Genomic DNA, 54,485 nt, shown 5'->3' on the forward strand with positions numbered 1-54,485 from the left:
GTAGAGCACCACGCCACAGCCGACCGCCAGCAGCACCACGCTGCCGCTGCTCTTGTTGTCATCGGTGCTGCGGCTACCGACGCGAGCGCTGCTGCTGGTCTCGCTCAGGCCGCGCAGCAGCATGCCGCCGATCAGGCCGAGCAGGAGGATGCCGTGCAACAGTGCGGTCAGGCGCGTGTTGAGCAGCATGTCGCCATGGTGGATATGGCTGAATTCGTGGGCGATCACGCCCTGCAGTTCATGGCGTTCGAGCTGTTCGATGGCGCCGCGGGTGATACCGATCACCGCATCGCGCGGGCTCAGGCCGGCGGCGAAGGCGTTGATCGAGGCATCTTCCAGCACGTAGACCGGCGGCACCGGCGAGCCGGAGGCCAGGGCCATTTCCTCGACGACGTTGAGCAAGCGGCGCTCGTCGGCATTGCTGGCGCTGAGATTGAGCAGCCTGCCGCCCAGGCTCTCCGCCACGACCTTGCCGCCGGCGCTCAGTTGCACCTGCTTGAACAGCGCACCGGCGACGACCACGGCGATGATGACGCCGGCCACCGACAGGTAAAGCTCCGGATCGGGCAGCGAACTGCGCGGGGTCAGGTGCATGGCCGGCTCGCCCAGGTGACGCCAGAGCCAGCCCAGCGCCAGGCTGGTGATGGTCACCAGGCTGACCACCGCGACGGCCAGCAGCAGGACCAGGCGCCCGGTCTGCCGACGGGCGCGGTCCTGGTGTTCGAAGAAGTTCATCGCGCGTCCTGCGCCGGGATTTTAGAAGGCGACTTTCGGTGCGGCCTGGATTGCCTTGCTGTCCTCGAACTCCAGCAGGCTGGCGTCCTTGCTGTGGCCGTAGGTGGTGGCCAGGACGTTGGCGGGGAAGGACTGGCGGTAGGTGTTGTACTCCATCACCGAGTCGTTGTAGGCCTGGCGGGCGAAAGCGACCTTGTTCTCGGTGCTCGACAGCTCCTCGCTGACCTGCTGCAGGTTCTGCGAGGCCTTGAGGTCCGGATAGGCCTCCAGGGTGACGTTCAGGCGCCCCATCGCCCCGCCCAGGGCGTTCTCGGCGGCGGCCAGCTGCGCCATGCGGCCGGCGTCGCCGGGTTGTTCGGAGGCAGCCTTGAGCCCGGCCACGGCGGCATTGCGCGCGGCGATCACGGCTTCCAGGGTCTCGCGCTCGTGCTTGAGGTAGGCCTTGGCGGTTTCCACCAGGTTGGGGATCAGGTCGTAGCGGCGCTTGAGCTGCACTTCGATCTGGGCGAAGGCGTTCTGGTAGCGGTTGCGCAGCGCCACCAGGCGGTTGAAGACGCTGATCAGCAGGAAGAGCACGCCGGCGATGATGGCCAGGGTGACGATCGACGAAACGCTCATGGGATGTCCTTATCGGCAGGCGAATGTGGCCCGATGATAGCGGAAAGCCAATGAAACGGGTCTCCTCATTCCCGGATATGCAGCATTGACCGCGGCTGCGGGAGAGCCTGCTCGCGAACCCTGCCGGCTCGGTGCTCCTGTAGGAGCAACTGTCTTTTGGGCTATTCGCTGCGCTCACCCTTCGGGCCGCACTGAAGTGCGTTCAGCGCAAGCGCTGTCCCGCGCTCGCGGGAGTGACGGTGCAAGGTATCGCCCCCCGCATACGTCATCCCCGCGAACGCGGGGATCCAAAAAACAATGTAGGAGCGGGCCATGCCCGCGATCGCGCGCATGGCGCGCTCCTACAGGTGCGTTCCAGTGCCTTACAGGGAGGGCCTTTTCCCGAGCGCTGTCGATCAGCGGTCGAGGTACTCGGCAGTGGATATCACCTCGGCATAGGCGAAGGCGAACGATGCCATGTAGGCGGCGTGCACCTGGGCGGCCGGCACCTTCACGCCGTTGAATTCCAGGTCGTGGGTGGCGCAGGCGTCGTGCAGCACGGTCACCGTGTAGCCGAAGTCGGCGGCGGCGCGCACCGCGCCATCCACGCACATGTGGCTCATGTGGCCGACCACCACCACGGACTCGATGCCGTGCTGGTCGAGGATGGCTTTCAGGTCGGTGCCACGGAACGAGTTGACGAAGTGCTTGAGCACCACGGCTTCGCCGGGCAGATTGGCGACCTTCGGGTGGATCTGCGCGCCTTCGCTGCCGGGGGCGAAGAAGGGCGCATCGGCGCTTTCGAACTCGTGGCGGACATGTACCACCAGGTCGCCGCGCTCACGGAAGGCGGCCAGTACCTTGGCGGCCTGTCCGGCGGCGGGCTCGATGCCGACCAGCGGCCATTTGCCGGCGGGGAAGTAGTCGTTCTGGATATCCACTAGGATGAGCGCTTGCTTGGCCATTTTCGAAGTCCTTGCTGAGTGGTGAGGAAGTGGGGCCAGTATGGTTCGCCGCGCGCAGGCGGGGGATCAGGCAGAACGACAATAACCGGGGGAAAACTGACAATGGTTGTGGAACGGAGCGTCGTCGAGATCGGGTTGCTGCTCTATCCCGGTGTACAGACGGCGGCGCTGCACGGCTTGACCGACCTGTTCGCGGTGGCCGAGCGGATCGCCGCGCAAGAGGCCGGCGATCAACTGCCGGTGCTGCGGGTCAGCCACTGGTCCGGCGAGGACGGTGGCGAGCCTCGGCGCGTCTTCGATACGCATCCCGGAGCTGAGAGCAGGCTGGTCGCCGTGCTGGTGCCGCCGTCGTTGTTCGGCCTGCCAGATGCGGCCCCTCTGCGTCATCTCACCGACTGGCTGGCCGCGCGGCACGGCGATGGCGCCATCGTTGGCTCCGTGTGCATCGGCGGCCTGCTGGTGGCCGAAGCCGGCCTGCTCAATGGCCGTTCCGCTACCGCCCACTGGAGCGGGGCCGAGGCCTTTGGCCGGCGCTTCCCCAAGGTACGCCTGGAGGCGCACAAGCCGATCGTCGACGATGGCGACCTGATCACCTCCGCCGGACTGATGGCCTGGTCGGAAGTCGGCCTGCGGGTGGTCGACCGCCTGCTGGGGCCCAGCATTGCCTCGCGCACCGCGCGCTTCCTGGTGGTCGAGCACAGCGACAGCGCCCAGCAGTGCGGCAGCAACTTCGCGCCGCTGCTCGGCCATGGTGACGCGGCGATCCTCAAGGTGCAGCACTGGTTGCAGGGCAACGGCGCGGTGGACGTGAGTCTGCCCGCGATGGCCGCCCGGGCCGGGCTGGAGGAGCGTACCTTCCTCCGCCGCTTCCGGGCGGCCACGGGGCTCAAACCCACCGAATACTGCCAGCACCTGCGGGTCGGCAAGGCGCGGGAACTGCTGGAGTTCACCAACGGCACGGTGGATCACATCGCCTATACGGTGGGTTACCTCGACCCCGGCTCGTTCCGCAGTACCTTCCGCAAGATCACCGGGATGTCGCCCAGCGACTACCGCAAGCGCTTCGGCGCCAAGTCGGTCGAGGCTGCCATCAGGGACTGACCGACGACGTTGCCTCCAGGTATTGCACCAGCAAGGGGGAGTATTCGGCGTCGGTCATGGCGGGATGCACCTGAAGATTCATCAGGTCCGTCCATTGCAGCAGCCAGCGCTGCAGGTCGAGCGGATTCTCGGCTTCCGCCAGGCCAAAGCCCAGCATGTGGCCCATGGCGTGCCAGCGGCCGACCAGCTTGACGTTGGCCGGCGGCTGGCCGCCGGTCTGCAGGAACCGCTGGATGACCTTGTCGCGGTTTTCCATCGGAATGGTCCAGTGCACCAGATAGAGCATGTCACACCTCCGGCCCGGGTCCGGGCAGGCAAGATTCGCGGACCCGAATCGGCACCGCTGCCAGGGTCGCGCCCGTGTATCCCAGGCGTTACAGCCCATGGCTGGGAGCGGTTTCCTCTTCACAGGCATAGCAGCCGGGCCGCTGCCGGGCGGGGCCGCTGATCGGCGGTGCGCGCCGCGGTCGATCGACGGTCAGACCCAGCGATCATTCTCCGCCGTGCGCTCGCCGCCGGCATCGCCGGTGTTCAGCACCCCGCGCGGCTCGATCAGCATCACCTGCACCTCGTGCTCGGCGTAGGGCTTGTGCTCGACGCCACGCGGCACCACGTACAGCTCGCCGGCACGCAAGGTCAGCGGGCCGTCGCGGAAGTCGATGCGCAGCTCGCCGTCGAGCACGATGAAGGTCTCGTCGGTGTCGGCGTGGCTGTGCCAGACGAAATCGCCGTGCAGCTTCACCACCTTGAACTGGTAGTCGTTCATCTCGGCGATCACCCGCGGCTGCCAGGTCTCGTGGATGCGCGCGAGCTTGTCCTGCAGGTTGATCGGTTGGCGCGTGGTCATGGGGTTCTCCTTCGATTGAGTCGTTCGACACTACGGGCCTCTCCGGAATCGGTCTTGCAGGAAATTGCGCTTCGATGGCCTCTGCATTGACTTCATCGCTTCGCAGGGGCGACCTTGCCGGGTGAAAGGAGCGGCCGACTATGCTGGATGCATTGCGCCCGTCCTGCGCCGGAGATCGTCATGTCCACGTCCACTCCCGCCGTTCGCCCCAGCGTCATTCCCTGCCTGCGCTACCGCGATGCGCCCCGCGCCATCGACTGGCTGTGCGCCACCTTCGGCTTCCGGCGCCAGCTGGTGGTGGCCGATGACCACGGTGGCATCGCCCACGCTCAGCTGGCACTGGCCGATGGCAGCGGACTGCTGATGCTCGGTTCGCTGCACGACAACGAGTACGGCCGGCTGATGCGCCAGCCCGACGAGGTCGGCGGCTGCACCCAGAGCATCTACGTCGTGGTGAAGGATGCCGAGGTGCTGTACCGCGCGGCGGTGGACGGCGGCGCGCAGATCGTCATCGACATCAAGGACGAGGACTACGGCGGCCAGGGCTTCACCTGCCGCGACCCGGAAGGCCATATCTGGAGCTTTGGCACCTACGATCCCTGGCACTGAGAACCTGTTTACGATCTGCTGCGCGTCGGCATAACTGCGTTAAAAACAGGCGAGGAAGCCGCTTGCGGCTAACGCACTTCAGTGCGGCCCCGAAGGGGCGAGCGAAGCGAGTACTGCTCATTTACAGCTCGTAAACTCCGCGTCCTCGCCTGTTTGATTCGCTGGCGCTCACCCTTCGGGCCAGCCTGCGGCTGTTACTCCCGTTGGTCGTTGCGCCTTGTTCTGCTCTAGCTCGCGAGATCGTAAACAGGTTCTGAGAACCCACGCGAAATCCTGCCGGCTGCGCTACCCTGTCCAGCCCGCTGCCCCGACGGGCGGCCGGCCCCGTGATCCGCAACCCTACGACAAGGAGCACGTGATGAACACAGTGGTATTCGCCGACGGCACCGCCGTTCCCGCCATCGGCCAGGGCACCTGGCGCCTGGGCGAGAACCGTTCCGAACGCTCGCGCGAAGTGGCGGCGCTGCGCGAAGGCGTCGAGCGCGGCCTGACCCTGATCGACACCGCCGAAATGTACGGCGAAGGCGGCTCGGAAGAGGTGGTCGGCGAGGCCATCGCCGGGCTGCGCGACCAGGTCTTCCTGGTCAGCAAGGTCTATCCGCACAATGCCAGCCGGCGCGGCATCCCCGAGGCCTGCGAGCGCAGCCTGAAGCGCTTGCGCACCGACTGCCTGGACCTCTACCTGCTGCACTGGCGCGGACAGTATCCGCTGGAGGAAACCGTCGAGGCCTTCGAGCGCCTGCGCGAGCAAGGCAAGATCAAGAGCTGGGGCGTTTCCAACTTCGATCTGGACGACATGCAGGAGCTGAACGAGCCGGCCTGCGCGACCAACCAGGTGCAGTACAGCCTGGAGGAGCGCGGCATCGAATGGGACCTGCTGCCCTGGTGCCAGGAGCAGCGCATGCCGCTGATGGCCTACTGCCCGGTCGGACAGGGCGGCAGCCTGCTGCGCAACCGGGTACTGGCGGAAATCGCCGGCCGCCACGACGCCACCCCGGCCCGCGTGGCCCTGGCCTGGCTGATCCACCAGCCGGGGGTGATCGCCATTCCCAAGGCGGTGGAGTCGCTGCACGTGCGTGACAACGCCGCCGCGCTCACGCTGCGCCTGAGCGCCGAGGACCTCGAAGCGCTCGACGCCGCCTTCCCGCCGCCCACGCGCAAGCGGCATCTGGCGGTGGTCTGAACCTCTCCTGAAAGTCGGCCCCGGTCGTCGCCGCAAACGGCGTGGCCGGGGTGCGGTGCTAGCCTTCCCCGATACCCGACGCACCGACAGGGAGGGCTGCACAGATGAGCAACTACACGGCGGAAAGCGCCGCCATCAACCGCGTTCTCACGGATTACGTGGAGGGCATGACCTTCGCCGACGAGGCGAGGTTGCGCCAGGCGTTCCATCCGTCCTGCAAGATCATCGGCAATTACCACGGCGAGCTGGAATGGGCCTCGCTGGACGACTTCATCGGTGCGATCAAGGCGGAGTCGCCGCCCTCCTCGGGCGAACCGCCGGTGTGGGAGCTGAAGTCGCTGGACATCACCGGCGACAGCGCGGTGGCGAAGGTGACCGATGATTTCCTCGGCATGCATTTCACCGATTACCTGTCGCTGCTGCGCATCGGCTCGCAGTGGTCGATCATCAACAAGCTCTACTACCTGCACCCGTGACGTGGAACGCATCGGCCTGCGCGGTACGCCGGAAACGCTGCTGATCACCTTCTATGCCAAGGCGAAGGAGAGCGAGCTGGCGGACAGCCTGTTGCACGACCATGTCGCCCGGCGCGCGCTGGACCGGGTCGACTACGATTTCGGCCGCCTGCATCTCGGTCGCTCCGGATGGATCGGCGTGGCGCTGCGGGCCAAGCTGTTAGACGACTGGGTGCGCGACTTCCTCGCCCGCCATCCGCAGGCGACGGTGCTGCAGCTGGGCTGCGGGCTCGACAGCCGCGTCTGGCGCATCGATCCACCGTCCACCGTTCAGTGGTTCGAGGTGGATTTCCCCGAAGTGATCGCCCTGCGCGAGCGCCTGTATCCGCCGCGGGAGAATTGCCATCTGGTCGCCTCCGCGCTGACTGCGACGGACTGGTGGCGTGGGGTGCCGGTCGACCGGCCGGTGCTGATCGTCGCCGAGGGCGTGCTGCCCTATGTGGAGAGCGAGGCGGTGCCCTGGCTGCTGCGCGCGCTGGTCGCCCATTGCCGCAGCGGCGAGCTGATCTTCGACGGCTACACGCGGCAGGGCATCCGCTGGATGCAATACCACCCGATGATCCGCAAGACCGGCGCCATCCTGCACTGGGGCATCGACGACAACGCCGAGCTGGAGGCGCAGGTGCCCGGACTGCGCTTCGTCGACGCGGTCGAGCCTTATGACGAAGCGCAGATCGCCCGGATGTCCCTGGGCGTGCGCCTGCTCTACCGGATCACCCTGGCGATTCCGCCGTTGCGGCGCATGGGCCGGCTGTTGCGTTACCGGTTCGGTTGAAGCGGGGCGCTTCGGCTGAGCATGGCCGGCGCCGGGGCCGGCTGCTTTACTCAAGGGTGCATGGCGATAGGAGCTGTCGATGAAACTCGAGCCGCTGATGAACATGAGCGTGAAGGCAAGCGTGCCGCTGGAGATCGGCCGGGTGCCCCACGGCCAGCGCCTGATCTCGGCGGCTGGCGGCGGCACCTTCCAGGGCCAGCGGCTGAACGGCGAGGTGTTGCCCGGCGGTGGCGACTGGATTCTGGTGGACAGCGACGGCGGCTGGCACCTGGAGGTGCGCCTGGTGCTGCGCACCGACGATGGCGCGCGGATACTGATGCAGCACAACGGGCTGCTGGTGGCCAATCCGAAGATCATCACGGCGGTATCCCGGGGGGAGAGCACGGAATACGGCGACACCTACTTCATGATCCAGCCGCGTTTCGAAGTCGGGGATGAGCGCTACCGCTGGCTGAACCATTTGCTCGCGGTGGGCGAGGGGCGGCTGGGGCCGGGCTGGGTGGAATACCGGTTGTATTCATTGGCCAATGGGTGACCGATGAAAACCCGTAGTTGTCACATACGGCGGGCAGAGTATGCGGACCAGGTTTCTGGAGACCAGGCCATGCCGCTGCCCCCCAACATGCTTCCCGGTGACAAAGTCGTGCTCTTCGACGGCGCCTGCCGCCTGTGCAATGGCTGGAGCCGCTTCCTCCTGCGCCATGACCGCCAGCAGCGCATGAAACTGTGCAGCGTGCAGTCGAAGGAGGGTCAGATGATCCTCGACTGGTTCGGGCTGCCGACCGACTACTTCGACACCATGCTGTACATCGACGGTCACTGCGGCTACGACCGCAGCGAAGCCTTCCTCCGCGTGATCGGCCAGTTGCCGGCGCCGTGGAGCTGGCTGCGTATCCTGTGGCTGGTGCCCATGTCCTGGCGTGATGCGTTCTATGACCGTATCGCCCTCAACCGCTATCGCCTGTTCGGCCGTGAGGAGCGCTGCCTGGTGCCCTCGCCGGAATTCCGAGGGCGCTTCCTGGGCAATGGCTAGCGCCGCCATCGCGCGTCTGGCACTGGGCGTGGTGTTCCTCTACCACGGGCTGGTGCCGAAGCTGTTGTTCCTGAGTCCTGATGAAGTGCGCATGATCGAGGCCCACGACTGGTCGCTGTCGACCCTGCGCGTTGCCCAGGCCGCGGGCGTCGCGGAAATGGTCCTGGGGCTCGCCATCCTCCTGCTGCGTCGCAGTCGCTGGCCACTGTGGATTGCCGCCGTGGCCCTGGTGGCGCTGCTGCTGGACGTGGCGCTGTTCTCGCCGGCGCTGCTGCTGGGCGCCTTCAATCCGGTCACCACCAATGTCGCCGCGCTGGCGCTGTGCCTGATCGCCCTGCAGGGCGAGCGGGGCGCGCGGCCGCCCCGCCCGAAAGCCCTGCGTTAGAAGGTCTTCGACACACCGGCCACCACGGTGGCGGTGCAGACGTCCTTGTAGCCGTTGTTGTTGAAGCACTCGTTCTGCGAAAGGTCGGTGTCGATATAGCTCAGCGACCAGTCCAGCCCCACCAGTTCGTGGCTCAGCTTGACCTCCCACTCGTTGTAGCCGTCGCGGGTGTCGCCGCTGCCGGAGAGGTAGAGCGGGTCCTTGGCGTCGTTGTGGCCGAAGCGCGTACGCAGCTTGAACTCGGCCGGCAGATCGGCGTTGTAGGCCAGGTAGCTGTAGAGGTTGCTGTTCTTGTCGCCGAAGTAGTTGGGGTAGTCGTTGCCGTAGTAGACCCCCGCCTCGAAGCCGTAGGCGTGGAGGATGGCGTAGGTGTCGCTCTGGTTGAACTGGCTCGACTTGGGATAGGTGTATTTGACGTAGCCCAGGTCCAGGGCCACGTCCTCGTTGGCCTGCCAGTACCAGCCGGCGTAGTAGTCCACTTCCTGGCGGGTGTCGTAGCCGTAGCCGTAATCGACGTTGGAGGTCCAGGCGCCTGCATACAGACCGCTGACGTGCTGCAGGGTGAGGCCGAACTGGGCGGCCGGGTCGCCCTTGGTCTGCGAGATGCCGCGGGTGCGATAGTCGCTGACCAGCGCGGCGTCGATCTGCAGCATGAAGTCTTCGTTGAGTTCCACGGCCTGGGTGTGGGTGAGCGGTGCGCAGGCGAGCAGCGCACCGAGGAGCCATTGCGGGCGGTTCATGCGGATGTCCCTTTGTTGTGATTGTCTGTGGGGCAGTGTGAAAAGGCCCGCGCAGCGCCAGCCCGCTCGACGTCGCCGAGGGACTTGAAGAGAGGGCTGGGCTGGCGGGCAGGGCGCCAGGGGTGTTCAGACCCCGGCGCAGGAGCCCGACTCGGTCAGAGAGCCGGAGCGTCGTCGGCGCGGTAGACCTCGCGACCTTCGAACAGGGTGTGCAGCACGCGGGCTTCGCCCAGTTGCTCGTCGGGCACGGTGAACACGTCACGGTCGAGGACGACCATGTCGGCCTGCTTGCCTGGAGCGAGGGTGCCGATCTGCTTGTCCAGGCCGATGGCCTGCGCGGCGTTGCGGGTGTAGGCGTAGAACATGGTTTCGCGGTCGACGCGCTGGTCGGCGCCCAGCACGCCCAGCTCGCCCTTGCGGGTGACGGCCTGGTAGATGGCTTTCATCGGGTCCGGGGTGGACACCGGCCAGTCGCTGGCGCCGGCGATTTCGGCGCCGTTGTCCAGCAGGGACTTGGCCGGGTACATGCCGCGGTATTCGTCATCACCGATGTAGGGCTTTACCAGCTCTTCGGTGTAACTTTCCGCAGCGGCCCAGTCCAGCTGCATCGAGGCGATCACGCCCAGCTGCTTGAAGCGCGGGTAGTCCTGCGGAGTGACCAGTTGCAGGTGGGTGATCGAATGGGCGACGCCGCTCTGGCGATCCTTGCGCGCCTGCTCGATGCCGTTGAGCGATTCGCGCACCGCGCGGTCGCCGATGGCGTGGATGTGCACCAGCCAGCCACGCTTGTCGGCGGCACTGACCAGCTCGCCGAAATGCTTCGGATCGATCAGCAGTTCGCCGGGCTTGTGGCTGTTCTTGTACTCCTCCAGCAGTGCGGCGGATTGGGCCGGGAATTCGATCACGCCGTCGGCGAAGACCTTGATGCCCGGCAGGGTCAGGTTGGGGATGCCCTGGAACTGCTGGCGAACCTTCTCGATCACGTCCAGGTCGGCCGGGGTGCTCTTCGGATTGACCACCTGCAGCGCCGCAACGTGGGCGGTGAGCTTGCCGTCGCGAGCCAGGTCGCGGTAGGCCGGCAGGATGCCGACGCTCTTCTCGGTGGGCTTGATGTTGAACACCGCCTCACCCGGGGCGCCGTTGGCGGCCGGGTCCATCCAGGCGGTGATGCCGAGGCTGTTGTTGTATTGCACCGCGGCGAGGCCGGCGCGATCCAGGGTCTTCTCGTCAGCGGCCGGCATGGCGGCGGCAACCAGGTCGAAGCCGGAGTCGACGACGAAACCGGAGGGGTTGAAGTTCTTGTCGTGGGCGACGTTCTTCTGTTCCAGCTCGCTCAGGCCGCGCACGCGCTTGGCGTCGAGGCCTGCACGCTTGAGCATGGCGGCGTTGGCCCAGGCGGTGTGGTGGTCGCTGCCGATCAGCACCACCGGCACCTTTGCCCACTCGCCGTGGTTCAGATGCTTGGCCAGTCCGTCGGCCTGGGACCAGTAGCTGGAGTGCATACCGTTCATCACTACGATGTCGCCCTTGCGCGCCTTGCCACTGTCGCGGTCCAGCTTCAGGCGCTTGATGAAGGCGTCGAGGTCCATCTGCTCATCTTCCAGGCTGGCGGAGATCAGCTCCAGGCCGCCGAACACGGCGTGCGAGTGGCTGTCGATGAAGCCCGGCATCAGGACCTTGCCGCCAAGGTCGACGACCTTGCTCTTGGCATCGCCCAGGGCGCGGATTTCGTCGTTGGAGCCGACTTTCAGCACTTTGCCGTCCGCCACCGCGACGGCCTGTTGCAGCGCCTGGCCGGGTTCGGCGGTGAAGACCTTGCCGTTAAGCAGAATCAGGTCCGCGTTCTGTGCCTGTGCTTCCAAAGTGCTGAGTGCGATCGCTACTGCCAGCGCGCCTTTGAGCCACGTGTGCATGAGTTACCCTTGTGTGCCGGTTGATTTTTATTGGTCTGCGCAAGAGGCTATCGGGGTGGCTAACGGCCAGAAAGGCGCTATCGCTCATAACACTTGTGAACGTTTGGAACGAATATGGACAAGTTCAGCAGTCTGGAGATGTTCGTCGCCAGTGCCGAAACCGGCAGTTTCAGCCGCGCCGCCGAGCGTCTGGGCAAGACGCCCTCCGCCGTGACCAAGGCCATCGGCCTGCTGGAAAGCGAGCTGGGGGCGCGCCTGTTCGAGCGCACCACGCGCAGCATGTCGCTGACCGAGGCGGGCCAGCTTTACCTGGAAGGCGCCCGCGAAGTGCTGGAGCGCATGCGCGAGACCACCGAGGAGATCGCCCAGCTGCATCACAGCCTGCGCGGCGTACTGCGGGTCACGGCGCCGCTGGTGTTCGGCCCGGCCTTCCTCGACCAGGCCTGTGCGGACTTTCTCTCCCAGCACCCGGACGTGCGCTTGCAGGTGGACCTCTCCGACAGCTACCTCGACCTGCTCGATGGACGCTACGACCTCGCCCTGCGCATGGGCAACAGCGACCTGCCGGGGCTGATCGCCCAGCCGCTGGCCGGCAGCCGCCTGGTGGTCTGCGCGAGCCCGGCCTATCTCGCGCGGCGTGGCACGCCCACGCACCCGCGCGAGGTCATCGAGCACGAGTGCCTGATCTACCGCCATCCGGCGCTGGAGGACCGCTGGTGGTTCGACCTGGGCGGCGAGCGCTATTCGACGCCGCGCCATGGGCGCCTGAGCAGCGACAACCAGGAAGTGCTGCTCCGGGCCTGCCTGGATGGACACGGCCTGCTGCCGTGCCCGCGCTGGAGCGTGCTGGAGCATCTGCGCTCCGGGCGGCTGGTCACGGTGCTGGATGAGTTCTATTTCGAGCCGGACACCTTCGGCGCGCAGATTCTTGCGGTGTACCCGAGCAACCGCCGGGCCACGCGCAAGATTCACGCCTTCATCGAACATCTGCGCGCCGCGCTGCAGCGGAACGGCATTGCCTGAGCCGCTCAGAGCAGCGCGCCGGCCCAGGCCGAGACCAGCAGCAGGATCGCCATCAGCTGGTTCAGCCGCTGCAACTGCCGGGGTGAGAGCAGGCGCTGGCTGCCGATGCCGAGGCTGGCCCAGACGCTCATGCAGGGGATCGACACCAGGAAGAACAGCAGCGACAGCAACTGCACGCGATCCAGCTGATCGGCGCCGTGGCCGGCGTACACGCTGACCACGGCCAGGGCCATCATCCAGGTCTTGGGGTTCACCAGTTGCAGCGCGGCGGCGCCGACCAGGCCCAGCCGCGCTGCATCGCCATCCTGTTCCAGGCTGGCCGGCGGGCTACGGAAGATCTGCCAGGCCAGCCAGCTCAGCCAGAGCACCCCGACCGCGCTCATGGCTTGCTGCACGCCGGGCAGGTGCGCCAGCGCTTCGCCCAGGCCGCTGCCCACCGCCAGCACCAGGGCGGCGGCCGCACCGCAGCCGCCGAAGATGATCGGCAGCGCCGCGCCCCAGCCGAAGCGGGCGCTGTTGCTGAACACCAGCAGGTTGGTGGGGCCGGGGGTGATGGCGGAGACGAAGGCGAAAAGCAGGAAGGGCAGCCATTGGCTGGTCTGCGCGAGGGTCATGGCGAGGGCTCCGCTGAATCAGTGGGAGCCTTATCTTCGCCAGCGCTTGCGGCTCAGTCTGGAAGCTTTGAGCAGCGTTTGCGGTAGTAGGCTGGCGTCACCCCGTAGGCGCGGCGGAACCAGCGGCCCAGGTGGCTCTGGTCGGCAAAGCCGAGGTCGGCGGCCACCTCCGCCGGTGCGAGGCCACGGCCGAGCAGCTGGCGCGCGCGGGCCAGGCGCAACTGGATCAGGTAGGCGTGCGGCGGCAGGCCGAAGGCCTGCTTGAAGGTGCGGGTCAGGCGGAAACGGTCGCAGCCGCAGGCACGGGCGAGGTCATCCAGGCCGATATCCTGCATCAGGTTGGCGTGCAGGTAGTCCCGCGCCCGCTGCGCCACCAGCGGCAGGTGCGGTTGCGCCACGCTGCGCTGGCGCCATTGCAGGCGACGAGTGAGGCCGTCGAGCAGGTCGTCGATGGCGGCCTGGCGGACGATCTTCAGGTCGTTGCCGTGCACCGCCTGGAAGGCGTTATCGATTCGTGGCACCAGCTGCGGGTCGTCGAACAGCAGTTCACGGACGCCGAGTTGGCAGTTGGCCGGGGCCTGTTCGAACAGGTTGCCGATTTCCCGCTCCAGCCAGGGAGCGTCGAGGTAGAGCATGCGGTAGGTGAAGCCGCCTTCGGTGGGCGCGTCGCCGTCGTGGATGTCGCCGGGTTCGAGGAAGAACACCTTGCCGGCGGTGCTGATGTGCCGTTCACCCCGGCAGCGGAACTGCTGCACACCGGATTCGGTGAAGCCGATCAGGTAGCTGTCGTGCCAGTGCGGGTCATAGGCGTGACCCTTGAAGTGCGCGCGCAGGCTCTGGATGCCGGTGTCGGCATCCTGCAGCAGGTCGATCCAGTTGTCCTTGTGCATGGGCCATTCTCGCCTCGCTTGCCCGGTTGGCCAGCATAACGCGCGAGGGGAGGCTGTCTGGAAGATTCGTGCAGCCATCGATCCGATGGCCGCACGATCAGGGGAGGATCAGCCGGCCGCCGCTTCGAAGCTGTCGCTGCGCGCCATGCGCCAGATGCGCTCGTAGAACTCACCCTCGATGTCGCCCGAGAGCAGCTCGCCGGGCTTGAGGAAGTAGTGCAGGTGCGAGAACAGGCGGATCTCGGTGGCCGAGACGCGGCGCACCAGGTGCTTGGCTTCCAGCTGCGAGGGATGCTGGATGCCGGCGGCGGCGATCATTTCGGCCAGACCCTTGAGGGTGTTGTGATGGAAGTTGAACACCCGCTCGGCCTTGTCCGGCACCACCAGCGCGCGTTGGCGCAGCGGGTCCTGGGTGGCCACGCCGGTCGGGCATTTGTTGGTATGGCAGCTCTGCGACTGGATGCAGCCGATGGCGAACATGAAGCCGCGTGCCGAGTTGGCCCAGTCGGCGCCCATGGCCAGCACACTGGCAATGTCGAAGGCGCTGACGATCTTGCCGCTGGCGCCGATGCGGATCTTGTCGCGCAGGCCGAGGCCGACCAGCGTGTTGTGCACGAACAGCAGGCCCTCGCGCATCGGCAGGCCCATGTGGTCGGTGAATTCCAGGGGCGCCGCGCCGGTGCCGCCTTCCTTGCCGTCGACCACTATGAAGTCGGGGAGGATGCCGGTCTCGTGCATGGCCTTGGCGATTCCCATGAATTCCCACGGATGGCCGATGCACAGCTTGAAGCCCACCGGCTTGCCGCCGGAGAGTTCACGCAGCCTGACGATGAAGTCGAGCAGTTCCTTGGGGGTGCTGAAGGCGCTGTGGGAGGAGGGCGAGATGCAGTCCTGGCCCATGGGGACACCACGGGTGGAGGCGATTTCCTGGGTCACCTTGTGCTTGGGCAGGATACCGCCGTGGCCGGGCTTGGCACCCTGGCTGAGCTTGATCTCGATCATCTTCACCTGCGGGTCGACCGCCTGCTTGGCGAAGCGCTCGGGGCTGAAGGTGCCGTCGTCGTTGCGGCAGCCGAAGTAGCCGCTGCCCAGTTCCCAGGTCAGGTCGCCGCCGTACTCGCGGTGATAGGGGCTGATGCTGCCCTCGCCGGTGTCATGGATGAAGCCGCCCATCTTGGCGCCCTTGTTCAGCGCGCGGATGGCGTTGGCGCTGAGGGAGCCGAAGCTCATCGCCGAGATGTTGAACACCGAGATGGAGTAGGGCTGTTTGCACTCCGGTCCGCCGACGTCGACGCGGAAGCTGCGCGGATCGGAGACCGGCGCCGGGCGGATGGAGTGGGCGATGAATTCGAAGCCCGACTGGTAGACGTCGATCAGGGTGCCGAATGGCTTGTCGGCGGTCTCGTTCTTCGCCCGCGAATACACCAGCGCACGCTGGGCGCGGGAGAAGGGCAGGGCCTCGTTGTCGCCTTCGAGCAGGTACTGGCGGATTTCCGGGCGGATGCCTTCCACCAGGTAGCGGATATTGCCGAGGATCGGGTAGTTGCGCCGCACCGCGTGGCGGTGCTGGCACAGATCGATCACGCCCAGCACGCTGAGGGCGAAGGTCAGCAGGGTCAGCGGCCAGACGTCGCCAAGGATCGGCAGGCTGATCAGGGTGAACAGGACACAGGCGGCGAAGAAGGCATAACGGCTCAGGAGCGACAGGTTCATGGAGTCTCCAGTCGTCGGGAATATCACGGGGAGGGAGTCGGAAGGACCGCAGAAGAGCATGGCAGGCATTGCGCGAACGCGCCTGCGTGACAGTCTACGTGGCGGGCCTTTGGAAGGTTTTCGATTGTTCTGCGGATGCGACGTTAGCCCGAAGAGAGGAAAAAAGAAAGCTAGCTAACGATTTTTCCGGGGGTGAGAAGATTTGTCTCGGGCGGTGCAAGAAATGGCCGAGCGGTTCCTTGTAGGAGCGGGCCATGCCCGCGATCGCGCGCATGGCGCGCTCCTACGCCTGCCGCAGTGGCACCACTCAACAGGCAATCACATTCACCGCCAGCCCGCCCTTCGAGGTCTCCTTGTACTTGTCCATCATGTCGCGCCCGGTGTCGCGCAGGGTGTCGATGGCCTTGTCCAGGCTGACCAGGTGCTGGCCGTCGCCGCGCAGGGCCAGTTGCGCGGCGTTGATGGCCTTGAGCGAGGCCATGGCGTTGCGTTCGATGCAGGGCACCTGCACCAGTCCGGCCACCGGGTCGCAGGTCAGGCCGAGGTTGTGCTCCAGGCCGATTTCGGCAGCGTTCTCCACCTGTTCCAGGCTGCCGCCGAGGACTTCCGCCAGACCGCCGGCGGCCATGGCGCAGGCCGATCCGACTTCGCCCTGGCAGCCCACTTCGGCGCCGGAGATCGAGGCGTTGAGCTTGCACAGGATGCCGATGGCGGCGGCGGTGAGCAGGTAGCGCTCGATGGCGTCGGCGTTGGCCTGTGGGTCGTAGCGGGCGTAGTAGTGCAGCACCGCCGGGACGATGCCGGCGGCGCCATTGGTGGGGGCGGTCACCACCCGTCCGCCGGCGGCGTTCTCCTCGTTCACCGCCAGCGCCCAGAGGTCCACCCAGTCCATCGCGCCGAGGGTGCTGGCGATCAGGTTGCCGCTGTCGGCCTCGTTCAGCCGGCGGTAGAGCATGGGCGCGCGGCGGCGCACCTTGAGCCCGCCGGGCAGGGTGCCTTCGGTTTCCAGGCCGCGGCGCACGCAGGCCTGCATTTCCTCCCAGATGTGCGCGAGGCCGGCGTGGATTTCCGCCTCGTCGCGCACGGCGAGCTCATTGGCCCACATCAGGTCGCTGATGCGCTTGAAGCCGTGCTGGTGGCACAGGCGCAGCAATTCCTCGGCGCTGTGGAAGGGGTGGGGCATGGGGCTGTCGGGCAGGGCACGGTCGGTGTTGAAGTCGGCCTCGTCCACCACGAAACCGCCGCCGACGGAGTAACAGATGCGCTCGGCCAGCAGTTCGCCGTTGGCGGCCAGCGCCCGCAGGTGCAGGCCATTGGGGTGGGCGGGCAGGCTGTCGTCGTGGAAGACCAGTTGCTGCGCCGGGTCGAAGTCGATTTCCTGCACGCCGCCCAGGCGCAGGCGATGGCGCAGCAGGATGTCGTCCACCTGCGGCGCCAGGGCGGCCGGATCGGCCTCTGCCGGGTCGATGCCGAGCAGGCCGATCAGGCAGGCGCGGTCGGTGGCGTGGCCTTTGCCGGTGGCGCTGAGCGAACCGTAGAGGTGCACCTCGATCGCTGCTACCTGCTCCAGCAGGTTTTCCGCGCGCAGGCGGTCGACGAACTCGCGGGTGGCACGCATCGGCCCCACGGTGTGGGAACTGGACGGCCCGACGCCGGGCTTGAACATGTCGAAAACGCTGAGGCTCATGGGGAATTCCTCCTGTCCTCAAGCATGGACCTGCAACGGCGCGGATGCTCACCGACCGCTCGACGGCTGGTGGAGACTTTGTGCGGGAGCGCCCTGTGGGCGCCAATCGCGGGCATGGCCCGCTCCTACGGTGATGGTTGAGGCTCGGCTCGCGTAGGAGCGGACCTTGTCCGCGATCCGGCCGGCAGGCCGGTGGTCGGGGATTGCACCGCTATCGCGGTGATCGCGGAGGAGCTCCGCTCCTACGGGAGCAGAAGTAGTTTGGAGCATGGCAATTTGCGTTTGCTCTTGTGGACTTCCAGAGAACTATCCGCGCACTCCGAGCGCCCCTTCAGGAGGCCGAGCGGAATCGGAGTTTCAGGGGTTGAGCGGCATGGATGCCGCGAGAGCGTCGTTGGGCCATGGATGGCCCGTCGACGCGTGCCCCTGAAACTTCGATGGAGCGAGGGAACCCCGGCGAAGCCGGGGCCGGATGCAGGGGCAAGACCTTTGGTTACTTTGCGTCGTTTGGCAAAGTAACTCGCCCGAGGGGGCGAAACCCAATACATCCGAATACATCAAAGCGGCGCGGAAACACCAAGGCCCCAAAAGCATCGCGGACGAAGTCCGCTCCTACGAAAGCCGATCCCAATGTAGGAGCGGACTCCGTCCGCGATGCTCTTGATCCTCGTAGGGCGAATAACGCGCAGCGTTATCCGCCGCGATGGGTATCGCTACGCTCCACGCCATCCTACGGGCGCGTTGCCGGCCTCACCCCTGCGCCTGCAAAAACAACGAGAACAACTCCGACTGCGACTTGATCCCGAGCTTGGCGTACATGTGCTTGCGATGGACCTTCACCGTCTCGGCGGAAATCGCCAGCTTGCGGGCGATTTCCTTGCTGGAGCAGCCGCTGAGCATCAGCCGGCCGACTTCCAGCTCGCGGGCGGTGAGCGGGGTTTCCACCTGCTGGGCGGTGGCTTCCAGGCGGTTTTGCCAACGCGGCGGCGGGGGCGCTTCCTGGACTTCACACTCGAAGGCCATGCGCTGGCGCATCAACCCGGCGACCCACGGTTGCACCAGCCCCAGCAGGGCGATCTGCTCGGGGGTGAAACGGCCCTTGCTGCCCACCGAGCAACACAGGGTACGTTCGCCGTCGAGCTGCACATTGATCTGCACCTCGTCGGCCACCACGTTGAGGCGGAAGTAGCGCTGGTAGTAGTCGGTCTGCTCGAACATCTCCGGCGCCACGTCGTCCAGGCGGAACAGCCCGCCGCCCGGCGCCTCGCGGCTGGCGATGTAGAAGGGGTCGAGCAGGTAGAGGCCCTTGAGGTAGTCCTGGAACAGCGGGTCGGGGCCGCCATCCTCGCCCGGGCATTCGGCGAATACCTGCGGCCTGCCATCGCTGAAAAGCAGCACGACCCAGCTGTCGAAGGGCACATACTGGCCCAACAGGCGTACCAGCAAGGTCCAGAAGTTCGGCTTGTCCAATGCCTCGATCAGTTGCCCGACCGAGCGGTGCCAGGCGATGTCCTGAAGGGAAAGGCCCATGACTCTACCCCCGTTGGGTTACCACGCGGGCGTAATTACCCGGTGAGGGCGCCACCGGCATACTCGGTCCATAGCGTGAGCCGGCGCGGCGTGCAGTTTGACCCTTTTGCAGCGCGCGGTCACTGGAAGACAAGAATCAGAGGAAGCCCATGAAAGTCGAACTCGTGCAACTGGCCGGCCGTGATGGCGATGTGGCCTGGAACCTGGCCCGTACCCTGGAGGCCATCCACGCCTGCGCAGCGGACACCCAGCTTGTGGTGTTCCCCGAGACCCAGCTGACCGGCTTCCCCACCGAGCAGAACATCGCCGCCATCGCCGAACCGGTCGACGGCCCCAGCGTACAGGCCGTGCAGCGCGCCGCGCGAGAGAAGAACATCAGCGTTGCCGTGGGCTTCGCCGAGGCCGCCGCCGACGGTCGCTTCTACAACACCACGCTGCTGATCACCCCCGAAGGCATCGCCCTGCAGTACCGCAAGACGCACCTGTGGGCGTCGGACCGCGGGGTCTTCACCCCCGGCGACCGCTACGCCACCTGCCTGTGGAACGGCGTGCGCGTGGGCATCGTGATCTGCTTCGACATCGAATTCCCCGAATCTGCCCGCGCCCTCGGCCAGTTGGGCGCCGAGCTGATCATCGTGACCAACGGCAACATGGACCCCTACGGCCCGACCCACCGCACCGCGATCATGGGCCGCGCCATGGAAAACCAGGCCTACGCGGTGATGGTCAACCGTGTCGGCGAGGGCGACGACGGCCTGGTGTTCGCCGGCGGCAGCACCGTGGTCGATCCCTTCGGGCAACCGCTCTGCGAGGCCGGCCGCGAAGAGTGCCGGCAGATCGTCGAACTGGACTTCGAGCGCCTGGCGCAGGCGCGCCGCGATTACAGCTACCTGGCCGAACGCCGCTTCGTGCTGCCGGGCGAAATGCGCGAGCACGCAGACGGCCTGCGCGAGCTGATCATTCCGGCCTGACGTTTCCTTCCGGCCCGGGGTGGTTTCCGGGCCGGGGCGCAGGGCCGCGCCACCACAGCGATTCTCCAACACCGACGGGCGCCCCGAGCGCCCGCGCGGCTTGCGGGTGAGCGCAAGCCAGACCTTTGCACTGCCCATAACAAACACAATGTGGAGTAAGCAGTAATGGCTCAACTGAAACGAACCCTGTCGCTGGGTTCGGTGGTGCTGTTCGGCATCGCCTACATGACCCCGATCATCGTCCTCGGTACCTTCGGCATCCTCGCCGACGTCACCCGTGGCGTGGTGCCCTCGGCGTACCTCGTCGCTTCCGTTGCGATGCTGTTCACCGCGCTCAGCTACGGACGCATGGCCGCCGCCTTCCCGGTGGCCGGTTCCGCCTACACCTACGTACGCAAGTCGATCAGCCCGAAGCTGGGCTTCCTCGCCGGCTGGGCGGTGCTGCTGGACTACCTGTTCCTGCCCATGGCCATCTGGCTGATCGGCGCGGCCTACCTGCACTCCGCGTTCCCCGCCGTGCCGCAGGCCCTGTGGGTACTGGCGTTCATCGGCGTCACCACCGCGATCAACGTGGTCGGCCTGCGCCTGGCGAAGAACATCAACGGCGTGCTGATGCTGGTGCAGTTCCTCGTCCTGCTGGCCTTCGTCGGCCTGGCGATCCACTACGTGATGGGCGACGCCAGCCGTCCGCTGTGGACCCTGGAACCCTTCCTCAAGGAAGGTACCCAGCTGCCGTTGATCATGGGCGGCGCGGCCATCGCCTGCTATTCGTTCCTGGGCTTCGACGCCGTCAGCACCTTGACCGAAGAAACCCACGAGCCGCGCAAGACCATTCCGCGAGCGATCCTGCTGATCACCCTGATCGGTGGTGGCATCTTCATCGCCGCCAGCTATTTCGTACAGCTGGCGCACCCGTCGGTGGAGTTCCAGAACGCCGATTCCGCCGCCTACGAAATTGCCCGCAACATCGGTGGCGATTTGTTCGTCAGCTTCTTCCTCATCGGCCTGATCGTCGGCCAGTTCACCTCCGGGCTGTCGGCCCAGGCCAGCGCCTCGCGCCTGCTGTTCGCCATGGGCCGCGACGGCGTGCTGCCGCGCCCGTTCTTCGGTCGCATCAGCAAGCGCTTCGAGACGCCGGTGAACAGCATCGTGCTGTGCGGCGTGGTGGCCCTGCTGGCGCTGCGGATGGACGTCACCACCTCCACCTCGTTCATCAACTTCGGTGCCTTCCTGGCCTTCAGCCTGGTGAACCTCTCGGTGATCTTCCACTACTACCTGAACGCCGAGCGCCGCGGCCCGCGCGAGCTGGTGCTGTTCCTGCTGTTCCCGCTGATCGGGCTCATCGCCGATCTGTGGCTGATGGTCAGCCTCGACCACCTGGCGATCTGGCTCGGCGCCACCTGGCTGGTGCTGGGCGTGATCTACCTCGCCGTGATCACCGCCGGCTTCCGCGAGCAACCGCCGGAAATGAGCTTCGACGAGGCGTGACAGCCTGAGGGGGCTATGCTGGGGGCTCCATGCAGTGGCGTGCCACAGGAGATCCCGCCATGTCCCGCATCACCTTCTATCACTCGCCCCAGACACGTTCCAGCGGCACCCTGGTGCTGCTGGAGGAGCTGGGCGCCGAGTACGATCTCGAGCTGATCAACATGAAGGCCGGCGAGCAGCGCCAGCCGGCCTACCTGGCGATCAACCCGCTGGGCAAGGTCCCGGCGATCCGCCACGGCGAGGCGCTGGTCACCGAGCAGGGCGCCATCTTCCTCTACCTGGCCGACCTCTTCCCCCGCGCGGGGCTGGCGCCCGCCCTGGATGACCCGCTGCGCGGCCCCTACCTGCGCTGGCTGGTGTTCTACGGCTCCAGCTTCGAGCCGGCCATCGTCGACCGGGCCCTCAAGCGCGACCCGGCGCCGTCGGCCATGAGCCCGTACGGCGACTACGACAGCGTGATGCGCGCCATCGCCGAACAGCTGGAAAACGGTCCCTACCTGCTCGGCAGCCGCATGACGGCTGCCGACGTGCTGTGGGGCGCGGCCCTGCGCTGGACCATCGGCTTCGGTGTGGTGCCGAAGCTGCCGGTGTTCGAGCGCTACGTGGAGTTGGTCACCTCGCGCCCGGCTTTCACTCGGGTCTGGGAGCGCGACGTGCAGTGGGCGGCGGAACATGCACGGGCGGCCGAGGCGAAGTCGCTGTGACGCCGGAGAGCAGGGGGTAGCCGCAGGTGAGGAGTTGTGGAGGGCCGCCGTGTATTTTGCGAATACGGTCTCAGGTGGCGTGGGAAGTTTCTTTTTTGCCTGTAGCTTTCTTTTCCGGTTGGCAGGGCTGATCAATGATTGCCCCAACGCCGCGTCGTTCCCCATCTCGCGGCGTCTACACCAACCATAACGACTATCAAGCTGTGCATCCGTTAGGTCCCGAAGCCCATCCGCGAGGATGGGCTTTTTTTCGTTCGCTATCCGGGTGCTCTTTGGTGCCTGATCTTCATCAGGTGAAGTGGGAAAGGTCTTCCATTCGGTGGGATGTGGCGTCGGCGGCTCGGGAAAATGCCGATGATGAGGTGTTTATCTCAAAACGGCCTGGGTCTTTTCTTACATGGATGTCTGGTGCTTGGAGACTGCTGTCAGCTGCTGGATCATATGTCCCGCGCCTTGTTCCTACAGGGCGTCCTAAAGATTGATCGACTAGTCAATCGTTTAGTCCTTGGCCCGCCAGCAATGGCGGGCTTTTTTTATGGCCGGTCGTGTAGGAAACCCTGGGTAGGAAGCCCAGGATAGAGCGTCTGAATGGATACCCTGGCGAGTCAGCGGATTTTCGTCAGACCACCATTTTTGTGGGATTCCGGTGTCAGCCCTTCGCCGCGCTGACGCCTTCCAGGGTGGCGAAGGAGGTGTCCTTTGCGGTCAGCAGGAAATCGCGCATGAACGGCGCGTCCAGCATGTCGGCGCGGATCGCCGCGAACAGCGTGCAGTACAACCCTTTCTCGCCCAGGCGCTTGGCGGTGACGTAGCCGCGCGAGCTGTATTCGTGCAGCGCCCAGTTGGGCAGGCAGCACACGCCACGGCCGGAGGCCACCAGCTGCATCATCATTACCGTCAGCTCCGAGGTGCGAATCTGCGCGGGTTCGACATCGGCGGGTTCGAGGAAGCGGGTGAAGATGTCCAGGCGGTCGCGCTCCACCGGATAGGTGATCAGCGTCTGGCTGGCGAGGTCGTCCGGGACGATATAGGACTTGCCCGCCAGCGCGTGGTGATTGTCCACCGCCAGCAGCGCCTCGTAGGTGAACAGCGGCACGTAGGTGATGCCGGCGAGGTCCACCGGGTCGGAAGTCACCACCAGGTCGAGGTCGCCGCGGGCCAGCGCCGGCAGCGGGGCGAAGGAGAAGCCCGAGGCGAGGTCGAGTTCCACCTCCGGCCAGGCATCGCGGAACTGGTCGATGGTCGGCATCAGCCACTGGAAGCAGCTGTGGCATTCGATGGCCATGTGCAGGCGGCCGGCGGTGCCACCGGCCAGGCGCGCCAGGTCGCGTTCGGCGCCGCGCAGTTGCGGCAGCACGCTGTCGGCCAGTTGCAGCAGGCGCAGGCCGGCGCTGGTAAAGCGCACCGGCTTGGTCTTGCGGATGAACAGCGACAGGCCCAGGCGGTCTTCCAGTTCCTTGAACTGGTGGGAGAGGGCGGACTGGGTGAGGTGCAGGCGCTCGGCGGCCTCCACGAGGCTGTCGGCCTCGCGCAGGGCGTGGAGGGTTTTCAGGTGACGGAGTTCAAGCATGATGCCGGCCTCGACCTCAATATGAGGAAAACTTGATTTCAACGCGAATGAATTGAGTTTGTCTCATGGGTGGCCGGCTGTCGACAATGCCTGCACCTGACGTATTGGTTTGGAGATTTTCGCCATGGCATTGGCCCACACCCTCGGCTTCCCCCGCATCGGTCGCGCCCCTGAACTGAAGACCGCGCTGGAAGCCTTCCGCGACGGCAAGCTGGACGAGGCCGGACTGCGCAACGTGGGACGCGAGCTGCGCGCCGCGCACTGGCAAACACAGAAGGACGCCGGCATCGACTTGCTGCCGGTGGGGGATTTCGCCTGGCACGATGCGGTGCTGACTCACTCGCTGACCTTCGGCGTGATTCCCGCACAGGGCGGCAAGCCGACGCTGCAGACCCTGTTCGCCATGGCTCAGAAGGGGAGTGCTGCACAGTGGTTCGACACTGAACACCACTACCTCGCCCCGGAATTCAGCGTCGACCAGCAGTTCGAGCTGAGCTGGGAGCAGCTGTTCGAAGAGGTGGACGAGGCGCTGGCGCTCGGGCACCCGGTCAAGCCGGTGCTGATCGGCCCGCTGACCTACCTCTGGCTGGGCACGCTCAGGGGCGGGCATGCCGGCTTCGACAAGCTCGACCTGCTGGAGCGCCTGCTGCCGGTCTATGGCCAGATTTTCCAGCGCCTGGCCGCGCAAGGCGTGGAATGGGTGCAGATCGACGAGCCGATTCTGGTGCTCGACTTGCCGCAGGCGTGGAAGAACGCCTTCGAACGCACCTACAACCTGCTCCAGCGCGAGCCGCTGAAGAAGCTGATCGCCACCTACTTCGGCGGCCTGGAAGACAACCTAGGGCTGGCCGCCAGCCTGCCGCTGGACGGCCTGCACGTCGACCTGGTGAGCGCGCCGCGGCAGTACCAGTCTGTCCTCGACCGCTTGCCGTCCTACAAGGTGCTGTCCCTGGGCCTGGTGAGTGGCGGCAACGGCTGGGACTACGATCTCCAGTCGGCGCTGGACGTGCTGCGCCATGCCCATGAGCGCTTGGGTGAGCGGCTGTGGGTGGCGTCGTCCTGTTCGTCGTTGCAGGGTTTGGAGGATGCGCCGGACGATTCCCGGGCCGCCTCCGCGCAGAAGTGCGCCGAGGTGGCCTTGTTGGCGCGGGCGATCAACCAGCCCGAGGCACCGGACGTGCTCGCCGCACTGGCCGGGATCGAGCGCCGCGCGTGCGCCTGAGGAAGTGAGTCAGAAGTAGAACATGCCTTTGGCCAGCACCACGATGGCGAGCACGTGGACGAACACGCTGTAGTGGATGCGCCGTGAGCGCTGGCCGGTCATGCGGCCAGTGCGGAAGGACAGCATGGCGAAAGCGAAATGCCCGAGCACGCTGGCGGCCAGCAGCAGCTTGAGGCTGAGCAGGGTGGCGAAGGTGGATGCCAGCGGATCGGCCAGCAGCGGCAGGTAGAGCAGGAACAACATGCCCAGGCCGCAGCCGAATAGGACGAGAATCGCCCACGGCATCAGGCGCCGGGCACGCCGCCCGACGGCGGCTTCCACTGCGCGCATGGCCCGTGCCGGCACGTGCTGGCGGACGCCCTCCAGGATCAGCACTTCGAAGAACACCGTGCCGACGAACAGGATCGCGGCCAGCAGGTGCAGGGTGAGCAGGAGCGGGTAGGCCATGGCGGCGGATTCCGGAGAGTGGGAGCGCTATCTTCGCCAGTGGCCCAGGGCTCGCCCATGATCCGCGTCATGCCCGTGTTGATGACAGCCGCATGACCGCTCAGCGCCTTTCATCAAACTGTCACGGACCTGTGGCAGAGCGAATGACGGAAATTCATCAGAATCCCGCTCCACTGGGGTTTTGCGTTCCGGATTTTCATGATGCGTACTTTGCTGCTGGCGGTCGCCCTATTGTGCGGACTGCCCTCTCTTTCTTTTGCCGGCGATCGTTGCGATGCCAGGGTGCCGACCGAGATGGTCGACCTGGGCGACGTGCGCCTGGCCTACCAGAGCATCGGCCGTCCGCAGGACCCGGCGCTGCTGCTGATCATGGGGCTGGGCGGCCAGCTGATCCACTGGCCCGACGAAGTAGTCGAGGCGCTCTGCCAGCAGGGTTTTCGGGTGATCCGCTATGACAACCGCGACGTCGGCTTGTCCGCCTGGCGCATTCCCACGCCCACCGGCAACCTGACCTACGAAGTGATCCGCTACCGCCTGGGCCTGCCGGTGAGCGCGCCCTACAGCCTGACCGACATGGCGGGGGATTCGCTGCGCCTGCTCGACGCCCTGCACATCCAGCGCGCCCACGTGCTGGGGGCGAGCATGGGCGGGATGATCGCCCAGCATGTCGCCGATATTGCCCCGGACCGGGTGATCAGCCTGACCCTGGTGATGACCAGCTCCGGCGCCGAGGGGCTGCCGGCGCCCAACGAATCGCTGCTGCGTCTGCTCGCCCGGCGCGAGGCGGCGAGCCGCGAGCAGGCCATCGAGCAGCAGGCCGACCTGCTGGCCGCGCTCGGCAGTCCCGAAGTGCGTGACGATCGCCAGCAACTGCTGGAACAGGCGGCCCGCTCCTACGACCGCGCCTTCAATCCCGAGGGCGTGCAGCGACAGTTGCTGGCGATTCTCGCCGAGCCGAGCCGGGTGGAATTGCTCAACCGGCTGGACGTGCCAACCCTGGTGGTCCACGGCACTGCCGATCCGCTGCTGCCGGTGATGCACGGCGTGCATGTGGCAGCGCATATCCGGGGCTCGGAGCTGAAGCTGATCCCCGGCATGGCGCATCGCTTCCAGGAAGACTTCAAGGAACCGCTGCTCGGGGCGGTGCTGCCGTATCTGCGGGCACACCAGGGCAGTGGACACGTGGCGCAGCTATAGCGCCGCATGGCTCTTGGTAGGAGCGAGCTTGCTCGCGAACCTGATTATCCGGCGAGTTCTGGCGTCAGGCGGTTCGCGAGCAAGCTCGCTCCTACGAAAAGAGGGTTCTGCGCAACGGGTTTCCAGCGGCGTAGGGCCTATGAGCGTTAGGTCTCCGGCAAGCTGTAGCGCTCGGCGAAGTATTGGCGGAGAAACTCCACCGCCACCCGTACCTTGGCTGAACTGGCCAGCGGCGCGGTGTACACCGCCCAGATATCCGCCGGCTGCTGGTACTCCGGCAGCACCCGCACCAGTCGCCCGTCGGCCAGGCTGTCGTGCACGTCCCACCAGGAGCGCAGCAGGATGCCGCGTCCGTCGAGGCACCACTGGTGCACCACCTCGCCGTGGTTGGACGACAACGGCCCCGTCACCTTCACGTTCTCTTCGCCGCCGGGCCCCTGCAGGTGCCAGATACCGAAGGGGTGGTCGCGCTCCTTGATCACCAGGCAGTCGTGCCCGGCCAGATCCGCCAGGGTGCGCGGCGTGCCGCGCCGTTCCAGGTACGCGGGGGCGGCGCAGAGCACCCGGCGGTTGCGCGCCAGCGGCTTGGCGATCAGGTGCGGGTCGATCTCGTTGCCCACCCGCACATCGAGGTCGAAGCCTTCGTCGATCAGGTCCACCAGGTGGTCCTGCACATCCAGGCGGATATCCAGCTGCGGATGGCGCACCGCCAGTTCCGACAGGGCAGGGGCGACAAAGCGCCGGCCCAGCCCGAGGCTGCTGGCGATGCGCAGCTGGCCGCTGGGCTCGCGGTGCAGGGCGGAGACGTCGTCGCCCATGCGCTGTACCGCATCGAGGATGCGCAGCGCCCACTGGTAGACACGCTCGCCGTCCTCGCTCACCGACACCCGACGAGTGGTGCGGTGCAGCAGGCGCACGCCCAGGTCCTCCTCCAGCAGGCGGATGCGCTTGCTGACGAAGGCGGTGGACATGCCCAGCTCGGCGGCGGCGCTGGCGAAGCTGGAACGGCGGGCGACCTGGATGAAGACCCGCAGGTCTTCGAGGTTGGGTAGATTGTTCACGATTCGTGATTCAAGAATCCACAGAAGTGGTGATTATGTTTGATTTTGCGGCTTATAGCATGAGGGGCACTATTCCCCCATCCCATCTGCAAGGGTGCCCTCATGAGCAAGACATACAGAATCGCTGCCATTCCCGGTGACGGTATCGGCCACGAAGTCCTTCCCGAGGGCCTGCGCGTGGTTCAGGCGGCGGCGCGCAAGCACGGCCTGAATCTGGAGATCGAACACTTCGAGTGGGCCAGCTGCGACTACTACCTCGAACACGGCAAGATGATGCCGGATGACTGGTTCGAGCAGCTGCAGCAGTTCGACGCCCTGTACTTCGGCGCCGTCGGCTGGCCGGACAAGGTGCCCGACCACATCTCCCTGTGGGGCTCGCTGCTCAAGTTCCGCCGCGAGTTCGACCAGTACGTGAACATCCGCCCGGTGCGCCTGTTCCCCGGCGTGCCGTGCCCGCTGGCCAACAAGAAGCCCGGCGACATCGACTTCGTGGTGATCCGCGAGAACACCGAGGGCGAGTACTCGTCCCTGGGCGGCCGCATGTTCGAAGGCACCGAGAACGAATTCGTGCTGCAGGAATCGGTGTTCACCCGCCGTGGCGTCGACCGCATCCTCAAGTACGCCTTCGACGTAGCCCAGACCCGCGAGCGCAAGCACGTCACCTCGGCGACCAAGTCCAACGGCATGGCCGTGAGCATGCCCTACTGGGACGAGCGCACCGCCGCGATGGCCGCCAACTACCCGGAGATCAGCTGGGACAAGCAGCACATCGACATCCTCTGCGCACGCTTCGTGCTGCAGCCGGAGCGCTTCGACGTGGTGGTGGCTTCCAATCTGTTCGGCGACATCCTCTCCGACCTCGGCCCGGCTTGCGCCGGCACCATCGGTATCGCGCCGTCGGCCAACCTCAACCCCGAGCGCAAGTTCCCCTCGCTGTTCGAGCCGGTCCACGGTTCGGCGCCGGACATCTTCGGCAAGAACATCGCCAATCCGATCGCCATGATCTGGTCCGGCGCGCTGATGCTGGAATTCCTCGGCCAGGACGACGCGCGCTACCGCGCCGCCCACGACGACATCCTCAGCGCCATCGAGCAGGTCATCGCCAACGGCCAGGTCACCCGCGACATGGGCGGTCAGCTGTCGACCCAGGCGGTCGGCCAGGCGATTGCCGAAATCGTCGCCGGCTAAGCCCGGTCGCCTCGCGGTGACGCCCGTCCTGGATAGGGCGTGGCGTCACCGCGAGGCGATGGACAGCTCTTGCGTTACGCGACAAACCACCGCACACTGTTAACCAATAGATTTGTGTTAACCAATGGTTGATTGATAGGAGAAACATCAACCTGACCTAGCGCTGCACTTCATGTCCCGCCTGCCTGCGACGGATGTGAAGCATAAAAAAATCGTCCCAGGAGACGCCTGATGTCCCACAAGAATAAAAAGGTCGATGTATTCCTGATCACCATGAGCCTGGTTGCCGTCCTGCTCACCGTGATCGGCCTGGCTGCCTTCCCGGCGGAGGCGGAACACGCGGCCAATCAGCTGTTCGAGTTCTCCACCCGTTCCTTCGGTACCGCGGTCCAACTGCTGATCTTCGGCAGTTCGCTGGTGGTGCTGTACATCGCCTTCAGCAAGTACGGAAACATCCGTCTGGGCAGCGGCAAGCCGGAATACTCCACCGCCACCTGGGTATTCATGTTCATCTGCGCCGGCATGGGCTCCTCGACCCTCTACTGGGGCGTGATGGAATGGGCCTACTACTACCAGTCGCCCGGCCTGAACATCGTTCCGCAATCCCGTGAAGCCCTGGAATACAGCGTCAGCTACTCCTTCTTCCACTGGGGCATCAGCGCCTGGTCGATCTACGCCCTGGCCTCGCTGGCCATGGCCTATCACTTCCATGTGCGCAAGAAGAGCGGCCTTAACCTGGCTTCCATCGTCGAAGCCGTCACCGGCTTCAAGGCCACCGGCCCCGTCGGCCGCCTGGTCGACCTGGTGTTCCTGCTGACCATGATGGGCGCGCTCACCGTATCCCTGGCGCTCACCGCCTCGACCCTGACCCGTGGCCTGTCCGGTCTGGTCGGCACCCCGGACACCTTCACCGTGCAGGTCATGGTGATCGGCATGATCGCCGTGCTGTTCTCCCTGAGTTCCTACATCGGCATCGACGGCGGTCTGCAGAAGCTGAGCAAGATCGTCTGCTACGGCGCCCTGGTGTTCGCCGCGGTGGTGCTGCTGGTCGGCCCGACCCAGTTCACCATCAACAACACCGCCAACGGCATCGGCCTGATGATCCAGAACTACGTGCACATGAGCCTGTTCACCGACCCGGCGGGCGACGGCGCGTTCACCCGCAACTGGACCGTCTTCTACTGGCTCTGGTGGGTGTCCTACGCACCAGGCGTGGCGATGTTCGTGACCCGCGTATCCCGTGGCCGGCAGATCAAGGAAGTGGTGTTCGCCCTGCTGATGGGCGGTAGCTTCGGCTGCTGGTTCTTCTTCGGCGCGCTGGAAAGCTACAGCATGCACCAGTTCATCACCGGCGCCATCGACGTACCGAAGATCCTCACCGAGCACGGTGGCGAGAGCGCGGTGGAAGCGCTGCTGATCGGCCTGCCGTGGGGCAAGGTGTTCCTCGCCGTGTACCTGTTCATCATGGCCGTGTTCTGCGCCTCGCACATGGACGCCGCCGCCTACGCCGTGGCTGCCACCAGCACCCGCAACCTGGAGGAAGGCGACGACCCGACTCCGACGCACCGCCTGTTCTGGGCCGTCACCCTGACCCTGGTGCCGCTGGCCATGCTGTTCGCCAAGGCCTCGCTGTCGACCATGAAGACCGCCGTGGTGCTCACCGCGATCCCGTTCACCCTGATCCTGCTGGTGAAGGTCTACGGCTTCCTCAAGTGGATGCTGGAGGACTATTCCAAGGTGCCGGCCTACCGCATCGAGGAAGAGGCCGCCGCCATGGCCGACGAGGCGCTGCCGGAAAGCGCCGGGCCCGCACCGATGCGCAAGCCGCTGGCCGAAGCGCTGGCCCAGTAACTCCTGCGTGGCGCCGTCCGCCTATGGGCGGCGCCACCCGCAGGCTTTTTTTTGCCTGTTTTGTTAACCAATAGGTTGCAGTTAACCAATAAGTAAACCGACCGCCTCGCCGCGAGTCGATGAAGCCTGGAGATAGCAAGATGACCGATTTCGAACGCCTGCCCGCCGATTTCTGCAACAACCCGAACCACGCCTACACCATCCCGGCGAAGTTCTACACCAGCGATGCCGTCTTCGAGCACGAGAAGGAAAAGATCTTCGCCCACAGCTGGATCTGCATGGGTCACCGCAGCGAAGTGGCGCAGAAGAATGCCTACATCGTCCGTGAAGTGATCGGCGAGAGCATCATCGTCGTCCGTGGCCGCGACGACGTGCTGCGCGCCTTCTACAACGTCTGCCCGCACCGTGGCCACCAGTTGCTGGAAGGCACCGGCGGCATCGCCAAGAACGTCATCGCCTGCCCGTACCACGCCTGGACCTTCAAGCTCGACGGCGAGCTGACCCACGTGCGCAACTGCGACCAGGTGGAAGCCTTCGACAAGGGCGACTACAGCCTGGTGCCGGTGAAGGTCGAAGAGTACGCAGGCTTCATCTTCATCAACATGGACCTCAATGCCGGCAGCGTCGAAGAGCAGCTGCCGGGCCTGGAAGCGCGCATGCGCCAGGCCTGCGGCGTGATCGACGACCTGCACCTGGCTGCCCGTTTCGTCAGCAACACCCCGGCCAACTGGAAGTCCATCGTCGACAACTACATGGAGTGCTACCACTGCGGCCCCGCCCACCCGAGCTTCGCCGACTCCGTGGACGTCGGCCAGTACACCCACACCCTGCACGGCAACTGGTCGCTGCAGTACGGCATCGCCAAGTCCTCCGAGCAGTCGTTCAAGGTCGACGAGGGCGTTTCCGATCCGTCCTTCGCCGGCTTCTGGGCCTGGCCGTGCACCATGTTCAACGTGCCGCCGGGCGCCAACTTCATGACCGTGATCTACGAGTTCCCGGTCGACGCCGAAACCACCCTGCAGCACTACGACATCTACTTCCTCAACAAGGACATCACCGAAGAGCAGCAGAAGCTGATCGACTGGTACCGCGAAGTCTTCCGTCCGGAAGACCTGCGCCTGGTCGAGAGCGTGCAGAAGGGCCTGAAGTCCCGCGGCTACCGCGGCCAGGGCCGGATCATGGTGGACAAGGAGCGCTCCGGCATCAGCGAGCACGGCATCGCCCACTTCCACAACCTGATCGCCGTCGCCCACCTCGACTGATCCAGCTCGCCGCCGGCCCCTGCGGCCGGCGGCCTCTCGCGGAGTACCTTGCGTGAAACTCAACGATTCCAACCTGTTCCGCCAGCAAGCCTACCTAGACGGGCGCTGGTGCGACGCCGACGACGGCCGCAGCCTGGACGTGCATGACCCGGCTACCGGCGAGCGCCTGGGCAGCGTGCCGCTGATGGGCGGCGCCGAAGCCGTGCGCGCCATCGAAGCCGCCAACGCCGCGCTGGAAGGCTGGCGGGCGAAGACCGCCAAGGAGCGCGCGCAGATCCTGCGCCGCTGGTTCGAGCTGCTGCTCGAACACGAAGAAGACCTGGCTCGCCTGATGACCTTCGAGCAGGGCAAGCCGCTGCACGAAGCCCTCGGCGAAATCCGCTACGCCGCCTCCTTCATCGAGTGGTTCGCCGAAGAAGGCAAACGCATCTACGGCGACGTGATTCCCAGCCCGGCGGCGGACAAGCGCCTGCTGGTGATCAAGCAGGGCATCGGCGTCTGCGCGGCCATCACCCCGTGGAACTTCCCGGCGGCGATGATCACCCGCAAGGCCGCGCCGGCGCTGGCCGCTGGCTGCACCATGGTGATCAAGCCGGCCAACGAAACCCCGTTCTCCGCGCTGGCGCTGGTGGAACTGGCCGAACGCGCCGGCATCCCGGCGGGCGTGCTCAGCGTGGTCACCGGCGATGCGCCGGCCATCGGTGCCCAGCTCACCGGCCACCCGCTGGTGCGCAAGCTCAGCTTCACCGGCTCCACCCCGGTCGGCCGCCTGCTCATGGGGCAGTGCGCCGAGACCATCAAGAAAGTCTCCCTGGAGCTGGGCGGCAACGCGCCGTTCATCGTCTTCGAGGACGCCGACATCGAGGCGGCAGTAGAGGGCGCGCTGATCGCCAAGTATCGCAATGCGGGGCAGACCTGCGTGTGCGTCAACCGCTTCTACGTGCATGACGCGGTGTACGAGCGCTTCTCCGCACGCTTCGTCGAGCGCGTGCGCGAACTGGCGGTCGGCCACGGCGCCGAGCCGGGTACCCAGATCGGTCCGCTGATCACCGACAAGGCCGTGGCCAAGGTGCAGAGCCTGGTCGACGACGCCACCGCCAAGGGCGCCGAGCTGGTGCTGGGCGGCAAGCCCCACGCACGCGGCGGCAACTTCTTCGAGCCCACCGTGCTCGGCGGCATCCGCCCCGGCATGGACCTGCTGCAGGACGAGATCTTCGGCCCGGTGGCGGCGCTGGTGCGCTTCTCCTCCGACGCCGAAGTGATCGAGCTGGCCAACGACACCCTCTATGGCCTGGCCGCGTACTTCTACAGCCGCGACCTGGCCCGCGTGTTCAGGGTCGCCGAGCGCCTGGAATACGGCATGGTCGGGGTCAACACCGGGCTGATCTCCAACGAGGTCGCTCCGTTCGGTGGGGTGAAGCAGTCCGGCCTGGGGCGCGAAGGCTCCAAGTACGGCATCGAGGACTACCTGGAAATCAAATACCTCTGCCTGGCGGTGTGAGCCGGGCCGAGGAATAGCCGGGGCGGCGAGGCCGCCGCCCCGTGTGGCAATTGAGGTGAATGATGGCCAACACATACGAGATGTTCAGCGTGCGGGTGACCGCGGTGGAACAGGCGACCCCGCAGATCAAGCGCTTCACCCTGGCGCGCGCCGATGGCCAGCCGATGCCGGCCTTCACCGGCGGCAGCCACGTGATCGTGAAAATGACCGACGGCCTGAGCAACGCCTACTCGCTGATGAGCGACCCGCGCGATCTGAGCCACTACCAGATCGGCGTGCGCCTGGAAGAACAATCCAAGGGCGGCTCGGCCTTCATGCACCAGCAGGTGGAAGTCGGCAGCGAGCTGACCATCTCCACCCCGAACAACCTGTTCGGCCTGGACCCCAAGGCCGGACGCCATGTGCTGATCGCCGGCGGCATCGGCATCACCCCGTTCCTCTCCCAGTTGCACGAGCTGGAAGGCGGCGCGGTGCCCTACGAGCTGCACTATGCCTTCCGCAGCCCGGAGCACGGCGCCTTCCAGGGCGAGCTGGCCGACGGTCCGCACGCCGACAGCGTGCGCTTCTACATCGACAGCCTGGAGCGCCGCCTGGACCTGGCCGGACTGTTCGCCTCCCTGGCCGACGACGCCCACGTCTACGTCTGCGGTCCCAAGCCGCTGATCGACGCAGTGATCGAGGGTGCGAAAAAGGCGGGCATCGCCGAGTCCCGCGTGCACTTCGAACAGTTCGCCGCGGCTCCGGCCAGCGGGGGTGCCTTCACCCTGGTGCTGGGCCGTTCCGGCCGCGAGCTGCGGGTGGAAGAGGGCATGAGCATCATCCAGGCCATCGAGAACGTGAAGGCCGCCAAGGTGGAATGCCTGTGCCGCGAAGGCGTGTGCGGTACCTGCGAAACGGCCATCCTCGAAGGTGAGGTCGAGCACTTCGACCAGTACCTCTCCGACGACGAAAAGGCCTCGCAGCAGACCATGATGCTGTGCGTCTCGCGGGCGCGTGGCGAGCGCCTGGTGATCGATCTCTGACCTGCGCGTGGGGTGTGCAACCGTTCGCGGTTGTACGCCGACACACTGCGGCACGCGATGCTTTCGTAGGAGCGGAGCTTCTCCGCGAAATCCCGGCGAAGCCGGGACAGCTGTTGTGGCCGGCCTTACGGCTGGATCGCGGATAAGATCCGCTCCTACAGGGCCCCCTCACCCTAACCCTCTCCCGGATGGAGAGGGGACTGTTCGGAGCAGGTGAGGGCCGCAGTGTCAGCCGGCACGGACTGCTCCCTCTCCCTGAGGGAGAGGGCTGGGGTGAGGGGGAAGCCCAGGCACGGGGTCGAGAAAGAGCGCCTCGCTTCTGCGCACCTGAACGCAACCTGGCTGCGCCCCACCCATTCGCAACCACCACGCCTCTGTTATCCATCAGTTTACAGCTGTGTATACTGCGGTCCTCGACGACCTTCAGGGACCACGCCTTCCATGCAGGAAAACAGCTTCGCCTTCCGTCTCAAGGAACTGCTCGAACTCCACAAGCTGACCCTGCAGGCAGTGGGCACGGCCCTGGGCATCTCGCGCACCGCGGTGCACAAGTGGACCAAGGGTGGCGAGATCGACTACGACAACCTGCGCAAGCTGGCAGACTTCCTCAAGGTCAACTGGATCTGGCTGCGCTACGGCGAGGAGGCGCTGCGCGACGTGCAGCAGGCCGAGCCGATCGAACTGCCAATGACCGACCTGCGCCGCCGCTACACCGCCGAGATCATGGAAAGCGAGGCGCGCATGAAGCTGGCCCAGGAAGGGGCGCGCATCGTCACCTGGGAATGGAACCTGATCACCGACGAAGTGACCTACTCGCCCAACGTCGAGGCGGTCTATGGCTGGCCGGTCACCTCCAACAAGGATTTCTGGCGCCACCTGCCGCCGGAGGACGTCGCCGCCATGCAGGCCATGTACGACCGCGGCATCGCCGAGGGCGGCACCTGCGAGTGCGACTTCCGCATCTTCCAGCCCGATGGCTCGCAGCGCTGGATCGCCTCCCGCGCCACCGTGGTGCAGGACGCCGCGGGGCGGCCGGTGAAGATGGTCGGCATCAGCATGGACAACACCGCGCGGATGATCACCGAGGAAGCGCTGCGCAACAGCGAGGAACGCTTCCGCGCGATCTTCGAACTGACCTGGGGCGCGCTGGCCTACATCGGCCTGGACGGCGGCTGGCAGCGGGTCAACGGCAGCCTCTGCGAACTGCTCGGCTACAGCCCGCTGGAGCTGTACTCCATGACCTTCCAGGAGCTCACCCACCCGGACGACCTGGGCAAGAACCTCGAACTGCTGCGCCAGTTGCTGGCCGGCCGCTTCGACCGCTACGTGGTGGAAAAGCGCGTGCGTCGCCATGACGGCAGCTATCTCTGGGTGCGCGTGCGCACCTCGCTGCAGCGCCGCCGCCAGGACGGCATGCCCGACCACCTGATCAGCGTGTTCGAAGACATCAGTGCCGAGCGCGCCGAGCGCGACCGCCTGCAGGCGCGCATCGCGGAACTGGAAGCCAGGCTGGCAGAGCGCGCCTGACGCGTCTCAGGGCTCGTCGAACGGCAGTGGTGTCTCGGTGCCGCGCCGTACGGCGAAGGCATTGAGCGTCATGGCGACCAGCGCGTAGTAGCCGAAAATCCCCACCAGCTCCACCAGCCCGGCCTCGCCGAAACAGGCCCTGGCCTCCTCGTACAGCGCCGGGTCGATGCGCCGGGTCTCGTACAATGAACGGCCCAGGCGATAGACCAGGCGCTCGTCGTCCCGCTCGAAAACTGGCGTCCGGTGACCGCGCAGGGCCTCGATCACCCCGTCGCTGATCCCCGCCTGGCGCGCGATGGGTTCGTGGATCTGCCATTCCGCCTGGGATTGCCACCAGGCGGCGGTGACCAGTATCGCCAGCTCGCTCAGGCGCAGCTCCAGGCGCGTGCCGTAGCGGCAGAAGGCGCCGAGCTTCTGCGCGTTGTCGGCCAGCCCCGGGCTGTGCACCCAGGCCAGGAACGGGCCGTCGAGGTTGCCGCGCGGGCCGCTGAGGATGTCCTGCAGCACGCGACGCTGTTCATCGTCCATGTTGGCGTCGGTGAGCGGGGTGAGGCGCGAATCGATCTGCATGCTGGAAATCCTCAGAGGCTGCCGATGGCTTTGACGATGGCGCGCTGCAGTTTTTCGACCAGTTCGTCCAGTTGCGCTTCCTCGAGGATGAAGGGCGGGGCCAGGAGGATATGGTCACCGCTGCGGCCATCCAGGGTGCCGCCCATGGGGTAGCACATCAAACCCTCCTGCATGGCGGCCTTCTTGATCCGCGCGTGCAGTTTCGCCTCGGCGGGGAAGGGGGCTTTGCTGGCGCGGTCGGCCACCAGCTCCAGGCCCTGGAACAACCCACGACCACGGATATCGCCGATGTTCGGATGCTCGCCCAGCGCGCCGCGCAGGCGTTGCTGCAGCTTCTCGCCGAGATCGCGTACGCGCGGCAGGAGGTCGCGTTGTTCAATGGTCTTCTGCACCGCCAGGGCGGCCGCGCAGGCCGTGGCGTGGCCGATGTAGGTGTGGCCGTGCTGGAAGAAGCCCGAGCCCTGGGCGATGGCGTCGTGGATACGCTGGCTGACCAGGGTCGCGCCGATGGGCTGGTAGCCGGCGCCCAGGCCCTTGGCAATGGTGATGAGGTCGGCGCTGATACCTTCCTGTTCGGCGGCGAACAGTGTGCCGGTGCGGCCCATCCCGCACATCACTTCATCGAGGATCAGCAGCACGCCGTAGCGGTCGCAGATTTCCCGCACGCGCTTGAAGTAGCCCGGCACGGCGGTCACCGCGCCGAGGGTGGCGCCCACCACCGGTTCGGCGACGAAGGCCATGACCTTGTCCGCGCCCAGGTTGAGGATTTCCGCTTCCAGCTCCCGGGCCAGGCGTTCGCCGTAGGCTTCCGGTGTTTCGCCCTCGGCCTGGCCGCGATAGGCGTAGCAGGGGCTGACGTGGCTGACGTCGATCAGCAGCGGCTGGAACTGCTGGCGCCGCCAGGCGTTACCGCCGGTGGCCAGGGCGCCGAGGGTGTTGCCGTGGTAGCTCTGGCGCCGTGCGATCAGGTGCGTGCGCTGCGGCTGGCCGATCTCCACGAAGTACTGGCGGGCCAGTTTGAGCGCCGCTTCCACCGCTTCCGAACCACCGGAGACGAAGTACACCGAGCGCATCCCGGCTGGGGCGCGGGCGATCAGGAAGTCGGCCAGCTCTTCCATCGGCTGGCTGGTGAAGAAGGAGGTGTGGGCATAGGCCAGGGTGCCGATCTGCCGGCGCACCGCCTCGATCACCTCGGCATCGCTGTGCCCCAGGCAGGACACCGCCGCGCCACCGCTGGCGTCGAGGTAGCGGCGGCCCTCGCTGTCGATCAGGTAGGCGCCATCGCCGCGAACGGCCGTGGGGTAGGACTGGGTGAGGCTGCGGTGCAGGACGTGGCTCATGGTGACCTCCAGGGCGTTTGCGCAAATATTAAATGCATTTTTGCGCTTGGCAAATTTTTCTTGCGCACCTGGAAGGTGGGGTTGGCTCGCTGGGGCCCGCTGTTTCAGCGTTAATCCGCATGAAATGGGCAGTTGAAGTCGTTTCGGCGGATTTGCACGTCAGCGAAAAATGCTTGCAATGATTTTATTTGCATGTTTATTTTGCACGAAAGCACTCAAGTGCATGCAGCCCCGAATCTGGGTTAGCCGCTTAAAACAATAAAGTCCGGGCCCTGGCCCGTTGCATCGAACTGCCGCTAATGCGCGCCGGCCTCAGGGCTGGCGCATCCCGCCGTCCCGCAAGAGGAAGTCCTGCATGAAAAAGCTGCTTCAAGCCTCGTTCGCCGCGCTGTCCCTGCTCGCCGCCACTCATTCGATGGCCGCCGACAAGGAACTGCTGATCGCCACCGACACCGCCTTCGTTCCCTTCGAGTTCAAGCAGGGCGACAAGTACGTCGGCTTCGACATTGACCTCTGGGAAGCCATCGCCAAGGAAATGGGCGTGACCTACCAGCTCAAGCCGATGGACTTCAACGGCATCATCCCCGCGCTGCAGACCCGCAACGTCGACGCCGCCCTGGCCGGCATCACCATCAAGGAAGACCGCAAGCAGGTCATCGATTTCTCCGACGGCTACTACGACAGTGGCTTCCTGCTGATGGTCAAGGCCGACAACGACAGCATCAAGAGTTCCGCCGACATCGCCGGCAAGAGCCTGGCGGTGAAGAGCGGCACCTCGGCGGCGGACTACGCCAAGGCCAATCTGAAGGCCGGCGACCTGCGCCAGTTCCCCAACGTCGACAACGCCTACCTGGAGCTGCGCACCGGCCGCGTCGATGCCGCCATGCACGACACCCCCAATGTCCTCTACTACATCAAGACCGCCGGCGACGGCCAGGTGAAGGCCGTGGGCGAGCAGATGATGGCCCAGCAGTACGGCATCGGTTTCCCCAAGGGCAGCGAACTGCGTGAGCCGGTGAACGCTGCACTGAAGAAGCTGCGCGAGAACGGCACCTACGCGCAGATCTACCGCAAGTGGTTCGGCACCGACCCGAAATAAGACGAGGTAGGCATCCATGCATTTCCAATGGTCCGCCATCTGGGACGCGTTGCCGGTGCTGCTCGAGGGCGCCCGGCTGACCCTGTGGATATCCATCCTCGGCCTGATCGGCGGCGCGGTGATCGGCCTGGTGGCCGGTGTCGGCCGCGCCTACGGCGGCTTCATCGGCAGCCGCCTGGCGCTGCTGTTCGTCGAGCTGATCCGTGGCACGCCGATCATGGTCCAGGTGATGTTCATCTACTTCTCCCTGCCGCTGATGATCCCGGTGCGCATCGATCCGTTCAGCGCGGCGGTGGTCACCATCATGATCAACTCCGGGGCCTACATCGCCGAGATCACCCGCGGCGCGCTGCTCTCGGTGAACAAGGGCTTCCGCGAGGCGGGGCTGGCGCTGGGACTGTCCGGGCGCGACACGCTGCGCTACGTGATCGCGCCGCTGGCCTTCCGCCGGATGATTCCGGCGCTGGGCAACCAGTGGATCGTCAGCATCAAGGACACCTCGCTGTTCATCGTCATCGGCGTCGCCGAACTGACCCGCCAGGGCCAGGAGGTGATCGCCGGCAACTTCCGCGCGATGGAAATCTGGTCGGCGGTGGCGGTGATCTACCTGATCATCACCCTGGTATTGAGCTACGTGCTGCGGCGCATGGAATCGAGGCTGAAGATCCTATGATCGAGTTCAAGCAGGTCTCCAAGCATTTCGGCCAGACCGAAGTGCTCCACGACATCAACCTGAAGATCGGCAACGGCGAAGTGGTGGTCATCATCGGTCCGTCCGGGTCCGGCAAGTCCACCTTGCTGCGCTGCATCAACAAGCTGGAAGTGATTACCGGCGGCGAGCTGTTCGTCGATGGCATGGAAGTCAACGATCCGAAGGTGGACGAACGCCTGATCCGCCAGGAGGCGGGGATGGTGTTCCAGCAGTTCCACCTGTTCCCGCAGATGACCGCGCTGGAAAACGTCGCCTTCGGCCCGGTCCGCGTGCGCGGGGCGAAGAAGGCCGACGCCGAGGCGCTGGCGCGCACGCTGCTGGCCAAGGTCGGCCTGTCGGAGCGCGCCGGGCATTACCCGTCGGAGCTCTCCGGCGGCCAGCAGCAGCGCGTGGCCATTGCCCGCGCCCTGGCGGTAAAGCCCAAGCTGATGCTGTTCGACGAGCCCACCTCGGCGCTCGACCCGGAGCTGCGCCACGAGGTGCTGCAGGTGATGAAGGACCTGGCGGAGGAGGGCATGACCATGGTCATCGTCACCCACGAGATCGACTTCGCCCGCAAGGTCGCCTCGCGGCTGATCTTCATCGACAAGGGGCGGATCACCGAGGACGGCGACCCCGCCAGCCTGATCGGCAATCCCACCAGCCCGCGCCTGCGCGAGTTCCTGCAACATGTCGCCTGAGGTGCGCCGATGATCCTTCAACCCCTGAACCTGGGCGGCAGCCCCTACGACATCGGCCTGGGCCTGGGCCGCTTCGGCCGCGACGCGGTGCACCAGCGCCTGCGCCCGCTGCCCTTGTGGCAGAGCCTGGCGGCCCTGGCCGGCTCCGCTGCAGCCAAGGCCATGCAGGCGCAGGTCGAGGCGAACTTCCCCCGCATCTGGGAGGAAATCCGTGGTCTGGCCGACGGCCTGGAATTGCCGGTCGAGGAAGTCTTCCTGTGGAACTGCCGGGGCGATTTCGTCCGGCCGCAAAGCGTGGATGGCTGCACCACGGTGTTCGGTCCGACCGCCGACGGCTGGCTGATCGCCCACAACGAGGACGGCCTGCCGTCCCTCGATGGCGCCTGTGGCTTGCTGCAGGCAACGCCCGAGCAGGGCATGGCCTTCACCAGCTTCGTCTATCCGGGCTCCATACCCGGCCACACTTTCGCGGTGAATGCCGCCGGGTTGGTCAGCACGGTGAACAATATCCGCCCGAGCAGCATCCCGACTGGCCTGCCGCGTCAGGTGCTGGCCCGTGCGGTGCTGGATTGCGCCAGCCTGGACGAGGCCGTCGAAGTGTTGTCCCGCGCAGGTCGCGCCGGAGCCTTCCACCATGCCCTCGGGCAGGTCGGCTCAGGTCATCTGCTGAGCGTCGAAGCCTGTTCATCCGGCGTCGTGGTGCGCAAGGTCAGGCGCCCCAGCGGGCACTCCAACCATCTGCTGGATGCCGGCCTGGGCGCCTTCGGCCAGCGCATCACCGGCAGCTCCGGCAGTCGCCAGCGACGCGTCGATGTGTTGCTCGGCGATGTCGGCGGGACGCTCGACGAGGCGCGTGCGCTGTCGATCCTGCGCGACGGAGCCGATGCCGAGCTGCCGATCTACCGTCGCGCGGCGGACGATCCGGACGAGGAAAATACCCTGGCCACGGCCGTATTTCGCATCGGGGCGAACTCGGTAGAATGGCGCGTCTACTGCCAGCCGGACGTCCAGCACGTCGAGGCCGCCGGCAGTATCCGCCCTTCATCCGCCAACGGACCTGCCCGATGACCCAAGCGCCCGCCGCATTGCCCGATAACCTGGGAGCCCTCAAGCAGCTGCTGGAGGCTATCGAGCGAGGCGAGACGGATATCTCCCTGGGCGGCAGCTCGCGGCGGGTGCTGGCGGCACTGATCGAGGCGCCGCAGCGCACCGCGGTGTCCTCCATCAGCGAACTGGCCGAACAGCTCGGGGTGAATGCCTCGACGCTGTCGCGCCTGGCCCAGCGCCTGGGCTACGGCGGCTTCAGCAAGTTCCAGGACGTGTTCCGTCGCGAGCTGACCGAAGGCAAGAGCTTCTACAGCGACCAGGCCTCGCGCCTGCTGCTGACTCCGTCCGACACCACGCTGTCGCGCCTGACCCGCCTGGGCCGGCAGGAAAGCACCAACATCGCCGGGATGATCGAGCAGGTCGAGCCGGAAGTCTTCGCCCGCGTGGTGGAGCTGCTCGCCAGCGCCCGCCGCGTGCGCATCCACGGCATGCGCCAGTTCACTTCGCTGGCGCTGTTCATGTCCTATGGCCTGGGCATGTTGCGCCAGGACGTGGCCGCGCTGGACGCCAGCCGCCAGGGCGTGGCCGATGCCCTGGCGCAACTGGATGCCGGCGACGTGCTGGTGGTCGCCAGTTGCTTCCCCTATACGCCCAGTGTGCTGGCCACGGCGGAAGTCGCCGCGCGCCATGGCATCGAAGTGGTGGCCCTGACCGATTCGTCCAGCTCACCGTTGGCGAAGGTGGCGCGCCATAGTTTCTACGTGCCGAACCACAGCCTGTTCTACAGCAACAGCATGTGCGCCTTCATGCTGCTGGCGCAGGGCCTGTTGAGCGAGGTGGCGGGGCGATTGGGCGAAAGCGCACTGGAGTCGTTGCGCCAGCGCGAGGAACTGATCAGCGAGCTCAACGCCTCGCTTTGATGCCGTGCCGCCTCCGGGCGGTATTCAGGCCACCTGCGTGCTCGGTTCCAGCGGGCTTTCGCTGTGCAGGAACTGCTCCAGCCGCTCCTGCTGCCGGGCCGTGAGGAACAGGCCGAGCTTGGTGCGCCGCCAGAGGATGTCGTCGGCGTCGCGCGCCCACTCTTCGCGACACAGGTATTCCACTTCGCGGGCGTAGAGCCCGCCGCCCAGGTGTTCGCCCAGTTCGCTGAGGTTGGCGGCGCCGTCCAGCAGTTTCCACACGCGGCTGCCGTAGGTGCTGGCCCAGCGCCGGGCGAGGGCCGGATCGAGTTGGCGCAGGTGTTCCATCAACTGCACGGCGAGGTCCTCGACGCTGACCATCGCTTCGCCGCCGGGCAGCGGGGCGCTGGCGGTCCAGCGCGGGCCCATGACGCCGGCGAAGTGGGGCGCCAGTTGTTCCAGAGCAGCCTCTGCGAGCTTGCGGTAGGTGGTCAGCTTGCCGCCGAACACCGAGAGCAGCGGGGCTTCGCCGGGCGTGTTGTCCAGTGCCAGGGTGTAGTCGCGGGTGACGGCGGAGGGATCGTCGGACTCGTCGTCGCACAGCGGGCGTACCCCGGAGAAGCTGCGCAGGATGTCCTCGCGGCCGAGCTGGCGCTTGAAGTGGGCGTTGACCACGTTCAGCAGGTAATCGGTTTCTTCCTCGCTGATGCGGATCTGCGCCGGGTCGCCCTGGTATTCGCGGTCGGTGGTGCCGATCAGGGTGAAGCGCTGCAGGTAGGGAATGGCGAAGACGATGCGGCGGTCTTCGTTCTGCAGGATGTAGGCATGCTCGCCCTCGTACAGGCGCGGCACGATCAGATGGCTGCCCTGGATCAGGCGGATGCCGTAGGGCGGCTTCTGGCGCAGTTCCTCGCGCAGGAAGCGGTCGACCCAGGGGCCGGCGGCGTTGACCAGGCAACGGGCGCGGACCGAATAGAGGCTGCCGTCCTTGCGTTCCAGGTGCAGGTGCCACAGGCCCTTGCTGCGCCGTGCGCTGACGCAGCGGGTGCGCGGGTGGATGTGCGCGCCGTGCTCGCGGGCGCTCATGGCGTTGAGTACCACCAGGCGGGCGTCGTCGACGGCACAGTCGGAATACTCGAAACCGCGGGTGATCTCGGCTTTCAACGGGCTTTCCGGGCCAAAGCGCAGGCCGCGCGAGCCCGGCAGCTTCTCGCGCTTGCCGAGGTGGTCGTAGAGGAACAGGCCGGCGCGGATCATCCAGGCCGGACGCAGGTGCGGGCGGTGGGGCAGGACGAAGCGCAGCGGGTGGACGATGTGCGGCGCCTTGGCCAGCAGCACTTCGCGCTCGGCCAGGGCTTCGCGCACCAGGCGGAATTCGTGATGTTCGAGGTAGCGCAGGCCGCCGTGGATCAGCTTGCTGCTGGCGGAGGAGGTGTGACTGGCCAGGTCATGCTGTTCGCAAAGGAACACCGAAAGGCCGCGCCCGGCGGCGTCCGCCGCGATCCCCACGCCATTGATGCCGCCGCCGACGACAGCCAGGTCATAGACTTCGGCCAGGGGCGCATGGCGCGAGCGGGTTGGGTTCATGGGGCCGCCTCGGGAGTGGAAGTGAAAGCGTTTATGTTCGTTTTCGAAAATATCTTAGTTCGATGAACGAAACATGACCACCCCGAGGCGCGAAATCGCGCAAGCGTTCGTCAGATTTTCGAAATTGAAACTGTCGACTGGGGGCGCCGGCTCAGACCAGTTCGAGCTGGACCTTGTGCTGCGCCAGCAGGCGCGCCACGGCGGCGGGCGGCGGGCTGTCGGTGAACACGCGGTTGACCAGGGCGATCGGGCCCAGGCGCACCATGGCGTTGCGCCCGAATTTGCTGGAGTCGGCGGCGAGGAACACCTGCCGGGCGTTGTCGATGATGGCGCGGGAGACGCGCACTTCCTGGTAGTCGAAGTCCAGCAGGCTGCCGTCTTCGTCGATGCCACTGATGCCGACCACCGCGAAGTCGACGCGGAACTGCTCGATGAAGTCCACCGCCGCCTGGCCGACCACGCCGCCGTCGCTGCGCACGGTGCCCCCGGCGACCAGCACTTCGAAGTCGTCCTTGCCGGCGAGGATGCTGGCCACGTGCAGGTTGTTGGTGATGATCTTCAGGTGGCTGTGGCCGAGCAGGGCGCGGGCGATGGCCTCGGTGGTGGTGCCGATGTTGATGAACAGCGAGGCGTTGTCCGGAATGTGCGCGGCGATCGCTTCGGCGATACGTTGCTTCTCGTCGCGCATCTGGTCGGCACGGGTGTTGTAGGCGGTGTTCTCGACGCTCGAATCCCAGGCCGCGCCGCCGTGGTAGCGGCGCAGCAGGCTCTGTTCGGCAAGCTGGTTGATGTCGCGGCGAATGGTCTGCGGGGTCACGGCGAACTGCTGGGCGAGTTCCTCGATGCTCAGGTAGCCGCGTTCGCGGACCAGGTCGAGGATGCTTTGCTGTCGGGGTGGCAGGTTCATGCGCGGTGCTCGTGTGGACGGGCCGAAGGGGCAAGGATGCCGGAGTGGGGCGGCACTGTCATGTGCGGCAGACCCTGTAGGAGCGGGCCATGCCCGCGATCGCGCGCATGGCGCGCTCCTACAGGTTGGCGCGGTCAGTCATCGGCTGCCCAGCCACGGGTGCGCTCCACCGCCTTCTTCCACCCCGCATACAGCCGCGCTCGCTCCGCCTCGTCACACGCCGGCTGGAACACCCGCTCGATCACGGCTTTGTTCTTCAGCTCCGCAAGGCTCCCCCAGAAACCGCAGGCCAGCCCCGCCAGCAAGGCGGCGCCGAGGGCGGTGGTCTCGCGCATCTGCGGGCGCTCCACCGGGGTGCCGAGGATGTCGGCCTGGAACTGCATGAGGAAGTTGTTGGCCACCGCGCCGCCGTCTACGCGCAGGGCGCGCAGCGGCTCTCCGGCGTCCTGCTGCATGGCGTCGAGTACGTCGCGGGTCTGGTAGGCGATGGATTCCAGGGTGGCGCGGATCAGGTGGTCGGCCTTCACTCCACGGGTGAGGCCGAACAGCGCGCCGCGGGCGTACGGGTCCCAGTAGGGCGCGCCGAGGCCGGTGAAGGCGGGGACCAGGTAGACGCCGTTGCTGTCCTTCACCTTGGTGGCGAAGTACTCGGAATCGCGGGCATCGCCGATCACCTTCAGCTCGTCGCGCAGCCACTGCACGGTGGAACCGCCGTTGAACACCGCGCCCTCCAGCGCATAGGCCACTTCGCCGCGCGGGCCGCAGGCGATGGTGGTGAGCAGGCCATGGGTGGACTTCACCGCCTTGGCGCCGGTGTTCATCAGCAGGAAGCAGCCGGTGCCGTAGGTGTTCTTCGCCTGGCCCGGCTCCACGCACATCTGGCCGAACAGCGCGGCCTGCTGGTCGCCGGCGATCCCGGCGATCGGTGTGCGGTGCACGCCGAGGCCGCCGACCTTGGCATGGCCGTAGATTTCGGAAGATGCACGCACCTGCGGCAGCATGGCGCGCGGCACGTCCAGCGCGGCGAGCAGGCGCTCGTCCCAGTCGCGCTTGTGGATATCGAACATCAGGGTGCGCGAGGCGTTGGTGTAGTCGGTGACATGCACCTCGCCCTCGGTGAGCTTCCAGATCAGCCAGCTGTCCACGGTGCCGAACAGCAGCTCGCCACGCTGTGCACGCTCGCGCGCGCCGTCGACGTTGTCGAGGATCCACTTGAGCTTGGTGCCGGAGAAATACGGGTCGATGACCAGCCCGGTGGTGTCGCGGATGTGCTGTTCCAGGCCGTCGCGCTTGAGCTGCTCGCAGATCGCCGCGCTGCGCCGGCACTGCCAGACGATGGCGTTGTGGATCGGCCGGCCGGTGGCCTTGTCCCACACCAGGGTGGTCTCGCGCTGGTTGGTGATTCCGATGGCGGCCACCTCGGCGACGCCGATGCCGGCCTGGGCCAGGGCTTCCACCAGGGTCGAACTCTGGGTCGCCCAGATCTCCATGGGGTCGTGCTCGACCCAGCCAGGCTGCGGGTAGATCTGCGCGAACTCGCGCTGGGCCACGCTGACCACGTTGGCGTCATGGTCGAAGATGATGGCGCGCGAACTGGTGGTGCCCTGGTCGAGGGCAACGATGTATTTCTTGTTCGTAAGGTTCGTCATGGCGGCGGCCTTGTGCGGATTCCGTTCGGCAGTCCCGGCGGCAGGGCCGGGAGGGGAATGGCGGTGAACATACGGGATTCATCCCCGTCGGTGAAGCGAACATCGTGCAGTGCGCCACACCTTGGCTTACTGTTATGCGCTGGAAAGCCGCCTGCGAGAACCCCGCACGACCATGACTCCCGCCATCGACCTGCTGAAGAAGAATCGCGCCGAACACCAGGTGCTGAGCTACGAGCACGACCCCAAGGCGCCGTCCTACGGACTGGAAGCCGCCGAGAAGCTCAACCTCGACCCGGCGCGGGTGTTCAAGACCCTATTGGCCGCCAGCGAGAAGGGCGAGCTGCTGGTGGCGGTGGTGCCGGTGGCCGGCACCCTGGACCTCAAGGCGCTGGCCCATGCCGCCGGGGTGAAGAAGGCCGACATGGCCGACCCGAACGCCGCCCAGCGCGCCACCGGCTACCTGGTCGGCGGCATCAGCCCGCTGGGGCAGAAGAAGCGCCTGCGCACCTTCATCGACGAATCGGCCCAGGGCTTCCCGACCATCCATGTCAGCGCCGGCCGCCGTGGACTGGAAGTGGAATTGAGCGCCGAGACCCTGGCCGGGCTTACCTCTGCGAAGTTCGCGCCCATCGGTCGAAGCTGAACGGTCAGGGGCTTAACGGTCAAAGCAAGGGACTGTCTGGTCCGTTCTGTACGGTTCGCCGTTCGCCGGCTTCTGTCATGCTCGGGCATCACTTTTCAGGAGACTGCCATGCAACTCGACTTCCATCAGGTCGATGCCTTCACCGACCGTCCCTTCGCCGGCAACCCGGCGATGGTTTACCGCCTGGATGCCTGGCTGGCCGACGAGCTGATGCAGAAGATCGCCGCCGAGCACAACCTGTCCGAGACTGCATTTCTGGTGAACGAGGCCGACGGCTGGCGCATCCGCTGGTTCACCCCGACCGCCGAGGTGCCGCTGTGCGGCCATGCGACCCTGGCCAGCGCCTATGTGCTGTTCGAGGTGTTCGGCGAGCCGGGCCAGTCCCTGGAGTTCAACTCGCAATCCGGACCGCTGCGGGTGTTCCGCGAGGAGGGCCGGCTGGCCCTGGATTTCCCAGCCCAGCCGCCAAGCGAGGTGGGCAGCACCGTGGAGCTTGAGCAGGCGCTGGGATTGCCGGTGGTGGACGCTCTGAATACCCAGGCGCACCTGCTGGTCCTGCTGGAGTCCGAGTACGCGGTGCGCAGTTGCTCGCCCGACTTTGCCGCGCTGGCGCGCATGCCATATCTGGGGGTGATCGTCACGGCGCGTGGCGAGGACCATGACTTCGTCTCGCGCTTCTTCGCCCCGGCCATCGGCCTCAACGAAGACCCGGTGACCGGCGCCGCCCATTGCAGCCTGATCCCCTACTGGTCGCAGCGCCTGAACAAGCTGCAGATGAGCGCCTACCAGTGCTCGGCGCGCGGCGGCGAGCTGTGGTGCCGGCTGGAGGGGGATCGGGTGCGCATCGCCGGCCAGGCGCGGCTGATCGCCAGCGGCCGGATGGTTATCTGATCGTCAGCGTTGACTACTGAGGACCTGCTGCGCTTCCACGCTGCCCTGGGCGGGGAACAGCACCAGATGCTCGGCGGCGACGCTGATGCCTACCTCATCACCAGGCTGGTGATCGGCATGGCTGGGGAAGATCGATTCCAGCTGGGTGCCGGTGGGCAGCTGCAGGCGATACAGCGTCGCAGCGCCGAGGAAGGACTTGCCGACGATCCTTGCCTTCAGCGCGCCGTCGACGGCCGGGACCAGGTCGTCCGGACGCAGCAGCACGTCCACCGCGCTACCGTCGGGCAGGCTGTAGGCGCGGTTGCCGCGCAGCACGCCCAGTTCGGTCTGCACCGAATCGCTGCCACGCATCTGACCGCGTATGAAATAGCCCTGGCCGATGAAGCTGGCGACGAAGGGCGTCTGCGGCTCGTGGTAGAGATTGAACGGGGTATCCCACTGTTCCAGCCGGCCGTGCCGGAATACGCCGACGTGGTCGCTGACGGCGAAGGCTTCTTCCTGATCGTGGGTGACCAGGATGGCGCTGGTGCCGCGCGCCTTGAGGATGTCGCGCACCTCGTGGCTGAGCTGGCGGCGCAGCTCCACATCGAGGTTGGAGAAGGGCTCGTCGAGCAGCAGCAATTGTGGTTGCGGGGCCAGCGCGCGGGCCAGGGCCACGCGTTGTTGCTGACCGCCGGAAAGTTCGTGGGGGAAGCGCTGGCCGAGGCCGTCGAGTTTCACCAGCTCCAGCAGTTCGCCGACGATGCGCTCGCGCTCGGGGTGCTTGCGGATGCCGAAGGCGATGTTGTCTGCCACCGACAGGTGCGGGAACAGCGCGTAATCCTGGAACACCATGCCGATCCGGCGCTTCTCCGGCGACAGGGTGAAGCCCGGGCGGGAAATCACTTCGCCGGCCAGCTCGATACGGCCGCTCTGAATCGGTTCGAATCCGGCGATGGCGCGCAGGGTGGTGGTCTTGCCGCAGCCCGAGGGGCCGAGCAGGCAACCGATGTCGCCGGCGTTCAGGTGCAGGTTGACCCCTTGCACCACGCGCTGCTGTTCATAGCCACAGGAAAGGTTATCGAGGGTGAGCAGCAGCGGTTGGGGCATCGGGCTTGGAACCTGTTCGGCATTTCGCCGGGCACAGTCCGGGCCGGGCGGAAGCAGGGAAAGAAGCGCAGTCTACGCCGGCTCCTGCTTCCAGCGCCGCCCGTGCGAAACGGGCAGCGAACGGACAGGTTCTCAGGCGTAGTGGGCGTGCTCGACCAGCAGTTCGAGCAGGGCCTTCTGGGCGTGGAGACGGTTTTCCGCCTGGTCCCAGGCCACGGAGCGCGCGTCGTCCAGCAGGTCAACGCTGATCTCTTCGCCACGGTGGGCCGGCAGGCAGTGCATGAATAGTACATCCGCCGCGGCGCCATCGAGCAGCGCACGTGTTACCTGATATGGCTGGAACAGGCGCAGGCGCGCGGCCGCTTCGTCTTCCTGGCCCATGGATGCCCAGACGTCGGTGCTCACCAGGTGCGCGCCGGCTACCGCTTCGCGCGGGTCGCGGAAGATTTTCACCCGCTCGCCGACCAGCTCCATCAGCGCGGCGTTCGGCTCGTAGCCTTCCGGACAGGCCACGTTGAGCTGGAAGTCGAAGCGGATCGCCGCCTCGATGTAGCTGTTGCACATGTTGTTGCCGTCGCCGATCCAGGCCACGGTCTTGCCGGCGATGCTGCCGCGATGCTCATGGAAGGTCTGCATGTCGGCCAGCAGCTGGCAGGGGTGCAGATCGTCCGACAGGCCGTTGATCACCGGTACGCGGGAGTTTTCCGCGAACTCGATCAGGTTGCTGTGGGCGAAGGTGCGGATCATCACCGCATCGACCATCCGCGACATCACCCGCGCGGCGTCGGCGATCGGCTCGCCACGGCCCAGCTGGGTGTCGCGCGGGGAGAGGAAGATGGCCTGGCCGCCGAGCTGGATCATGCCGGCTTCGAAGGAAATCCGCGTCCGGGTCGAGGCCTTCTCGAAGATCATGCCCAGCACGCGGTTCTTCAGCGGTTCGTAGAGTACGCCTCGGTTTCGCAGGTCCTTCAGCTCGGTGGCGCGGCGGATCAGACCGAGCAGTTCTTCGGTCGTGTAATCCAGCATCGAGAGGAAGTGACGTGCGCTCATGGTTCGTACCTACTACTTATTCTCAGAATCGGGCCGAGGAACCGACCGGATTTCGTGAGAAAAAACGGGCTGAACCTGCGGCGGGACCGCATGGAGCGGGAAATGGGGGAAGGCGCGATCCTATAAGGAAATGACGGATATACGCAAGTTTCGCCCGGAGGCCCCGTCGGCCGGGCCTTCTCCATGGTCGTTCCTGATGCCGGGGGATTCACCCGACAGAAGCTGGTGGTGCTTATCCGGGGCGCGTTCCATAGTGCTCTGCGACCCCAGGACCGGCGCCACGAGCGACCGGCGACAACAACAACGAGGCGAGCCATGAGCAAGACCCTCCACCACCGTGCGTGCCACCTGTGCGAGGCCATCTGCGGCCTGACCATCGAGACCGAGGCTACGCGCATCCTCTCGATCAAGGGCGATGCGCAGGACAGTTTCAGCCGTGGTCACGTGTGCCCCAAGGCCGTGGCGCTGCAGGACATCCAGAACGACCCGGACCGTCTGCGCCAGCCGGTGCGACGGGTCGGCAGCGAATGGCAGCCGATCGGCTGGGACGAGGCCTTCGAGCTGGTCGCCGCGCGCCTGGCGGATATCCGCGAACGCCATGGCAACGATGCCGTCGCCGTGTACCAGGGCAACCCCAGCGTGCACAACTACGGGCTGATGACCCACAGCAACTACTTCCTCGGCCAGCTGAAGACCCGCAATCGCTACTCGGCGACCTCGGTGGACCAGTTGCCGCACCACCTGGTCAGCCAGCAGATGTTCGGCCATGGCCTGCTGATCCCGATCCCGGACATCGACCACACCGATTTCATGCTGATCCTGGGCGGCAATCCGCTGGCGTCCAACGGCAGCATCATGACCGTGCCGGATGTGGAAAAACGCCTGAAGGCCGTGAAGGCACGCGGCGGCAAGCTGGTCGTGGTCGATCCGCGCCGCACCGAGACGGCGGCGATTGCCGACCAGCACCTGTTCGTCCGTCCCGGCGAGGACGCGGCACTGCTGCTGGGCATCCTCGACACGCTGCTCGGTGAAGGGCTGACCCGTGAGAGCCATCTGCCGGTGGCTGGCCTGGACTCCGTACGCGAGGCGCTGAAGCCGTTCAAGGTCGAGGCGATGGCCGCGCGCTGCGGCGTGCCGGCTGAGGATATTCGCCAACTGGCGCGGGATTTCGCCGCCGCCGACAAGGCCGTCTGCTACGGGCGCATGGGTGTGTCCACCCAGGTGTTTGGCAGCCTCTGCCAGTGGCTGGTGCAACTGATCAACCTGCTCACCGGCAACCTCGACCGGGTCGGCGGCACGCTGTGCACCACGCCGGCGGTGGACCTGGTGGCGAGCACTTCCGGTGGCGCCTTCAACCGCTGGCAGAGCCGCGTCTCCGGCCTCCCGGAATATGGCGGCGAGCTGCCGGTGGCGGCGCTGGCCGAAGAGATGCTGACCGAAGGGGAAGGGCAGGTACGCGCGCTGGTGACGGTGGCGGGCAACCCGGTGCTGTCCACGCCCAATGGCCGGCGGCTGGAGCAGGCGCTGGATGGCCTGGAGTTCATGCTCAGCGTCGACCTCTACATCAACGAGACCACCCGCTACGCCGATCTGATCCTACCGCCCACCGCGCCGCTGGAGCACGATCACTACGACACCACCTTCAACATCTTCGCGGTGCGCAACGTCACCCGCTTCAACGAGGCGGTGCTGCCCAAGCCGCAGGGCGCGCTGCACGACTGGGAGATCTTCGTCGGCCTGGCCAAGGCCTATGCCGCGCGCATGGGCAGCGAACTCAAGCCGACCGTGGCGCCGGAACAGATGATCGAGATGGGCCTGCGCTTCGGCCCCTATGGCGATGCCAGCGAGCACAAGCTGAACCTCGCGAAACTGCGTGAGCATCCCCACGGGCTGGACCTCGGCCCGCTGCAGCCGAACCTCGCGGCGCGCCTGAAAACCACCTGCCGCAATGTCGAGGCTGCGCCGGAAATCCTGCTCAACGACCTGCGCCGCTTCGCCGACACCCAGGCGCCGGCAGCGGACCAGTTGCTGTTGATCGGCCGCCGCCATGTGCGCAGCAACAACTCCTGGATGCACAACTATCACCGCCTGGTGAAGGGAAAACCGCGCCACCAGTTGCTCATGCACCCGCAGGACCTGGCCGCGCGCGGGCTGGTGGATGGGCAGAAGGTGCGGGTGCGCTCGCGGGTCGGCAGCATCGAGATCGAGGTGGCGGCCAGCGACGAGGTGATGGCCGGCGTGGTCAGCCTGCCCCACGGCTGGGGGCACGGGCGGCCGGGTGTGCAGCTGTCCATCGCCCGCGAGCAGGGTGGGGCCAGCGCCAACGACCTGACCGACGAGCGCCACCTGGATGCGCTTTCCGGCAATACCGCGCTGAACGGCGTACCGGTGGAGGTCGAGGCGGCCTGACAGGCTGTCGCATGCCCCTGCAAAGCCGAGCGTAGTGCTCGGCTTTGCAGTACAATGCGCCTAACCGTGCCGGCCAGACGCCGCCTGTGGTGCTGCCGGGTCAGTATCTGAGAGTTCAGCCGAGGAAGTTCATGGATATCATCGATACCATCAAAGAACAGATCGCCAACAACCCCGTCCTTCTGTACATGAAGGGCTCGCCGAATGCTCCGCAGTGCGGTTTCTCGGCCCGCGCCGCACAGGTGCTGATGGCTTGCGGCGAGAAGTTCGCCTATGTCGACATCCTGCAGAACCCGGAAATCCGCGCCAACCTGCCCAAGTACGCCAACTGGCCGACCTTCCCGCAACTGTGGGTCGGCGGCGAGCTGGTCGGCGGCAGCGACATCCTGGCCGAGATGTTCGAGAAGGGTGAGCTGCAACCGCTGATCAAGGACGCCGTAGGCAAGGCCGACGCCTGAGTCTTTCGTGCTTCGCACAAAGCCCCGCTTCGGCGGGGCTTTGTTTTTGGGAAGAAATAAATGACCGAACACACACGGACGAACGCCGCGCGCTGGGCCTGCGGCTACTGTTTCGCCATGGGCGGGATGGTGCATGGCAGCGTGATGGGACGGGTGCCGGCGCTCAAGAACATGACCGGCGTGGACGAGCAGGAACTCGGCCAGGCGCTGCTGGGCGCGGGTTTCGGTGCATTGCTGGCGTTCCTCTTCGCCGGCGCCCTGGTGCGTCGCTACGGCAGCCGGGCGATTACCATCGCCTCGGGGCTTACTCTGATGGCCAGCTTCCCGCTGCCGGGGCTGGCGCAGAACGTCTGGGAGCTGGCGGCGGGCTTCCTCCTGGTCGGCCTGACCTTCGCCACTCTGGACGTGGCGATGAACACCCAGGCGGTGGAGGTGGAGCGGCGCCTCGGTCGGCCGTGCATTGCCGGCCTGCATGGCATGTACAGTCTGGGCGGCCTGGCCGGCGCGGTGGGTGCGGCGGTCTTCGCCGACCTGGCGCCGCTGTGGCACTTCACCCTGCTGGCGGTGATCGCGGCGGCGATCCTGCCGTTCTTCGCCCGCAATCTGTTCGAAGGGCGCCCGGAGCCCACGGAGGAGGAGGCGCCAGCCCGACGTGGCTGGCGCCTGCCGCCACCGTCGCTGATCGGTCTGGGACTGCTGACGGCGTGCGCGTTCGTTTCCGAAGGGGCGGTGGCCGACTGGGGCGCCTTGCTGCTGCACCAGGTGATGGGCGCGTCCGAGCGCCTGGCGGCGCTGGGCTTTGCGGCGTTCTCCGCGACCATGGTGTTGGGCCGGCTGTTCGGTGATCGGCTGCGCGTGCGCTTTGCCGACGAGGCGCTGGTGCGCAACCTGGCGTTGCTGGCCATCGCGGGCATGTTCCTGGCGCTGTTCAGCCCCTGGGTAGCCAGTGCTATCGCCGGCTTCGCCCTGGTGGGTGTCGGTCTGTCGGTGGTGGTGCCGATCCTGATTGGCGCGGCAGGCAACCGGCCGGGCATCGAACCGTCCAAAGGCGTGGCGGCGGTGGCGGGGTTCGGTTATGGGGGCTTGCTGCTGGGGCCGCCGCTGATCGGCTTCCTCGCCGAGCATCTGGGGCTGCGTCTGTCGTTGCTGGTGGTGGTGCTGTTGTGTGGCGGGCTGGTGTTCAAGGCATCGCTGGTGCGCCGTCCGCCGAAGGCTAACGGCTAGAGGGGAAGGGCACCGGCGTCCACAACCGCGCCGGTGCCTTTTGCCTGATCAGTCGTCTTCGTGCATGTGCGACTGCAGGTAGTTTTCCAGACCGACTTTCTGGATCAGGCCCAACTGGGTTTCCAGGTAGTCGATGTGCTCTTCCTCGGATTCGAGGATGTCCTTGAGCAGGTCGCGGCTCACGTAGTCATGCACGCTTTCGCAATGCACGATGGCGTCGCGCAGGTCCTTGCAGGCCTTGAGTTCCAGGTTCAGGTCGCACTGCAGCATTTCCTGGGTGTTCTCGCCGATCAGCAGCTTGCCCAGGTCCTGCAGGTTGGGCAGGCCTTCGAGGAACAGGATGCGTTCGATGAGCTTGTCAGCAT

At 66.2% G+C, this 54,485-nt stretch carries 52 protein-coding genes and 1 pseudogene (2 of these 53 cut by a window edge); 30 read left to right on the forward strand and 23 right to left on the reverse strand.

Annotated elements, in window-relative coordinates; all coding sequences use genetic code 11:
- The 3 genes from ACQ5BL_RS00475 to ACQ5BL_RS00485 form a co-directional block, all read right to left on the reverse strand.
- Nucleotides 1-735, reverse strand: the start of a protein-coding gene (locus ACQ5BL_RS00475) for a M48 family metallopeptidase (RefSeq protein ID WP_243806042.1). Its footprint begins 1,173 nt before the window's first position; 735 of the gene's 1,908 nt are visible here — the first part of the coding sequence; it begins with the start codon at nt 733-735; its stop codon lies beyond the left edge, outside the window.
- Between the two features lie 21 nt (nt 736-756).
- Complete coding sequence (locus ACQ5BL_RS00480; RefSeq protein WP_243806040.1) at nt 757-1,353, reverse strand: LemA family protein; 597 nt, start codon at nt 1,351-1,353, stop codon at nt 757-759.
- 395 nt (nt 1,354-1,748) lie between these two features.
- On the reverse strand, nt 1,749-2,297 hold the full coding sequence (locus ACQ5BL_RS00485; protein ID WP_243806038.1) for a cysteine hydrolase family protein: 549 nt from the start codon (nt 2,295-2,297) through the stop codon (nt 1,749-1,751).
- Nucleotides 2,298-2,399: 102 nt separating this feature from the next.
- On the opposite strand from ACQ5BL_RS00485, the gene ACQ5BL_RS00490 reads away from it, so the two are divergent.
- Nucleotides 2,400-3,398, forward strand: coding sequence for a GlxA family transcriptional regulator (locus tag ACQ5BL_RS00490; RefSeq protein ID WP_243806036.1), 999 nt, complete (start codon nt 2,400-2,402; stop codon nt 3,396-3,398).
- Here the strand turns inward: ACQ5BL_RS00490 and ACQ5BL_RS00495 are convergent.
- Both ACQ5BL_RS00495 and ACQ5BL_RS00500 read right to left on the reverse strand, forming a co-directional pair.
- Nucleotides 3,388-3,684 carry a DUF3303 domain-containing protein gene (locus ACQ5BL_RS00495; RefSeq protein ID WP_243806034.1) on the reverse strand — a complete coding sequence of 99 codons (297 nt, stop codon included), beginning with the start codon at nt 3,682-3,684 and terminating at the stop codon, nt 3,388-3,390. The two genes, ACQ5BL_RS00490 and ACQ5BL_RS00495, sit on opposite strands and share 11 nt — an antisense overlap.
- A 192-nt stretch (nt 3,685-3,876) precedes the next feature.
- Nucleotides 3,877-4,245: a cupin domain-containing protein gene (locus tag ACQ5BL_RS00500; protein WP_243806032.1), complete on the reverse strand. Its 369-nt coding sequence runs from the start codon at nt 4,243-4,245 to the stop codon at nt 3,877-3,879.
- Nucleotides 4,246-4,425: 180 nt separating this feature from the next.
- Here ACQ5BL_RS00500 and ACQ5BL_RS00505 point away from each other — a divergent pair, with 180 nt between their 5' ends.
- The 7 genes from ACQ5BL_RS00505 (at nt 4,426) to ACQ5BL_RS00535 (ending at nt 8,745) form a co-directional block, all read left to right on the forward strand.
- Complete coding sequence (locus tag ACQ5BL_RS00505; protein WP_243806030.1) at nt 4,426-4,854, forward strand: VOC family protein; 429 nt, start codon at nt 4,426-4,428, stop codon at nt 4,852-4,854.
- Between the two features lie 358 nt (nt 4,855-5,212).
- Nucleotides 5,213-6,037 (forward strand): aldo/keto reductase, encoded by an 825-nt coding sequence (locus tag ACQ5BL_RS00510; protein WP_243806028.1) that lies wholly within the window; start codon nt 5,213-5,215, stop codon nt 6,035-6,037.
- Between the two features lie 104 nt (nt 6,038-6,141).
- Complete coding sequence (locus ACQ5BL_RS00515) at nt 6,142-6,513, forward strand: nuclear transport factor 2 family protein (RefSeq protein ID WP_207885247.1); 372 nt, start codon at nt 6,142-6,144, stop codon at nt 6,511-6,513.
- A gap of 1 nt (nt 6,514) precedes the next feature.
- Nucleotides 6,515-7,327, forward strand: a complete 813-nt coding sequence (locus ACQ5BL_RS00520; protein WP_243806026.1) for a class I SAM-dependent methyltransferase — start codon at nt 6,515-6,517, stop codon at nt 7,325-7,327.
- A gap of 79 nt (nt 7,328-7,406) precedes the next feature.
- Nucleotides 7,407-7,862, forward strand: a complete 456-nt coding sequence (locus tag ACQ5BL_RS00525; protein WP_207885245.1) for a DUF3237 domain-containing protein — start codon at nt 7,407-7,409, stop codon at nt 7,860-7,862.
- A 69-nt stretch (nt 7,863-7,931) separates the two neighbouring features.
- Complete coding sequence (locus ACQ5BL_RS00530) at nt 7,932-8,360, forward strand: thiol-disulfide oxidoreductase DCC family protein (protein WP_207885244.1); 429 nt, start codon at nt 7,932-7,934, stop codon at nt 8,358-8,360.
- Nucleotides 8,353-8,745 carry a DoxX-like family protein gene (locus ACQ5BL_RS00535; RefSeq protein WP_243806024.1) on the forward strand — a complete coding sequence of 131 codons (393 nt, stop codon included), beginning with the start codon at nt 8,353-8,355 and terminating at the stop codon, nt 8,743-8,745. Before ACQ5BL_RS00530 ends, ACQ5BL_RS00535 begins: the two co-directional genes overlap by 8 nt.
- Here ACQ5BL_RS00535 and ACQ5BL_RS00540 read toward each other — a convergent pair.
- Both ACQ5BL_RS00540 and ACQ5BL_RS00545 read right to left on the reverse strand, forming a co-directional pair.
- A complete protein-coding gene (locus tag ACQ5BL_RS00540) occupies nt 8,742-9,485 on the reverse strand; it encodes a TorF family putative porin (RefSeq protein ID WP_243806022.1) in 744 nt (247 codons plus the stop codon). The two genes, ACQ5BL_RS00535 and ACQ5BL_RS00540, sit on opposite strands and share 4 nt — an antisense overlap.
- A gap of 155 nt (nt 9,486-9,640) precedes the next feature.
- Nucleotides 9,641-11,398, reverse strand: a complete 1,758-nt coding sequence (locus ACQ5BL_RS00545; RefSeq protein WP_243806020.1) for an amidohydrolase — start codon at nt 11,396-11,398, stop codon at nt 9,641-9,643.
- A gap of 114 nt (nt 11,399-11,512) precedes the next feature.
- On the opposite strand from ACQ5BL_RS00545, the gene ACQ5BL_RS00550 reads away from it, so the two are divergent.
- Complete coding sequence (locus tag ACQ5BL_RS00550) at nt 11,513-12,421, forward strand: LysR substrate-binding domain-containing protein (RefSeq protein ID WP_243806018.1); 909 nt, start codon at nt 11,513-11,515, stop codon at nt 12,419-12,421.
- 5 nt (nt 12,422-12,426) lie between these two features.
- Here ACQ5BL_RS00550 and ACQ5BL_RS00555 read toward each other — a convergent pair whose 3' ends face one another.
- The 5 genes from ACQ5BL_RS00555 to ACQ5BL_RS00575 form a co-directional block, all read right to left on the reverse strand.
- Nucleotides 12,427-13,035: a LysE family translocator gene (locus tag ACQ5BL_RS00555; protein WP_243806016.1), complete on the reverse strand. Its 609-nt coding sequence runs from the start codon at nt 13,033-13,035 to the stop codon at nt 12,427-12,429.
- A gap of 53 nt (nt 13,036-13,088) precedes the next feature.
- A complete protein-coding gene (locus tag ACQ5BL_RS00560) occupies nt 13,089-13,925 on the reverse strand; it encodes an AraC family transcriptional regulator (RefSeq protein ID WP_243806014.1) in 837 nt (278 codons plus the stop codon).
- 108 nt (nt 13,926-14,033) lie between these two features.
- Complete coding sequence (locus ACQ5BL_RS00565; RefSeq protein ID WP_243806012.1) at nt 14,034-15,638, reverse strand: FMN-binding glutamate synthase family protein; 1,605 nt, start codon at nt 15,636-15,638, stop codon at nt 14,034-14,036.
- Between the two features lie 307 nt (nt 15,639-15,945).
- Nucleotides 15,946-17,325 carry an L-serine ammonia-lyase gene (locus ACQ5BL_RS00570; RefSeq protein WP_243806010.1) on the reverse strand — a complete coding sequence of 460 codons (1,380 nt, stop codon included), beginning with the start codon at nt 17,323-17,325 and terminating at the stop codon, nt 15,946-15,948.
- 750 nt (nt 17,326-18,075) lie between these two features.
- Nucleotides 18,076-18,855, reverse strand: a complete 780-nt coding sequence (locus tag ACQ5BL_RS00575; protein WP_243806008.1) for a helix-turn-helix transcriptional regulator — start codon at nt 18,853-18,855, stop codon at nt 18,076-18,078.
- Nucleotides 18,856-19,004: 149 nt separating this feature from the next.
- Here ACQ5BL_RS00575 and ACQ5BL_RS00580 point away from each other — a divergent pair, with 149 nt between their 5' ends.
- From ACQ5BL_RS00580 to ACQ5BL_RS00590, 3 genes are all read left to right on the forward strand, one after another.
- On the forward strand, nt 19,005-19,826 hold the full coding sequence (locus ACQ5BL_RS00580) for a carbon-nitrogen hydrolase family protein (protein WP_243806006.1): 822 nt from the start codon (nt 19,005-19,007) through the stop codon (nt 19,824-19,826).
- A 165-nt stretch (nt 19,827-19,991) separates the two neighbouring features.
- Nucleotides 19,992-21,314: an APC family permease gene (locus tag ACQ5BL_RS00585; protein ID WP_243806004.1), complete on the forward strand. Its 1,323-nt coding sequence runs from the start codon at nt 19,992-19,994 to the stop codon at nt 21,312-21,314.
- A 59-nt stretch (nt 21,315-21,373) separates the two neighbouring features.
- A complete protein-coding gene (locus ACQ5BL_RS00590; RefSeq protein WP_243806002.1) occupies nt 21,374-22,018 on the forward strand; it encodes a glutathione S-transferase family protein in 645 nt (214 codons plus the stop codon).
- A gap of 649 nt (nt 22,019-22,667) precedes the next feature.
- Here ACQ5BL_RS00590 and metR read toward each other — a convergent pair.
- A complete protein-coding gene (gene metR, locus ACQ5BL_RS00595) occupies nt 22,668-23,588 on the reverse strand; it encodes a transcriptional regulator MetR (protein ID WP_243806000.1) in 921 nt (306 codons plus the stop codon).
- 124 nt (nt 23,589-23,712) lie between these two features.
- Here metR and ACQ5BL_RS00600 point away from each other — a divergent pair.
- A pseudogene (locus ACQ5BL_RS00600) lies at nt 23,713-24,780 on the forward strand (5-methyltetrahydropteroyltriglutamate--homocysteine S-methyltransferase); the annotation flags it as partial.
- Between the two features lie 39 nt (nt 24,781-24,819).
- Here ACQ5BL_RS00600 and ACQ5BL_RS00605 read toward each other — a convergent pair.
- Nucleotides 24,820-25,257 (reverse strand): hypothetical protein, encoded by a 438-nt coding sequence (locus ACQ5BL_RS00605; protein WP_243805998.1) that lies wholly within the window; start codon nt 25,255-25,257, stop codon nt 24,820-24,822.
- A gap of 201 nt (nt 25,258-25,458) precedes the next feature.
- On the opposite strand from ACQ5BL_RS00605, the gene ACQ5BL_RS00610 reads away from it, so the two are divergent.
- Complete coding sequence (locus ACQ5BL_RS00610) at nt 25,459-26,454, forward strand: alpha/beta fold hydrolase (protein ID WP_243805996.1); 996 nt, start codon at nt 25,459-25,461, stop codon at nt 26,452-26,454.
- Nucleotides 26,455-26,600: 146 nt separating this feature from the next.
- Here ACQ5BL_RS00610 and ACQ5BL_RS00615 read toward each other — a convergent pair whose 3' ends face one another.
- A complete protein-coding gene (locus ACQ5BL_RS00615) occupies nt 26,601-27,515 on the reverse strand; it encodes a LysR substrate-binding domain-containing protein (protein WP_243805994.1) in 915 nt (304 codons plus the stop codon).
- Nucleotides 27,516-27,617: 102 nt separating this feature from the next.
- Between ACQ5BL_RS00615 and ACQ5BL_RS00620 the strand changes: the two genes are divergently transcribed.
- From ACQ5BL_RS00620 to ACQ5BL_RS00645, 6 genes are all read left to right on the forward strand, one after another.
- The gene (locus tag ACQ5BL_RS00620) at nt 27,618-28,703 is read left to right on the forward strand and encodes a tartrate dehydrogenase (RefSeq protein ID WP_207885227.1); all 1,086 of its coding nucleotides are present in this window, start codon (nt 27,618-27,620) and stop codon (nt 28,701-28,703) included.
- A 231-nt stretch (nt 28,704-28,934) separates the two neighbouring features.
- A complete protein-coding gene (locus ACQ5BL_RS00625) occupies nt 28,935-30,554 on the forward strand; it encodes a BCCT family transporter (protein ID WP_279577254.1) in 1,620 nt (539 codons plus the stop codon).
- A gap of 140 nt (nt 30,555-30,694) precedes the next feature.
- A complete protein-coding gene (locus ACQ5BL_RS00630; RefSeq protein WP_243805992.1) occupies nt 30,695-31,816 on the forward strand; it encodes an aromatic ring-hydroxylating oxygenase subunit alpha in 1,122 nt (373 codons plus the stop codon).
- 52 nt (nt 31,817-31,868) lie between these two features.
- A complete protein-coding gene (locus ACQ5BL_RS00635) occupies nt 31,869-33,317 on the forward strand; it encodes an NAD-dependent succinate-semialdehyde dehydrogenase (protein ID WP_243805990.1) in 1,449 nt (482 codons plus the stop codon).
- A 62-nt stretch (nt 33,318-33,379) separates the two neighbouring features.
- A complete protein-coding gene (locus tag ACQ5BL_RS00640) occupies nt 33,380-34,339 on the forward strand; it encodes a PDR/VanB family oxidoreductase (protein ID WP_243805988.1) in 960 nt (319 codons plus the stop codon).
- Between the two features lie 441 nt (nt 34,340-34,780).
- The gene (locus ACQ5BL_RS00645) at nt 34,781-35,866 is read left to right on the forward strand and encodes a helix-turn-helix domain-containing protein (protein WP_243805986.1); all 1,086 of its coding nucleotides are present in this window, start codon (nt 34,781-34,783) and stop codon (nt 35,864-35,866) included.
- Nucleotides 35,867-35,872: 6 nt separating this feature from the next.
- On the opposite strand, the gene ACQ5BL_RS00650 is transcribed toward ACQ5BL_RS00645, so the two are convergent.
- Nucleotides 35,873-36,436: a carboxymuconolactone decarboxylase family protein gene (locus ACQ5BL_RS00650; protein WP_243805984.1), complete on the reverse strand. Its 564-nt coding sequence runs from the start codon at nt 36,434-36,436 to the stop codon at nt 35,873-35,875.
- 11 nt (nt 36,437-36,447) lie between these two features.
- On the reverse strand, nt 36,448-37,776 hold the full coding sequence (locus tag ACQ5BL_RS00655) for an aspartate aminotransferase family protein (protein WP_243805982.1): 1,329 nt from the start codon (nt 37,774-37,776) through the stop codon (nt 36,448-36,450).
- Nucleotides 37,777-38,131: 355 nt separating this feature from the next.
- Here ACQ5BL_RS00655 and glnH point away from each other — a divergent pair, with 355 nt between their 5' ends.
- From glnH to ACQ5BL_RS00680, 5 genes are read left to right on the forward strand one after another with little or no spacing between them, the layout of a single operon-like run.
- Entirely contained in the window at nt 38,132-38,875 is a 744-nt protein-coding gene (gene glnH, locus ACQ5BL_RS00660; RefSeq protein ID WP_207885220.1) for a glutamine ABC transporter substrate-binding protein GlnH, read from the forward strand.
- Between the two features lie 16 nt (nt 38,876-38,891).
- On the forward strand, nt 38,892-39,548 hold the full coding sequence (glnP, locus tag ACQ5BL_RS00665; RefSeq protein WP_430292760.1) for a glutamine ABC transporter permease GlnP: 657 nt from the start codon (nt 38,892-38,894) through the stop codon (nt 39,546-39,548).
- Nucleotides 39,545-40,267 carry a glutamine ABC transporter ATP-binding protein GlnQ gene (gene glnQ / locus ACQ5BL_RS00670; RefSeq protein ID WP_243805980.1) on the forward strand — a complete coding sequence of 241 codons (723 nt, stop codon included), beginning with the start codon at nt 39,545-39,547 and terminating at the stop codon, nt 40,265-40,267. Before glnP ends, glnQ begins: the two co-directional genes overlap by 4 nt.
- A gap of 9 nt (nt 40,268-40,276) precedes the next feature.
- A complete protein-coding gene (locus tag ACQ5BL_RS00675) occupies nt 40,277-41,335 on the forward strand; it encodes a C45 family autoproteolytic acyltransferase/hydolase (protein WP_243805978.1) in 1,059 nt (352 codons plus the stop codon).
- Nucleotides 41,332-42,234, forward strand: a complete 903-nt coding sequence (locus ACQ5BL_RS00680; protein ID WP_243805976.1) for a MurR/RpiR family transcriptional regulator — start codon at nt 41,332-41,334, stop codon at nt 42,232-42,234. The genes ACQ5BL_RS00675 and ACQ5BL_RS00680 overlap by 4 nt, the downstream gene beginning before the upstream one ends.
- 24 nt (nt 42,235-42,258) lie before the next feature.
- Here the strand turns inward: ACQ5BL_RS00680 and glpD are convergent, their stop codons facing one another.
- The 3 genes from glpD to glpK all read right to left on the reverse strand — a co-directional run bounded on the left by glpD (nt 42,259) and on the right by glpK (nt 46,356).
- Entirely contained in the window at nt 42,259-43,800 is a 1,542-nt protein-coding gene (gene glpD / locus ACQ5BL_RS00685) for a glycerol-3-phosphate dehydrogenase (protein WP_243805974.1), read from the reverse strand.
- Nucleotides 43,801-43,951: 151 nt separating this feature from the next.
- Nucleotides 43,952-44,707, reverse strand: a complete 756-nt coding sequence (locus ACQ5BL_RS00690; protein ID WP_152221201.1) for a DeoR/GlpR family transcriptional regulator — start codon at nt 44,705-44,707, stop codon at nt 43,952-43,954.
- Between the two features lie 134 nt (nt 44,708-44,841).
- Nucleotides 44,842-46,356: a glycerol kinase GlpK gene (glpK, locus tag ACQ5BL_RS00695; RefSeq protein ID WP_243805971.1), complete on the reverse strand. Its 1,515-nt coding sequence runs from the start codon at nt 46,354-46,356 to the stop codon at nt 44,842-44,844.
- Between the two features lie 172 nt (nt 46,357-46,528).
- Here glpK and ybaK point away from each other — a divergent pair, with 172 nt between their 5' ends.
- Together ybaK and ACQ5BL_RS00705 are read left to right on the forward strand one after the other, a co-directional pair.
- On the forward strand, nt 46,529-46,999 hold the full coding sequence (ybaK, locus tag ACQ5BL_RS00700; RefSeq protein WP_243805970.1) for a Cys-tRNA(Pro) deacylase: 471 nt from the start codon (nt 46,529-46,531) through the stop codon (nt 46,997-46,999).
- Nucleotides 47,000-47,107: 108 nt separating this feature from the next.
- Entirely contained in the window at nt 47,108-47,890 is a 783-nt protein-coding gene (locus tag ACQ5BL_RS00705; protein WP_243805969.1) for a PhzF family phenazine biosynthesis protein, read from the forward strand.
- Nucleotides 47,891-47,893: 3 nt separating this feature from the next.
- Here ACQ5BL_RS00705 and ACQ5BL_RS00710 read toward each other — a convergent pair whose 3' ends face one another.
- Nucleotides 47,894-48,979 (reverse strand): ABC transporter ATP-binding protein, encoded by a 1,086-nt coding sequence (locus ACQ5BL_RS00710; RefSeq protein WP_243805968.1) that lies wholly within the window; start codon nt 48,977-48,979, stop codon nt 47,894-47,896.
- A gap of 132 nt (nt 48,980-49,111) precedes the next feature.
- Nucleotides 49,112-50,029 (reverse strand): ornithine carbamoyltransferase, encoded by a 918-nt coding sequence (argF, locus tag ACQ5BL_RS00715; RefSeq protein ID WP_243805966.1) that lies wholly within the window; start codon nt 50,027-50,029, stop codon nt 49,112-49,114.
- A gap of 315 nt (nt 50,030-50,344) precedes the next feature.
- On the opposite strand from argF, the gene ACQ5BL_RS00720 reads away from it, so the two are divergent.
- The 3 genes from ACQ5BL_RS00720 to ACQ5BL_RS00730 all read left to right on the forward strand — a co-directional run bounded on the left by ACQ5BL_RS00720 (nt 50,345) and on the right by ACQ5BL_RS00730 (nt 54,120).
- Nucleotides 50,345-52,438, forward strand: coding sequence for a molybdopterin oxidoreductase family protein (locus tag ACQ5BL_RS00720; RefSeq protein WP_243805964.1), 2,094 nt, complete (start codon nt 50,345-50,347; stop codon nt 52,436-52,438).
- 131 nt (nt 52,439-52,569) lie between these two features.
- Nucleotides 52,570-52,896, forward strand: a complete 327-nt coding sequence (gene grxD / locus ACQ5BL_RS00725; RefSeq protein ID WP_207885208.1) for a Grx4 family monothiol glutaredoxin — start codon at nt 52,570-52,572, stop codon at nt 52,894-52,896.
- A 60-nt stretch (nt 52,897-52,956) separates the two neighbouring features.
- Nucleotides 52,957-54,120 carry an MFS transporter gene (locus ACQ5BL_RS00730; protein WP_243805962.1) on the forward strand — a complete coding sequence of 388 codons (1,164 nt, stop codon included), beginning with the start codon at nt 52,957-52,959 and terminating at the stop codon, nt 54,118-54,120.
- Nucleotides 54,121-54,168: 48 nt separating this feature from the next.
- Here the strand turns inward: ACQ5BL_RS00730 and bfrB are convergent, their stop codons facing one another.
- Nucleotides 54,169-54,485, reverse strand: the 3' portion of a protein-coding gene (bfrB, locus tag ACQ5BL_RS00735; RefSeq protein ID WP_207885206.1) for a bacterioferritin BfrB. It continues 160 nt past the right edge of the window; 317 of the gene's 477 nt are visible here — the last part of the coding sequence; the start codon falls outside the window, past its right edge; its stop codon occupies nt 54,169-54,171.

It is taken from the genome of Pseudomonas sp. B1-22 (genome assembly GCF_050474425.1).
In the GTDB taxonomy this organism is placed as follows: Bacteria; Pseudomonadota; Gammaproteobacteria; order Pseudomonadales; family Pseudomonadaceae; genus Pseudomonas.

Bases quoted from the DNA above. Each gene is read 5' to 3' on its own strand.
- ACQ5BL_RS00625 (WP_279577254.1), top strand. From the start codon at position 28,935: ATGTCCCACAAGAATAAAAAGGTCGATGTATTCCTGATCACCATGAGC.
- ACQ5BL_RS00710 (WP_243805968.1), bottom strand. From the start codon at position 48,979: ATGCCCCAACCGCTGCTGCTCACCCTCGATAACCTTTCCTGTGGCTAT.
- ACQ5BL_RS00490 (WP_243806036.1), top strand. From the start codon at position 2,400: ATGGTTGTGGAACGGAGCGTCGTCGAGATCGGGTTGCTGCTCTATCCC.
- metR (WP_243806000.1), bottom strand. From the start codon at position 23,588: ATGCTTGAACTCCGTCACCTGAAAACCCTCCACGCCCTGCGCGAGGCC.
- ACQ5BL_RS00530 (WP_207885244.1), top strand. From the start codon at position 7,932: ATGCCGCTGCCCCCCAACATGCTTCCCGGTGACAAAGTCGTGCTCTTC.
- glnP (WP_430292760.1), top strand. From the start codon at position 38,892: ATGCATTTCCAATGGTCCGCCATCTGGGACGCGTTGCCGGTGCTGCTC.
- ACQ5BL_RS00610 (WP_243805996.1), top strand. From the start codon at position 25,459: ATGCGTACTTTGCTGCTGGCGGTCGCCCTATTGTGCGGACTGCCCTCT.
- ACQ5BL_RS00480 (WP_243806040.1), bottom strand. From the start codon at position 1,353: ATGAGCGTTTCGTCGATCGTCACCCTGGCCATCATCGCCGGCGTGCTC.
- ACQ5BL_RS00620 (WP_207885227.1), top strand. From the start codon at position 27,618: ATGAGCAAGACATACAGAATCGCTGCCATTCCCGGTGACGGTATCGGC.
- ACQ5BL_RS00560 (WP_243806014.1), bottom strand. From the start codon at position 13,925: ATGCACAAGGACAACTGGATCGACCTGCTGCAGGATGCCGACACCGGC.
- glpK (WP_243805971.1), bottom strand. From the start codon at position 46,356: ATGACGAACCTTACGAACAAGAAATACATCGTTGCCCTCGACCAGGGC.
- ACQ5BL_RS00545 (WP_243806020.1), bottom strand. From the start codon at position 11,398: ATGCACACGTGGCTCAAAGGCGCGCTGGCAGTAGCGATCGCACTCAGC.
- glnQ (WP_243805980.1), top strand. From the start codon at position 39,545: ATGATCGAGTTCAAGCAGGTCTCCAAGCATTTCGGCCAGACCGAAGTG.
- ACQ5BL_RS00495 (WP_243806034.1), bottom strand. From the start codon at position 3,684: ATGCTCTATCTGGTGCACTGGACCATTCCGATGGAAAACCGCGACAAG.
- ACQ5BL_RS00485 (WP_243806038.1), bottom strand. From the start codon at position 2,297: ATGGCCAAGCAAGCGCTCATCCTAGTGGATATCCAGAACGACTACTTC.
- ACQ5BL_RS00540 (WP_243806022.1), bottom strand. From the start codon at position 9,485: ATGAACCGCCCGCAATGGCTCCTCGGTGCGCTGCTCGCCTGCGCACCG.
- ACQ5BL_RS00630 (WP_243805992.1), top strand. From the start codon at position 30,695: ATGACCGATTTCGAACGCCTGCCCGCCGATTTCTGCAACAACCCGAAC.
- ACQ5BL_RS00550 (WP_243806018.1), top strand. From the start codon at position 11,513: ATGGACAAGTTCAGCAGTCTGGAGATGTTCGTCGCCAGTGCCGAAACC.
- ACQ5BL_RS00570 (WP_243806010.1), bottom strand. From the start codon at position 17,325: ATGAGCCTCAGCGTTTTCGACATGTTCAAGCCCGGCGTCGGGCCGTCC.
- ACQ5BL_RS00605 (WP_243805998.1), bottom strand. From the start codon at position 25,257: ATGGCCTACCCGCTCCTGCTCACCCTGCACCTGCTGGCCGCGATCCTG.
- ACQ5BL_RS00690 (WP_152221201.1), bottom strand. From the start codon at position 44,707: ATGAACCTGCCACCCCGACAGCAAAGCATCCTCGACCTGGTCCGCGAA.
- ACQ5BL_RS00565 (WP_243806012.1), bottom strand. From the start codon at position 15,638: ATGAACCTGTCGCTCCTGAGCCGTTATGCCTTCTTCGCCGCCTGTGTC.
- ACQ5BL_RS00650 (WP_243805984.1), bottom strand. From the start codon at position 36,436: ATGCAGATCGATTCGCGCCTCACCCCGCTCACCGACGCCAACATGGAC.
- ACQ5BL_RS00505 (WP_243806030.1), top strand. From the start codon at position 4,426: ATGTCCACGTCCACTCCCGCCGTTCGCCCCAGCGTCATTCCCTGCCTG.
- ACQ5BL_RS00645 (WP_243805986.1), top strand. From the start codon at position 34,781: ATGCAGGAAAACAGCTTCGCCTTCCGTCTCAAGGAACTGCTCGAACTC.
- ACQ5BL_RS00640 (WP_243805988.1), top strand. From the start codon at position 33,380: ATGGCCAACACATACGAGATGTTCAGCGTGCGGGTGACCGCGGTGGAA.
- ACQ5BL_RS00655 (WP_243805982.1), bottom strand. From the start codon at position 37,776: ATGAGCCACGTCCTGCACCGCAGCCTCACCCAGTCCTACCCCACGGCC.
- ybaK (WP_243805970.1), top strand. From the start codon at position 46,529: ATGACTCCCGCCATCGACCTGCTGAAGAAGAATCGCGCCGAACACCAG.
- ACQ5BL_RS00535 (WP_243806024.1), top strand. From the start codon at position 8,353: ATGGCTAGCGCCGCCATCGCGCGTCTGGCACTGGGCGTGGTGTTCCTC.
- ACQ5BL_RS00590 (WP_243806002.1), top strand. From the start codon at position 21,374: ATGTCCCGCATCACCTTCTATCACTCGCCCCAGACACGTTCCAGCGGC.
- ACQ5BL_RS00705 (WP_243805969.1), top strand. From the start codon at position 47,108: ATGCAACTCGACTTCCATCAGGTCGATGCCTTCACCGACCGTCCCTTC.
- ACQ5BL_RS00575 (WP_243806008.1), bottom strand. From the start codon at position 18,855: ATGGGCCTTTCCCTTCAGGACATCGCCTGGCACCGCTCGGTCGGGCAA.
- ACQ5BL_RS00500 (WP_243806032.1), bottom strand. From the start codon at position 4,245: ATGACCACGCGCCAACCGATCAACCTGCAGGACAAGCTCGCGCGCATC.
- ACQ5BL_RS00730 (WP_243805962.1), top strand. From the start codon at position 52,957: ATGACCGAACACACACGGACGAACGCCGCGCGCTGGGCCTGCGGCTAC.
- ACQ5BL_RS00720 (WP_243805964.1), top strand. From the start codon at position 50,345: ATGAGCAAGACCCTCCACCACCGTGCGTGCCACCTGTGCGAGGCCATC.
- ACQ5BL_RS00510 (WP_243806028.1), top strand. From the start codon at position 5,213: ATGAACACAGTGGTATTCGCCGACGGCACCGCCGTTCCCGCCATCGGC.
- ACQ5BL_RS00675 (WP_243805978.1), top strand. From the start codon at position 40,277: ATGATCCTTCAACCCCTGAACCTGGGCGGCAGCCCCTACGACATCGGC.
- ACQ5BL_RS00515 (WP_207885247.1), top strand. From the start codon at position 6,142: ATGAGCAACTACACGGCGGAAAGCGCCGCCATCAACCGCGTTCTCACG.
- glpD (WP_243805974.1), bottom strand. From the start codon at position 43,800: ATGAACCCAACCCGCTCGCGCCATGCGCCCCTGGCCGAAGTCTATGAC.
- ACQ5BL_RS00680 (WP_243805976.1), top strand. From the start codon at position 41,332: ATGACCCAAGCGCCCGCCGCATTGCCCGATAACCTGGGAGCCCTCAAG.
- ACQ5BL_RS00525 (WP_207885245.1), top strand. From the start codon at position 7,407: ATGAAACTCGAGCCGCTGATGAACATGAGCGTGAAGGCAAGCGTGCCG.
- ACQ5BL_RS00580 (WP_243806006.1), top strand. From the start codon at position 19,005: ATGAAAGTCGAACTCGTGCAACTGGCCGGCCGTGATGGCGATGTGGCC.
- argF (WP_243805966.1), bottom strand. From the start codon at position 50,029: ATGAGCGCACGTCACTTCCTCTCGATGCTGGATTACACGACCGAAGAA.
- grxD (WP_207885208.1), top strand. From the start codon at position 52,570: ATGGATATCATCGATACCATCAAAGAACAGATCGCCAACAACCCCGTC.
- glnH (WP_207885220.1), top strand. From the start codon at position 38,132: ATGAAAAAGCTGCTTCAAGCCTCGTTCGCCGCGCTGTCCCTGCTCGCC.
- ACQ5BL_RS00585 (WP_243806004.1), top strand. From the start codon at position 19,992: ATGGCTCAACTGAAACGAACCCTGTCGCTGGGTTCGGTGGTGCTGTTC.
- ACQ5BL_RS00555 (WP_243806016.1), bottom strand. From the start codon at position 13,035: ATGACCCTCGCGCAGACCAGCCAATGGCTGCCCTTCCTGCTTTTCGCC.